The sequence below is a fragment of the Arthrobacter globiformis genome (assembly GCF_046536215.2).
Taxonomy (GTDB): domain Bacteria; phylum Actinomycetota; class Actinomycetes; order Actinomycetales; family Micrococcaceae; genus Arthrobacter; species Arthrobacter globiformis_E.
In genome coordinates this window covers 1,895,248-1,951,258 of record NZ_CM143421.1, presented here as the reverse complement: position 1 = coordinate 1,951,258, position 56,011 = coordinate 1,895,248, and the positions used below count along the sequence as shown (strand labels likewise).

55 protein-coding genes (1 of these 55 cut by a window edge) are annotated in these 56,011 nt (G+C 66.5%); 27 read left to right on the top strand and 28 right to left on the bottom strand.

Translation table 11 applies throughout. From position 1 onward, the window contains the following. Positions 1–68 precede the first annotated feature (68 nt). Positions 69–1,502: a mannitol dehydrogenase family protein gene (locus tag R5O87_RS08695; RefSeq protein WP_462836418.1), complete on the top strand. Its 1,434-nt coding sequence runs from the start codon at positions 69–71 to the stop codon at positions 1,500–1,502. After that, on the top strand, positions 1,495–2,121 hold the full coding sequence (gene eda / locus R5O87_RS08690; RefSeq protein ID WP_410554541.1) for a bifunctional 4-hydroxy-2-oxoglutarate aldolase/2-dehydro-3-deoxy-phosphogluconate aldolase: 627 nt from the start codon (positions 1,495–1,497) through the stop codon (positions 2,119–2,121). The genes R5O87_RS08695 and eda overlap by 8 nt, the downstream gene beginning before the upstream one ends. 500 nt (positions 2,122–2,621) lie before the next feature. Here the strand turns inward: eda and R5O87_RS08685 are convergent, their stop codons facing one another. The 3 genes from R5O87_RS08685 to R5O87_RS08675 all read right to left on the bottom strand — a co-directional run bounded on the left by R5O87_RS08685 (position 2,622) and on the right by R5O87_RS08675 (position 6,561). After that, positions 2,622–3,818 (bottom strand): TerC family protein, encoded by a 1,197-nt coding sequence (locus tag R5O87_RS08685; RefSeq protein WP_410554540.1) that lies wholly within the window; start codon positions 3,816–3,818, stop codon positions 2,622–2,624. Positions 3,819–3,914: 96 nt separating this feature from the next. Then, complete coding sequence (locus R5O87_RS08680; protein ID WP_410554539.1) at positions 3,915–4,670, bottom strand: ArsR/SmtB family transcription factor; 756 nt, start codon at positions 4,668–4,670, stop codon at positions 3,915–3,917. 142 nt (positions 4,671–4,812) lie between these two features. Next, the gene (locus R5O87_RS08675) at positions 4,813–6,561 is read right to left on the bottom strand and encodes a RecQ family ATP-dependent DNA helicase (RefSeq protein WP_410554538.1); all 1,749 of its coding nucleotides are present in this window, start codon (positions 6,559–6,561) and stop codon (positions 4,813–4,815) included. A 220-nt stretch (positions 6,562–6,781) separates the two neighbouring features. Between R5O87_RS08675 and R5O87_RS08670 the strand changes: the two genes are divergently transcribed. From R5O87_RS08670 to kce, 4 genes are all read left to right on the top strand, one after another. Next, entirely contained in the window at positions 6,782–7,840 is a 1,059-nt protein-coding gene (locus R5O87_RS08670) for a LacI family DNA-binding transcriptional regulator (RefSeq protein WP_410554537.1), read from the top strand. A 149-nt stretch (positions 7,841–7,989) separates the two neighbouring features. Next, entirely contained in the window at positions 7,990–9,309 is a 1,320-nt protein-coding gene (locus R5O87_RS08665) for an MFS transporter (protein WP_410554536.1), read from the top strand. 89 nt (positions 9,310–9,398) lie between these two features. Continuing rightward, positions 9,399–10,163: an SDR family oxidoreductase gene (locus R5O87_RS08660; protein ID WP_410554535.1), complete on the top strand. Its 765-nt coding sequence runs from the start codon at positions 9,399–9,401 to the stop codon at positions 10,161–10,163. Positions 10,164–10,197: 34 nt separating this feature from the next. Then, a complete protein-coding gene (kce, locus tag R5O87_RS08655) occupies positions 10,198–11,130 on the top strand; it encodes a 3,5-dioxohexanoate:acetyl-CoA acetone transferase (RefSeq protein ID WP_410554534.1) in 933 nt (310 codons plus the stop codon). Here kce and R5O87_RS08650 read toward each other — a convergent pair. Then, positions 11,127–11,441: a YegP family protein gene (locus R5O87_RS08650; protein WP_410554533.1), complete on the bottom strand. Its 315-nt coding sequence runs from the start codon at positions 11,439–11,441 to the stop codon at positions 11,127–11,129. The two genes, kce and R5O87_RS08650, sit on opposite strands and share 4 nt — an antisense overlap. Positions 11,442–11,613: 172 nt before the next feature. On the opposite strand from R5O87_RS08650, the gene R5O87_RS08645 reads away from it, so the two are divergent. From R5O87_RS08645 to R5O87_RS08620, 6 genes are all read left to right on the top strand, one after another. Beyond that, entirely contained in the window at positions 11,614–12,030 is a 417-nt protein-coding gene (locus R5O87_RS08645; RefSeq protein WP_410554532.1) for an ester cyclase, read from the top strand. Positions 12,031–12,359: 329 nt separating this feature from the next. Further along, positions 12,360–13,439 (top strand): TM2 domain-containing protein, encoded by a 1,080-nt coding sequence (locus R5O87_RS08640; RefSeq protein WP_410554531.1) that lies wholly within the window; start codon positions 12,360–12,362, stop codon positions 13,437–13,439. Positions 13,440–13,717: 278 nt separating this feature from the next. Then, entirely contained in the window at positions 13,718–14,494 is a 777-nt protein-coding gene (locus tag R5O87_RS08635) for an SDR family oxidoreductase (RefSeq protein WP_410554530.1), read from the top strand. Position 14,495: 1 nt separating this feature from the next. Beyond that, positions 14,496–15,647 (top strand): L-idonate 5-dehydrogenase, encoded by a 1,152-nt coding sequence (locus R5O87_RS08630; protein WP_410554529.1) that lies wholly within the window; start codon positions 14,496–14,498, stop codon positions 15,645–15,647. Then, the gene (locus R5O87_RS08625; RefSeq protein WP_410554528.1) at positions 15,647–15,862 is read left to right on the top strand and encodes a hypothetical protein; all 216 of its coding nucleotides are present in this window, start codon (positions 15,647–15,649) and stop codon (positions 15,860–15,862) included. The genes R5O87_RS08630 and R5O87_RS08625 overlap by 1 nt, the downstream gene beginning before the upstream one ends. Continuing rightward, entirely contained in the window at positions 15,846–16,475 is a 630-nt protein-coding gene (locus tag R5O87_RS08620) for a hypothetical protein (protein ID WP_462836417.1), read from the top strand. Before R5O87_RS08625 ends, R5O87_RS08620 begins: the two co-directional genes overlap by 17 nt. Here R5O87_RS08620 and R5O87_RS08615 read toward each other — a convergent pair. The 9 genes from R5O87_RS08615 to R5O87_RS08575 form a co-directional block, all read right to left on the bottom strand. Further along, entirely contained in the window at positions 16,472–17,164 is a 693-nt protein-coding gene (locus R5O87_RS08615) for a TetR/AcrR family transcriptional regulator (RefSeq protein WP_410554526.1), read from the bottom strand. The genes R5O87_RS08620 and R5O87_RS08615 overlap by 4 nt on opposite strands. A 28-nt stretch (positions 17,165–17,192) precedes the next feature. Next, positions 17,193–17,801, bottom strand: coding sequence for a TetR/AcrR family transcriptional regulator (locus R5O87_RS08610; RefSeq protein WP_410554525.1), 609 nt, complete (start codon positions 17,799–17,801; stop codon positions 17,193–17,195). A 5-nt stretch (positions 17,802–17,806) separates the two neighbouring features. Then, positions 17,807–19,144 (bottom strand): pyridoxal phosphate-dependent aminotransferase, encoded by a 1,338-nt coding sequence (locus R5O87_RS08605; protein ID WP_410554524.1) that lies wholly within the window; start codon positions 19,142–19,144, stop codon positions 17,807–17,809. Continuing rightward, on the bottom strand, positions 19,141–19,938 hold the full coding sequence (locus tag R5O87_RS08600) for an SDR family oxidoreductase (protein ID WP_410554523.1): 798 nt from the start codon (positions 19,936–19,938) through the stop codon (positions 19,141–19,143). The genes R5O87_RS08605 and R5O87_RS08600 overlap by 4 nt, the downstream gene beginning before the upstream one ends. Positions 19,939–20,030: 92 nt before the next feature. Beyond that, positions 20,031–21,059 (bottom strand): 5-oxoprolinase subunit C family protein, encoded by a 1,029-nt coding sequence (locus R5O87_RS08595; RefSeq protein WP_410554522.1) that lies wholly within the window; start codon positions 21,057–21,059, stop codon positions 20,031–20,033. Then, positions 21,046–21,867, bottom strand: coding sequence for a 5-oxoprolinase subunit B family protein (locus R5O87_RS08590; RefSeq protein ID WP_410554521.1), 822 nt, complete (start codon positions 21,865–21,867; stop codon positions 21,046–21,048). Before R5O87_RS08590 ends, R5O87_RS08595 begins: the two co-directional genes overlap by 14 nt. A gap of 57 nt (positions 21,868–21,924) precedes the next feature. Then, entirely contained in the window at positions 21,925–22,728 is an 804-nt protein-coding gene (locus R5O87_RS08585; protein ID WP_410554520.1) for a LamB/YcsF family protein, read from the bottom strand. Positions 22,729–22,824: 96 nt separating this feature from the next. Continuing rightward, the gene (locus tag R5O87_RS08580) at positions 22,825–24,174 is read right to left on the bottom strand and encodes an MFS transporter (protein ID WP_410554519.1); all 1,350 of its coding nucleotides are present in this window, start codon (positions 24,172–24,174) and stop codon (positions 22,825–22,827) included. Between the two features lie 48 nt (positions 24,175–24,222). After that, the gene (locus R5O87_RS08575) at positions 24,223–24,855 is read right to left on the bottom strand and encodes an RraA family protein (protein ID WP_410554518.1); all 633 of its coding nucleotides are present in this window, start codon (positions 24,853–24,855) and stop codon (positions 24,223–24,225) included. 273 nt (positions 24,856–25,128) lie between these two features. On the opposite strand from R5O87_RS08575, the gene R5O87_RS08570 reads away from it, so the two are divergent. The 3 genes from R5O87_RS08570 to R5O87_RS08560 all read left to right on the top strand — a co-directional run bounded on the left by R5O87_RS08570 (position 25,129) and on the right by R5O87_RS08560 (position 28,802). After that, positions 25,129–26,076, top strand: a complete 948-nt coding sequence (locus R5O87_RS08570; RefSeq protein WP_410554517.1) for a 2-hydroxyacid dehydrogenase — start codon at positions 25,129–25,131, stop codon at positions 26,074–26,076. Positions 26,077–26,180: 104 nt separating this feature from the next. Continuing rightward, the gene (locus R5O87_RS08565) at positions 26,181–27,365 is read left to right on the top strand and encodes a low temperature requirement protein A (RefSeq protein ID WP_410554516.1); all 1,185 of its coding nucleotides are present in this window, start codon (positions 26,181–26,183) and stop codon (positions 27,363–27,365) included. A 102-nt stretch (positions 27,366–27,467) separates the two neighbouring features. After that, positions 27,468–28,802, top strand: a complete 1,335-nt coding sequence (locus tag R5O87_RS08560; protein ID WP_410554515.1) for a hypothetical protein — start codon at positions 27,468–27,470, stop codon at positions 28,800–28,802. Between the two features lie 19 nt (positions 28,803–28,821). Here the strand turns inward: R5O87_RS08560 and R5O87_RS08555 are convergent, their stop codons facing one another. Then, entirely contained in the window at positions 28,822–29,505 is a 684-nt protein-coding gene (locus R5O87_RS08555) for a haloacid dehalogenase type II (RefSeq protein WP_410554514.1), read from the bottom strand. A 203-nt stretch (positions 29,506–29,708) separates the two neighbouring features. Further along, positions 29,709–29,972 carry a hypothetical protein gene (locus R5O87_RS08550; protein WP_410554513.1) on the bottom strand — a complete coding sequence of 88 codons (264 nt, stop codon included), beginning with the start codon at positions 29,970–29,972 and terminating at the stop codon, positions 29,709–29,711. A gap of 834 nt (positions 29,973–30,806) precedes the next feature. Here R5O87_RS08550 and R5O87_RS08545 point away from each other — a divergent pair. Together R5O87_RS08545 and R5O87_RS08540 are read left to right on the top strand one after the other, a co-directional pair. After that, a complete protein-coding gene (locus tag R5O87_RS08545) occupies positions 30,807–31,070 on the top strand; it encodes an NINE protein (RefSeq protein WP_410554512.1) in 264 nt (87 codons plus the stop codon). 46 nt (positions 31,071–31,116) lie between these two features. Next, positions 31,117–31,488: a PH domain-containing protein gene (locus R5O87_RS08540; RefSeq protein ID WP_410554511.1), complete on the top strand. Its 372-nt coding sequence runs from the start codon at positions 31,117–31,119 to the stop codon at positions 31,486–31,488. Between the two features lie 125 nt (positions 31,489–31,613). Here the strand turns inward: R5O87_RS08540 and R5O87_RS08535 are convergent, their stop codons facing one another. Further along, positions 31,614–32,687, bottom strand: a complete 1,074-nt coding sequence (locus R5O87_RS08535) for a glycerophosphodiester phosphodiesterase family protein (protein ID WP_410554510.1) — start codon at positions 32,685–32,687, stop codon at positions 31,614–31,616. A 175-nt stretch (positions 32,688–32,862) separates the two neighbouring features. Here R5O87_RS08535 and R5O87_RS08530 point away from each other — a divergent pair, with 175 nt between their 5' ends. Then, on the top strand, positions 32,863–33,390 hold the full coding sequence (locus tag R5O87_RS08530) for a flavodoxin domain-containing protein (protein ID WP_410554509.1): 528 nt from the start codon (positions 32,863–32,865) through the stop codon (positions 33,388–33,390). A gap of 26 nt (positions 33,391–33,416) precedes the next feature. Here R5O87_RS08530 and R5O87_RS08525 read toward each other — a convergent pair whose 3' ends face one another. Continuing rightward, positions 33,417–34,361: an SAM-dependent methyltransferase gene (locus tag R5O87_RS08525; RefSeq protein WP_410554508.1), complete on the bottom strand. Its 945-nt coding sequence runs from the start codon at positions 34,359–34,361 to the stop codon at positions 33,417–33,419. Between the two features lie 361 nt (positions 34,362–34,722). Beyond that, a complete protein-coding gene (locus R5O87_RS08520; protein WP_410554507.1) occupies positions 34,723–35,175 on the bottom strand; it encodes a hypothetical protein in 453 nt (150 codons plus the stop codon). A 413-nt stretch (positions 35,176–35,588) separates the two neighbouring features. Here R5O87_RS08520 and R5O87_RS08515 point away from each other — a divergent pair, with 413 nt between their 5' ends. Continuing rightward, positions 35,589–36,113, top strand: a complete 525-nt coding sequence (locus tag R5O87_RS08515; protein WP_410554506.1) for a hypothetical protein — start codon at positions 35,589–35,591, stop codon at positions 36,111–36,113. 83 nt (positions 36,114–36,196) lie between these two features. Here R5O87_RS08515 and R5O87_RS08510 read toward each other — a convergent pair whose 3' ends face one another. Further along, on the bottom strand, positions 36,197–37,090 hold the full coding sequence (locus R5O87_RS08510; protein WP_410554505.1) for a potassium channel family protein: 894 nt from the start codon (positions 37,088–37,090) through the stop codon (positions 36,197–36,199). A 66-nt stretch (positions 37,091–37,156) separates the two neighbouring features. Between R5O87_RS08510 and R5O87_RS08505 the strand changes: the two genes are divergently transcribed. Together R5O87_RS08505 and R5O87_RS08500 are read left to right on the top strand one after the other, a co-directional pair. Beyond that, complete coding sequence (locus R5O87_RS08505) at positions 37,157–37,774, top strand: DUF1326 domain-containing protein (RefSeq protein WP_410554504.1); 618 nt, start codon at positions 37,157–37,159, stop codon at positions 37,772–37,774. Continuing rightward, positions 37,752–38,552: a DUF2182 domain-containing protein gene (locus R5O87_RS08500; RefSeq protein ID WP_410554503.1), complete on the top strand. Its 801-nt coding sequence runs from the start codon at positions 37,752–37,754 to the stop codon at positions 38,550–38,552. The genes R5O87_RS08505 and R5O87_RS08500 overlap by 23 nt, the downstream gene beginning before the upstream one ends. Before the next feature lie 9 nt (positions 38,553–38,561). Here the strand turns inward: R5O87_RS08500 and R5O87_RS08495 are convergent, their stop codons facing one another. The 4 genes from R5O87_RS08495 to R5O87_RS08480 all read right to left on the bottom strand — a co-directional run bounded on the left by R5O87_RS08495 (position 38,562) and on the right by R5O87_RS08480 (position 43,856). Then, positions 38,562–39,659, bottom strand: coding sequence for a hypothetical protein (locus R5O87_RS08495; protein WP_410554502.1), 1,098 nt, complete (start codon positions 39,657–39,659; stop codon positions 38,562–38,564). Between the two features lie 53 nt (positions 39,660–39,712). Further along, positions 39,713–40,765, bottom strand: a complete 1,053-nt coding sequence (locus R5O87_RS08490) for a GmrSD restriction endonuclease domain-containing protein (RefSeq protein ID WP_410554501.1) — start codon at positions 40,763–40,765, stop codon at positions 39,713–39,715. A gap of 497 nt (positions 40,766–41,262) precedes the next feature. Then, positions 41,263–42,708 (bottom strand): SLC13 family permease, encoded by a 1,446-nt coding sequence (locus R5O87_RS08485; protein WP_410554499.1) that lies wholly within the window; start codon positions 42,706–42,708, stop codon positions 41,263–41,265. Positions 42,709–42,737: 29 nt separating this feature from the next. Next, a complete protein-coding gene (locus R5O87_RS08480) occupies positions 42,738–43,856 on the bottom strand; it encodes a PrpF domain-containing protein (protein WP_410554498.1) in 1,119 nt (372 codons plus the stop codon). Between the two features lie 242 nt (positions 43,857–44,098). On the opposite strand from R5O87_RS08480, the gene R5O87_RS08475 reads away from it, so the two are divergent. Then, positions 44,099–45,037 carry a LysR family transcriptional regulator gene (locus R5O87_RS08475; protein ID WP_410554497.1) on the top strand — a complete coding sequence of 313 codons (939 nt, stop codon included), beginning with the start codon at positions 44,099–44,101 and terminating at the stop codon, positions 45,035–45,037. A 69-nt stretch (positions 45,038–45,106) separates the two neighbouring features. Here R5O87_RS08475 and R5O87_RS08470 read toward each other — a convergent pair whose 3' ends face one another. Then, positions 45,107–45,835 carry a hypothetical protein gene (locus R5O87_RS08470; RefSeq protein WP_410554496.1) on the bottom strand — a complete coding sequence of 243 codons (729 nt, stop codon included), beginning with the start codon at positions 45,833–45,835 and terminating at the stop codon, positions 45,107–45,109. A 150-nt stretch (positions 45,836–45,985) separates the two neighbouring features. Between R5O87_RS08470 and R5O87_RS08465 the strand changes: the two genes are divergently transcribed. Then, complete coding sequence (locus R5O87_RS08465; protein WP_410554495.1) at positions 45,986–46,438, top strand: MarR family winged helix-turn-helix transcriptional regulator; 453 nt, start codon at positions 45,986–45,988, stop codon at positions 46,436–46,438. A gap of 155 nt (positions 46,439–46,593) precedes the next feature. Here the strand turns inward: R5O87_RS08465 and R5O87_RS08460 are convergent, their stop codons facing one another. Beyond that, the gene (locus tag R5O87_RS08460) at positions 46,594–47,067 is read right to left on the bottom strand and encodes a DUF4383 domain-containing protein (RefSeq protein WP_410554494.1); all 474 of its coding nucleotides are present in this window, start codon (positions 47,065–47,067) and stop codon (positions 46,594–46,596) included. A 339-nt stretch (positions 47,068–47,406) separates the two neighbouring features. Here R5O87_RS08460 and R5O87_RS08455 point away from each other — a divergent pair, with 339 nt between their 5' ends. Further along, positions 47,407–49,761, top strand: coding sequence for a coiled-coil domain-containing protein (locus R5O87_RS08455; protein WP_410554493.1), 2,355 nt, complete (start codon positions 47,407–47,409; stop codon positions 49,759–49,761). Here R5O87_RS08455 and R5O87_RS08450 read toward each other — a convergent pair. Continuing rightward, on the bottom strand, positions 49,736–51,646 hold the full coding sequence (locus R5O87_RS08450; RefSeq protein ID WP_410554492.1) for a hypothetical protein: 1,911 nt from the start codon (positions 51,644–51,646) through the stop codon (positions 49,736–49,738). The two genes, R5O87_RS08455 and R5O87_RS08450, sit on opposite strands and share 26 nt — an antisense overlap. Positions 51,647–51,715: 69 nt before the next feature. Continuing rightward, entirely contained in the window at positions 51,716–52,483 is a 768-nt protein-coding gene (locus tag R5O87_RS08445) for a FadR/GntR family transcriptional regulator (RefSeq protein WP_410554491.1), read from the bottom strand. Between the two features lie 96 nt (positions 52,484–52,579). Here R5O87_RS08445 and R5O87_RS08440 point away from each other — a divergent pair, with 96 nt between their 5' ends. Genes R5O87_RS08440 through R5O87_RS08430 form a run of 3 tightly spaced genes read left to right on the top strand, consistent with a single transcriptional unit; the run spans position 52,580 to position 55,623 of the window. Continuing rightward, positions 52,580–53,446 carry a carbon-nitrogen hydrolase family protein gene (locus R5O87_RS08440; RefSeq protein WP_410554490.1) on the top strand — a complete coding sequence of 289 codons (867 nt, stop codon included), beginning with the start codon at positions 52,580–52,582 and terminating at the stop codon, positions 53,444–53,446. 10 nt (positions 53,447–53,456) lie between these two features. Beyond that, entirely contained in the window at positions 53,457–54,806 is a 1,350-nt protein-coding gene (locus R5O87_RS08435) for an APC family permease (RefSeq protein ID WP_410554488.1), read from the top strand. Positions 54,807–54,840: 34 nt separating this feature from the next. Beyond that, the gene (locus R5O87_RS08430; protein ID WP_410554487.1) at positions 54,841–55,623 is read left to right on the top strand and encodes a carbon-nitrogen hydrolase family protein; all 783 of its coding nucleotides are present in this window, start codon (positions 54,841–54,843) and stop codon (positions 55,621–55,623) included. Between the two features lie 64 nt (positions 55,624–55,687). Here R5O87_RS08430 and R5O87_RS08425 read toward each other — a convergent pair whose 3' ends face one another. Continuing rightward, a protein-coding gene (locus R5O87_RS08425; RefSeq protein WP_410554486.1) for an SPFH domain-containing protein crosses the window boundary here: on the bottom strand, positions 55,688–56,011 show its 3' portion. The gene runs 492 nt beyond the window's last position; 324 of the gene's 816 nt are visible here — the last part of the coding sequence; its start codon lies beyond the right edge, outside the window — the gene reads right to left on this strand; it ends in the stop codon at positions 55,688–55,690.

Below are 56,011 nucleotides of genomic sequence, written 5' to 3'. Positions count from 1 at the left end.
GCAGTGCCAACCTGGGCGCCGCTAACCTGGGCAGTGCCAACCTGAGCAGCAGCTCGGGAGACGCAGCCGTGTTTCCGGGCGCCCAGCTGCGGGCCAACGGCCTGAAGCCCGGCATCGTGCATCTGGGCCTGGGCGCCTTCGCCCGCGCCCACACCGCCGTCTTCACCGAGAACGCCATGCTCGCCGCCGGGGAATCCAATTGGGGGATCACCGGCGTCACCCAGCGCTCGGATACCGTTGCCCGGCAGCTTGCCCCGCAGGACGGGCTGTTCACTGTGGCCGAACGGGGTGAGGGCGCGGCACCGCTCCGCGTGGTGTCGAGCATCGTGGACGCCATCTCCGGACGGGACAACCCGGCCGCCGTGGTGGACCTGATCGCAGCGCCGGAGACCCTGGTGGTCACGCTGACCATCACGGAGAAGGGCTACCGGATCGATCCGCAGAGCGGCTCGCTCAACCTCGCGGACGCCGACGTTCGGGCCGACCTCGAGGGGCGTGCGCCGCTCACGGCCATCGGCCAGATCGCCCGCGGGCTGCAGCAGCGTTCGCGCGCCGGGGCCGGCCCGCTCACCGTGGTCTCGTGCGACAACCTTCCCGGCAACGGTGAACTCACCGGCAAGCTGGTCCGTGCCTTCGCGGCAGCCCTGCCGGCCGTCGAAGCCGGACCGCTCACCGCCTGGCTGGATGCCAACGTCACGTTCCCCAGCACCATGGTGGACCGGATGGTGCCGGCCACGACGGCGGGTGACCTGGACGCCGTCGAACGTGAACTTGGGCTGCGGGACGAGGCCGCCGTGGTGGCCGAGCCGTTCATGCAGTGGGTTATCGAGGACAACTTTGCCGCGGGCCGCCCGCGCTGGGAGGCCGCCGGCGTGCTGTTCAGCAGCGACGTCGCGGCCTGGGAGGCGGCGAAACTGCGGTTGCTGAATGCGAGCCACTCGCTGCTGGCCTACCTCGGCCTCGCTGCCGGCAAGGAGACCATCAGCGACGCCGTGGCTGAGGAAGCGTTCCGCACCGCCGCCCGGCGCATGATGGCCGAGGACGTCCTGCCCACCATCACGCTTCCGGAGAGGCTCGACGCGGATGAATACTGCGCCCGGGTGCTGACCCGCTTCGCTAATCCCGCGCTCGGCCACACCACGGCCAAGGTGGGCAGCGACGGGTCACAGAAGATCGGCCTGCGCCTGCTAAGCACCGTGCGCGGAAACCTCGACGCCGGCTGCGAACCCCGGTGGGCGGCGCTCGCCGTGGCGGCCTGGATGCGGCACGTGGCCACCGCGCCCGCGGACGAACTGAACGACCCACTGGCCGCCGAACTGCACGCGGCACTGCCCGCGTCGCGGTCCGCCGACGACGTCGTTACAGCGCTGCTGGGCTGCCGCAGCGTCTTCGATTCCGGACTCGCGGAGCATGCCGGATTCGCCAGGCTCCTGACCCACTGGTACAGCATCATCGACACGCACAGGCTGGACGGCCTGAGAAAAGAGATCAACCATGGCTGAGGCCACCAGCGTTCTGAACATCTCCCCGGTCATTCCCGTGGTGACCATCGACGACCCGCAGCACGCGGTTCCCGTCGCCCGGGCCCTGGCCGACGGCGGCGTCCGGATCATCGAGCTCACGCTTCGGACGGACACGGCGCTGACCTCCCTGAAGGCCATCGCCAACGAGGTTCCGGACATCCTGGTGGGCGCGGGCACCATCCTCACGCCGGGCCAGGCGGATGCTGCGGTGGCCGCGGGCGCGCAGTTCCTGGTGAGCCCCGGCGTGACGGCGTCACTGCTGGACCACATGCTCTCCCTTGAGGTGCCGGTGCTCCCGGGCGTGGCCACGGTGGGCGAGGTGATGGCCGTGCTGGAGCGCGGGCTGGACACCATGAAGTTCTTCCCGGCCGGACCTGCCGGTGGCCCGTCGTACCTGGCGGCCATCGGTGCGCCGGTCCCGCAGGTGACGTTCTGCCCCACCGGCGGCATCAGCCTGGCCACCGCGCCCGACTACCTTAAGCTGCCCAACGTCAGCTGCGTCGGGGGCAGCTGGCTGACGCCGCGCGCCGCCGTCGAAAGCGGGAACTGGCAGCAGATCACAGAACTGGCACGGGAAGCGGCAGCGCTGCGCGCATAAACACCCGCTTTCCGCCGGCCGGGAAAACACCAACGCGGGGTCACTTACAGCCCAATAATGCCGCGGAATTGGGCTGTAAGTGACCCCGCGTTGCTTTGTGGGGACTGATACTCCGCGGTAGCCACGCCCTGAGGACGCGCGTAGAGTCGGGAAAGACCGGTCCTCAAGCCGGTCGCAGCCTGAACAGACGCACAACCAAAGGAGTTCATCATGAACTTGGGCAACATGATCAGGAACGCTGCAGGACGAATCTCCGGACGGACCACCCACGGAACCACGGGTGGATACTCGAGGGGATACACGCGGGGCACAAGGCCCTCCACCACGGGACGGACCTCTTCCATGGGTCGCGGCCGCACCGCGGAAGGACTCGGCGACAAGATCCGCCACTTCCTCCACAGGCACTAATCCATCAGGCACCCACAGCAACGCGGGGTCACTTAGCGCCCAATACAAAGGGTTTATTGGGCGCTAAGTGACCCCGTGTTGTGGTTGGCGGGCTACTTTTCGCCGGCGCGCTCGAGGGCCTGGTCGTGCTCGGTGTGGGCCTGCCGGATGAGGTCCATGAACTCGGTCTCGTTCCGGATGAGCCGCTTGTACTTCTCCGGAAGCTTCTTGAGCTCCTGCTCCTCGCGGACCAGCTTGTCGAAGATCCGCTCGCGCTCGGCGATGTCCGTCTCGTAGTTGAGGTCCACGTAGGTGGTGGCGTGCCGCCTGGCGCCGGAGACCATCGTCTTGGCCTTGCCCTTGGGGCTGAGGAGCGATCCGATGATGGTGACGGCCAGGACGCCGAGGATCACGCTGAGCGACAGGCCGGTGCTGATTTCGAGGACGTTGACGTGTTCGCCGTCGTTGATGAACGGCAGGTTGTTCTCGTGCAGGGCGTGCAGGATCAGCTTCACGCCGATGAAGCCGAGGATGGCGGCGAGGCCGTAGGAGAGGTAGATGAGCCGGTCGAGGAGTTCGTCGATCAGGAAGAACAGCTGCCGCAGGCCCATGAGCGAGAACGCCGTGGCTGTGAAGACGATGAACACGTTCTGGGTCAGCCCGAAGATGGCCGGGATGGAGTCCAGCGCGAAGAGGATGTCCGTGGCGCCGATGGCCACCATCACCAGCAGCATCGGAGTGAGGACCCTCTTGCCGTCCACCTCGGTGAAGAGCTTGTCGCCGTCGAAATGCTCGGAGGCGGGGAGGAACTTCTTGGCGAGCCGGACCACGAGGGTTTCGCTGTCGTCGTCGTGGTTGTCCGGCTTGAGCAGGTTGCCCGCTGTGATGAGAAGGATCAGCCCGAAGATGTAGAACACCCAGGCGAAGCTGTTGATCAGCGCGGCGCCGAGAAAGATGAAGCCGGTCCGGGCGAGCAGCGAGAAGACGATGCCGAACAGGAGCACTTTCTGCTGGTCGGCACGCGGCACCTTGAAGCTGGACATGATGATCAGGAAGACGAAGAGGTTGTCCACGGACAGCGCCTTCTCGGTCACGTAGCCGGCGAAGTACTCGGTGCCCATCTTGGAGCCGCCGAACAGCCAGACGCCGAGGCCGAACACCAGGGCCATGCCCACGTAGATGGCGGACCAGGTGGCGGATTCCTTCAGCGACGGGGTGTGGGCCTTGCGGACGTGGAAGAAGAAGTCGAAGGCCAGGAGCGCGACGATTCCGGCGATCGTGAGGGTCCAGACGATTGGGGGAACTTCCATGCTGCCTCTTTCCTGGGCGCTGCGGGCGGGCGTTGCGGGGCGGGGCTTTTAAACAACCCTACCCAGTACGCCCGTCGCCGCTCGTGGAACCGCCGCTCAGCCGTACATCAGCGAGCCCGGCGTGGTGAGCTTTTCGCCGGTCTCCAGCCAGGTCTTCAGGCCGGAGAGGATCATCGGCCAGCCGCCATAGAGCTGTTCGTTGGCGCCTTCGCGGAGCTGGTCGTGTGTGACGGTGAGGTGGCAGGAGTCATCGCCCACCGGCTCGATTTCCCAGGTGACGCGGGAGGTGCCCTCGGCCTTGACGTCCTCGCCCCAGAGCGCGCGCATGGTCTGCACCAGCCGGCGCGGAGGATCGACCTCCAGGTTCTCGCCCTCGCCCAGCAGTTCCCCGGCCTTGGGGTTGCCCATCTCGAAGCGTGAACCCGGCGTCCAGTCCGACTTCAGCGTGTTCCCGAACTGGTACTTGCTGCGGATGTCGCTGTCCGTGATGGCTTCCCAGAGCCGTTCCGGAGTGGTCTTGATGTAGATTTCGAAGATCTTTTCCATGGGACTTTCCAATCGGGTCTTGAGGTCGCTAAGCGCAGCGGCCCATGGTTCTGCATATTTGCTCACCCACCGGTCGTGGACGAGCCTGATGGGCACCGGATTGAGGAAGTGCAGCTTCTCGCGGCCGCGGCGCCGGGTCACCACGAGGCCGGCTTCTTCCAGGATCTTCAGGTGCTTCATGACACCGAAACGGGTGATCTCGAACCGGGCCTCCAGCGCGCTGAGGGTCTGGCCGTCCTCTAGGAAGAGTGCGTCCAGGAGGTCCCTGCGGATGGGGTCGGCGAGGGCCTTGAATACGGCGTCCACACGGCCAGAATAGGTGACTATTTGGTCACATGTCAACGGTCCGCGGTTCACCCCAACTGCCTCGCAGTTGTTGTCGTTTTGAGGCTCCAAAACGACAACAACTGCGAGCCAGTTGGGTGGGGACCGGACAGGTACGACGGCGTCACGTCGCCAGGGTGAGCAGCTTCCCGTCGGTCACGGCCTGGCGGGAGAGGGTCTTGTATCCCTCCTGCTCGAACAGCACGGTGATCACGTCCTCCTCGTGCCGCATGACAATGCCCGCACCCCATTCCTTGTGCACCACAGCGGCCTGGAGCGGGAACGGTTCCCCGCCCGCGGCAGCCGCGGCGCCGTCGTCGTAATCCTCCTCGTACGCGGAACCGTCGGTGCAGTTGTCGCAGTTGCCGCACGGTTCGGGAAGGTCCTCGCCGAAGTAGCCCAGCAGGAACTGGCGCCGGCAGGCGTCCGTCTCCGCGTAGCCGCGCGCCATCTCGATCCGGGAGCGGTCCACGCGCTGGCGTGCTTCGGCGAGTTCGACGGCGTGTTCCACCACCTTGGGCAGCTTGGCGCCGGGTTCCAGCCGGACGCCGCGCTTGAGGGCCTTCACGGAGCGGGTCTCGATCAGTTCGTTCAACAGCCCGGTGAGCCGGCGTCCGGGGATGCCGGTCTGCCGGGCGAGCGCCTTCTGGGTGACCGGGCCGTCGGCGGCGCGGAGGGCGGTGAGGACCGCGAGCAGCGCGTCCTCGTCCGGCTTGTGGGTGCCGAAGAACTTGCGGAGGCCAAGGTCCTCGGGCCGGTAGTGCAGCACGGCGGAGGCGGGCTGGCCGTCGCGGCCGGAGCGCCCGATCTCCTGGTAGTAGGCGTCGAGGGACTCGGGGATGTCGGCGTGGATGACGAAACGGACGTTGGGCTTGTCGATGCCCATCCCGAATGCGGTGGTCGCCACCACGACGTCGAGTTCGTCGTCGAGGAACTTCTCGTGGACCTCGTCGCGCTCGCTCTGCTTCCGGCCGGCGTGGTAGGCGGCGGCCCGCAGCCCGTGTTCGGCGAGTTCGGCGGCGTACGTTTCGGTGTCCTTGCGCGTGGCGGCGTAGAGGAGGCCCGGACCCTGAAGCCGTCCCTTGAGCTCGGCCACCTGATGCACAACGGCACGCTCCTTGTCCCGCTCCTCGAGGTGCCGGACGACGTCGAGCCGGATGTTCGGCCGGTCGAAGCCGTGGACCAGCACCAGCGGGTCCTTCATGCGGAGGCGCTGCTGGATCTCGTCGCGGACCGGGGGAGAGGCGGTGGCGGTCAGGGCAGCGACGGGCGGGTTGCCGAGCTGCCCGCGGACCTCGCCCAGCCGCAGGTAGTCGGGGCGGAAATCATGCCCCCAGGAGGAGACGCAGTGGGCCTCGTCCACCACGAACAGCGCCACGTCCATGGCCGCGAGCCGCTGCACCGTCCCGGCCTTGGCCAGCTGCTCGGGCGCGAGGAAGAGGAACGCGGCATCGCCCCGCTCGGCCGCCTCCCATGCGTCCTCCACCTCGGAATCCTTCCGGCCGGAGTTGATAGCGACGGCGGATTCCCCGCCCAGGTCCTCCAGCAGGCCGTCCAGCTGGTCTTCCTGCAGTGCAATCAACGGGGAAACGACGACGGCGGGACCGCGCCTTGCGTTGTCGGCTGCGGGCTCGTCGGGGTGCTCCGCGCCGCCGCTGGCCGTGCCGCCGTGGGCCAAGCCGCCGTGAATGAACAGCGCGGCAACCTGGTAGATGGCTGACTTGCCGTAACCGGTGGGCATCACCGCGAGGACGTCGCGGCCGGACGCGAGGGCGGTCATCCCGGCGAGCTGGCCGTCGCGGAGATGTTGCAGGCCGAGCCTGTCGGCGGCGATGCGGCGCAGGACGGCTTCGGCGGTGGCGGGTTCGGTCATGGCGGCAGCTCCGGGGTGCGATGCGTTCGATCCAGTGGCCGGATGTCTTCAGCCGTGGTTGTCAGCCTACTGTCAGTGCGGGGAATTCGTCAGATCGAATCTACGGTCGGCGCCGGGGTCGGTGCGGCCTGCGCCGGAACTTAACGTTGCTTAACGCTTTTGACCCCGATTACCGTAACTGAGGTCACATTCACTCAGCGTCGAAGAAAGGGGACTGACCATGGCCGAGCACATCAGAACTCAAGCTTCTGGCGCGCGTCCAGCCCCCGTTTCTGCGGCTGCGGTGGCCAGGGCTGCAGGTGTTTCCGCAGCCGCGGTGTCCTACGTCCTGAACGGCAAGGCGGGCGTTTCCACCGAGACCCGGCGGCACGTAATCGGCGTTGCGAACGAGCTGGGCTTCAGGCCCCGTAAGTCAGCTAATGCTGCCGACCCGCAACGGACCCGGGTCATCGGCCTGATCCTTCCGAACATCATCAACCCGATGTTCCCGCGGTGGGCACAGAGCATCATCACCGCCGCGGCAGAGTCAGGCTATGAAGTGTTTGTGGCCACCACGCAGGACGATCCTGCGGTGCTGGCCCAGGTCACGGCGACCCTGGCCAACCGGAACGTTGACGGGATAATCCTCGCCGCAGCGCTCCGGGAGGACTCAACTGCGCTGCGCACCCTGCGGTCGGCAAGAATCCCTTATGTCTGTCTGTCCCGCCGTGCAGATTTTCTGCAGAGTGATTTTGTGGGGATCGACGACGACGCTGCCGCGACGCTCCTGATGGAGCACATGCTGGGGCATGGTTACACGGACATCGCCACAGTGATCGGGCCGCGGTTTTCCACGGCATCGCTCGCGAGGGAACAGGCATTCGTGCGGACTGCAGCCGCGGCGGGCGTCACGGTCACCGGGGAGCGCCGGATCAGCACCAGGGTGAACAACGAGGGCGGCCAGCTTGCCGCGGAACGGCTCTTCTCATCCGACCGACCGCCCCGGGCCGTGGTCTGCGGCAGTGACGAACTCGCCATCGGGGTCATGGAGTACGCCCTGGCCCAGGGGCTGCGGATTCCGCAGGACGTGGCGGTTGCCGGGTGCGACGGGCTGCCGCACAGCAGGTCCGGGCTGATCAACCTGACTAGCGTGGTCCAGCCCCAGAAGGAGATGGCGCAGGAGGCGTTCGCCATGCTCCTGAAACGGATCGACGCGCCAAGCAATACATACAACTCCCTGATTTGCCCGCACAGGCTCCACCTGGGCAGGACGTGCGGCTGCAACGCGCCGGACCACTGAAAGTCCGCCAGAAACCAAGTATCACTCCATCAGGCAAGTTCCAGAGCAGACGTTCCGGAACCTCACAGAACAAGACACTGCCCCATCCCGTCATGCCCCTGGCCCTTTACCGGCAATGTCCGCGGGCCCTGATTCAAGGACGAATTGTCATGTCAGTTGTATCCGCCCCAACGACGATGCGCACTCCCAAGGAGATCAATGGCGTCATCCTCCGGAAGATCATGCCGCTGCTGGTCGCCGCCTACATCATGGCGTTCCTGGACCGCACCAATATCGGAATGGCCAAGGACCGGCTGGAGATCGACCTCGGTATCTCCGCCACGGCCTACGGCATCGGTGCCGGCCTGTTCTTCCTGACGTACGCGCTCTCGGAAATCCCTTCTAACCTGATCATGCACAAGGTGGGTGCCCGCTTCTGGATCATGCGCATCATGATCACCTGGGGCCTCATTTCCGCGGGCATGGCGTTCGTCCAAGGGGAATGGTCCTTCTACATCATGCGCATGCTGCTTGGTGTGGCGGAGGCCGGCCTGTTCCCGGGAGTCATGTACTTCCTGACGCAGTGGTTTGTGGTCAAGGACAGGGCGAAAGCCAATGGCCTCTTCCTGCTGGGAGTATCCATCGCCAACATCGTCGGTGCTCCGCTGGGCGGTCTGCTGCTGACCATGGACGGGCTCGCCGGCCTGCACGGCTGGCAGTGGATGTTCCTGATTGAAGGCCTGCCCGCCTGCCTGCTGGCCTGGGTGGTCTGGAAGAAGCTCCCGGACCGGCCCAGCAAGTCCACGTTCCTTAGCCCTGCCGAAGCTGCAGACCTGGAGGCCCGCATCGCCGCCGAGGAGCAGGCCGGCGCCGACGCCTCCGGCAACCACCGCCTGCGCGATGCGCTCAAGGACAAGCAGATCCTGCTGGTAGTCGGCGTCTACTTCACGCACCAGATCGCCGTTTACGCGCTGTCCTACTTCCTGCCGTCCATCATCGGCACCTACGGCAAGCTGAACCCGCTGCAGATCGGCCTGCTGACGGCCATCCCGTGGATCTTCTCCGCCGCCGGTGCCCTGCTCATTCCCCGGTACGCCACCGACGGCAAGCGCTCCCGGATCCTGGTCACCGGTGCCATGGTGGGCATCATCGCGGGCTTCGCCATCGGCGCCATTGGCGGGCCGGTACTCGGCATGATCGGCTTCTGCCTGGCAGCCTTCAACTTCTTCGCACTGCAGCCCATCCTCTTCACCTACCCGGCCACCCGCCTCAGCGGTTCCGCGCTCGCCGGAGGCATCGCTTTCGTCAACACCATCGGACTCTTTGGCGGCTTCCTCGGCCCCTACGTCATGGGCTTCATGCAGGACGCCACCGGCTCCAAGCTCTCCGGCCTCTGGTTCATCGTGGCCATGTGCACCCTGGGTGCCCTGCTGTCCCTGATGCTCAAGCGCGGCACTGAAAAGCCCGACGGCGTTCCCGCCGCACACTGACACCCCACCGCAGGCAGGTGGCTGGCCCTGACTGCCGATGGGCAGGGCCAGCCCACCCGCCTCCCCGTTTACTGACAAGGAAAGCCCGCATGGATTTCAGCTCGAAAAGGGTGCTGGTCACCGCCGGAGCCAACGGCATCGGCCTCGCCATCGCCAAGAAGTTCCAGGAGTTCGGCGCAGCCGTCTTCGTGACCGACATCGACCCCGACGCCGTCGAGAAGGCCCGCGTCAGCGGCCTGTCCGCAGCCGTGAGTGACGTCTCCGACGAGGACCAGGTCCGGGAGCTTATGGCGGCGGTCGCCGTCGAGCTCGGCGGCCTGGACGTGCTGGTCAACAATGCCGGCATCGCCGGCCCCACCGGCCCGATCGAGAGCCTCGATGCCGGGGCGTGGAAGGCCACCTTCGACGTCAACATCCACGGCCAGTTCTTCTGCATCAAGCACGCCCTGCCGCTGCTGCGGGAGGGCCGCGACGCCTCGATCGTGAACCTGTCATCCGCCGCGGGCCGGCTGGGCATGGCAGGACGGAGCGCCTATTCAGCGTCGAAGTGGGCGGTGGTGGGCCTGACGAAGACGCTCGCCATCGAGCTCGGACCGGACAGAATCCGGGTGAACGCGATCTGCCCCGGGGCCGTGAACGGTCCGCGAATCGAGGCCGTGATCGCCGCCAAAGCGAAGATGCTGAACCTTCCGGAAAACCAGGTCTCCAAGCTGTACCACGACCAGTCATCGCTTGGCCGGCTGATTGAGGCCGAGGACATCGCCAACATGGCCGCCTTCGCCGCCAGCGACCTCGCGCGCAACGTCAACGGCCAGGCCCTCGCCGTCGACGGCAACACAGAAAAGCTCTACTGAGCCACCCGAACGTTTCCAACCAAGGAGTTTCCTCATGGCTGCCGCCCGCAAAGTCATCATCACCAGCGCTGTCACCGGCGCCATCCATACGCCGTCGATGTCCAAGTACCTGCCGGTTTCACCTGACGAAATCGCGGACGCGGCTATCGGTGCCGCGGAAGCGGGCGCGGCGATCGTGCACATGCACGCCCGCGACCCCAAGGATGGCCGGCCGTCACAGGATCCGGAGCACTTCGCGCCCATCCTGGACAAGCTCAAGAGGAATACCGACGCCGTCATCAACATCACAACCGGCGGCTCACCGCACATGACCGTGCAGGAGCGCATGCAGCCAGCAGCGCTGTTCAAGCCGGAGTTGGCCTCACTCAACATGGGGTCCATGAACTTCGGCCTCTATCCGATGCTGGAACGCTTCGCGGAGTTCGGTCACGACTGGGAGCGCGAAGGGCTCGAGAAGAGCCGCGACCTGGTCTTCAAGAACACGTTCCAGGACATAGAGACAATCCTCGGCATCGGGAACGAGAACGGCACCCGCTTCGAGTTCGAGTGCTACGACATTTCGCACCTCAACAACCTGGCACACTTCCACTCCCGCGGACTGGCCAGGGGGCCGCTGTTCGTGCAGTCCGTCTTCGGCCTGCTCGGCGGAATCGGCGCCCACCCCGAGGACCTCATGCACATGCGCCGCACAGCTGACCGGCTCTTCGGCAGGGACTACGAGTGGTCAATCCTCGGTGCGGGCCGGAACCAAATGCCGCTCGCCACCATCGGTGCCGCCATGGGTTCCCATGTCCGCGTGGGGCTGGAGGACTCGCTGTGGATCGGTCCCGGCCAGCTTGCCACGTCCAACGCGGAACAGGTCGCCCGGGCGCGAGTCATCCTCGAGGCGCTCAACTTCGAGGTGGCTACCCCGGACGAAGCCCGCGAAATGCTCCAGCTGAAGGGGCGAGACAAGGTTAACTTCTAGCGGAGCCCCCGGAATGCCGGTCCGCGGACAGCTTCGGCGTGGTCCGCGGCCGGGAACCGCGTGTGGGAGTGGATCCTTACAGTTGCGTGGCCAAACCGCGACTTGGGGATGATGATCTCCCCGTGGCCGCCCCGGCTCATGTCGCGGATGAGGCCTGTCCCGGCGATCTCCCTCGTGTAGGAAATCCCGGCCACAGCCGCCTGCTTGGTGGGGTACTTGACCGAGGTCGCCACCAGGGTTCCTGTGCCATCCAGAAGCCGGACCCGGAAGCCGCCGTCGGAAGCATCGATGATTTCGAAGTGGCCAGCCATGATAATTCCCTCCGTTCGTGCTGCGTTTCCTGGTATGTCCCCTAGGTACATTTTGAACCCTTTCCTGCCCGGATGGCCGAGTTGTCCGGTAACCAATCGGCCATTGAAGCCGTACCGGGGCAGGAGGACAATGCAGCTGCCATATACGGCCACAACCTCAAAGGAGACGGAGATGGCTGGCGGAAGCGGACTGATCAGGCGTTTTTACGACGAGGTGCTGACGGGCGGAAACCTGGCGATCATCGACGAGATGGTGGCGGACGACGTCGTCGACCACGAGGAGGGATTCCCCGGCCAGCCGCCGGGCAAGGAGGGCGTGAAGTTCTACGTGAATGCGGTCCGGACAGCGTTTCCGGACCTCGCGGTGAAGACCAGCGAGCCGGCGCTCGCCGACGGCGACCTCGAGGCCGCACACGTGACACTGACCGGAACGCACCAGGGCGACTTCGCGGGGGTCCCGGCCACCGGCAAATCGGTGGAATTCTCGGGCATCGACATCATCCGCGTGCAGGACGGCAAGGTGGCCGAACACTGGGGATCGACGGACACGCTGAGCCTCATGCAGCAGATCGGAGCCGTGCCAAAGTAGGGCGGCTCAGCTGACCGTAAAGGAAACAAAAGGACGACGACGGCGGGCGGCGGCCGCCGTCGTCGTACGTCTTTGCGGCGCGTCGTCCGGGACGCGCCGTGGCGTCCCTGTGTGGCATCCGGAAGCCCTGTATCATCCCTTCTTGGGGGCGGTGACGCCAAAGCGTCAAACTGGGGGACAGCAGCATATGTGCAAGCCATAAAGCCTTAGGTAAACGGGCTTTTGAAGCCATGTGTCACACCCTTTCCGCACCACACCTTCCGCACTGCCCACCTCTCTCTTCTGCCACCTCGGCGACCCCTGCCGTCGCCTGCCCTGAAAGGACCGCAATGAGCCACCCCGGCCCAACCCCGCCGCCGCCCTCCGACTACACCACTTACGGCGCGCCGCAGTATGCGAACGGGCAGTTGCTGGACGGGCAGAACGCTGGGCAGGCGTATCCGGGGCAGTACGGGACCTTCCCGGGGCAGTATGGGGCGGAACCGCAGAAGTCCTTCCTGGTCACCTGGTTGTTCTCCCTGCTGCTGGGCGGCCTGGGCGTGGACCGCTTCTATCTCGGCAAGGTCGGAACGGGCATCGCCAAGCTGCTGACGCTGGGCGGCCTGGGCTGGTGGTCGCTGGTGGACCTGATCATTACGCTGGCCGGGAAGCAGACGGACAAGAACCGCCGGCCGCTGGCAGGGTATGCGCAGCACAAGAAGGTGGCCGTTGTGGTCACGGTGGTCTATGTGGTGGTCAGCCTGGTGATCGGCGTGTTCGTTGGCGTCGCCACCGCCGCTGTTGTCCGGCAGGCCGCCACGCCCCCGATCATCTCCGCGGCGCCAGTCACACAGGAGACCGCCGCCGGTTCGTCGGCGGCACCGGAAACCACCGAGGAAGCAGCCGCCGGGAAAGACAGGCCGCACCTCGAGGCCAAGACGCTGACGGGGACGGGCGACGCCGTCAAGACGGTGGACCTCAAGGGCCTTCCGGCCGTGGTCACGTTCACCTGCAAGGCCTGCAGCGGCAACACTGCCCTGGAGACCAACGGTGCCGAGATTCTGCTGGTCAACACCACGGGCGCCTACGCCGGGTCGCACCTCGTGGACACCAGCGCGGGCGCGCCCACCACCGAATTCAACATCAGTGCCGACTCCGCCTGGACCCTGAAGATCGAGGACATCGACAGCGTTCCCTCGTCCACGGGCAAGGTCAGCGGCCACGGCGACAGGGTCCTGTACTGGGACGTGGCCACGGACAAGGCAGCCATCACCAACAAGGGCGAAAGCAACTTCGTCGTGCTGGGCTTCGGCAGCGAGGTTCCCGAGCAGGCGGTCAACAAGATCGGCGACTACAGCGGCACCGTGAAGCTCACCCCCGGCTTCGTCCAGGTCAACTCCGACGGCGACTGGACCATCGCGCCGAAGTAGCGTCCTCCTCCTCCCGATACGAAGGCCCCGCGGGACCCGGCACCATGCCCGGTCCCGAGGGGCCTTTTGGGTTCGCCTGGACCCAACTGACTCGCAGTTGTGTCCGCCCTCCCGCTCTGCATCCGAGGCCCCGCGCGCTCATGGCAGATAAGAATCTCCGCTCAAATGAGAAATTATTCTTGTTTTAGCGCTGGCTGGCGCATACGCTGAAGGGGAACCAATTTCCGCCGCTGCAGAGAAGCGCAGCGCCTCACCAGGCAGGGATGAAGGAAGCGCAGATGGACACCCCCACACCCTTTGATCTAACGGGGCGTCGTGCCCTGGTCACCGGCTCCTCGCGGGGCATCGGACAGGCCCTGGCGGAAGGACTGGCCTCCGCCGGCGCAAGCGTGGTGCTGCACGGGTTCGACCCGCACCGCCTGGAGCTGACGCGCAAGGTGTTCGCCGAACGTTTCGGCGAGGACCGGGTGGATGCCGTGGCCTTCGACGTTACGGACGAGGAATCCGTCGCGCAGGGTATCGCGCACATCGAGGAGAGCCTCGGCGAGCTGGACATTCTGGTCAACAACGCCGGGATTCAGCACCGCGTCCCGCTGCTGGAGCTCGCCGTCGAAGACTGGAACCGGGTGATCTCCACCGACCTGACCAGTGCTTTCCTGGTGGGCCGGGAAGTGGCACGGAGGATGCTGCCGAGGGCCCGGGGCAAGATCGTCAACATCGGCTCCGTCCAGTCCGACCTCGCCCGCCCCACCATCGGCGCGTACACCGCAGCCAAGGGCGGCCTGCGGAACCTGACCCGGGCCATGACGGCCGAATGGGCTGCGGCCGGGCTCCAGATCAATGCGGTGGCACCCGGCTACATCCATACCGAGATGACCCAGGCCCTGGTGGACGACCCCGACTTCAACTCCTGGATCTGCAAGCGCACGCCGGCCGCCCGGTGGGGGACCGTGCAGGACCTGATGGGACCCGTTCAGTGGCTCGCCTCGGATGCTTCCGCGTACGTCAACGGCCAGACCATCTTCATCGATGGCGGAATGACGGCGGTGGTCTGACATGACTGAACTCCGCAGCCCGTTGCCCGCCGCAGCCCAAGAAGGCTGCCCAGCCCAGGAAGGCAGCGCACCCCAGCAACAGACCAGCGCAGCACTGGTCGTCCACGGCGTGGAGGACCTCCGCCTCGATCCGATCAAGCCCGCCGCACCGCGCAGTGACCAGGCCGTGGTCCGGATCGCCTACGGCGGCATTTGCGGCTCCGACCTTCACTACTGGCTCCACGGCGCCGCCGGCGAATCCATTCTTCGTGAACCGCTCGTCCTCGGACACGAGGTCGTGGGCACGGTAACGCAGGCGGCGGCGGACGGTTCGGGCCCGGCAGCGGGTACCCGGGTGGCGGTCCACCCGGCCACACCCGGCGGCAATGGTGCCCGCTACCCGCAGGACCGCCCCAACCTGTCGCCCGGATGCACCTATCTCGGCAGCGCGGCCCGGTATCCGCACACGCAAGGTGCCTTCAGCCAGTACGCCGCCCTGCCCGCCCGGATGCTCCGGCCCCTGCCGGCAGGGCTGACGCTGCGCGCGGCCGCCCTGGCCGAGCCGGCCAGCGTTGCCTGGCACGCCGTGGCCCGTGCCGGTGACGTCCGCGGCAAACGTGCGCTGGTGATCGGCAGCGGCCCGATCGGATGCCTGGCCGTCGCCGTCCTCAAGCGTGCGGGCGCGGCCGAAATTATCGCCGTCGACGTCCATGAAGAACCCCTGCAGCGCGCACGCCTGGTGGGTGCCACCGGCACCATCCTGGCGTCCGACGCCGATGCTATCGCCGCCGTGGAAGCCGACGTCACCATTGAATCGTCCGGGAACCACCGCGGACTGGATTCGGCGATCCGCGGCACGATGCGCGGCGGCAAAGTGGTGATGGTGGGCCTGCTACCCAGCGGAGCGCAGCCGGTGGCCATCTCACTCGCCATCACCCGCGAGCTGGACCTCCTCGGCTCCTTCCGCTTCAACGCCGAAATGGACGAGGTCCTTGCCGCGCTCGCTGACGGAAGCCTGTTCGTGGATCCCGTGATCACCCACGAGTACCCGTTCGGCGAGGCGCTGGAGGCGTTCAACACCGCCAAGGACGCACGCCGCTCCGGCAAGGTCCTCATCTCGTTCGCTGCAGACTCAACACCTGACTCATCCACACCCGCCACAGGAGCAATCTGATGCTGCGCACCATAGGCCAAGTAATCAGCACCCGCGTCCGCACCGTTACCGCCACCACGGGTACCCACTGTCCGGTCAGCGGCGGGTGGGCGCCCGTCGGTGCGCACGACACTGTTTGCCGTTTCCTCGAGGGAAGCATGATGCCGGCCTTCCGGAACCGGGCAGCGGAATGGGAACTGGTTGAGGGCCTGCAGCGCCGTGACGTACATTCCTGATGCCCGGCCGCGGCGTCGCGCCGCTCCGCCAGGCATCAACGCCGCACCGGCCCGGGCTGTCTCAGCCCGGGCCGCGTCCGGCCGTGCTGCGTCCGCCAGTCCCGCCGCCGGCGGGGCCGCTGCCGGTGTGGCCGCAGCAGGCCGGTCGGAATCGGCTGGCGGAGCCCCGGGCCCCGAGCGCAGGCTGACCCAGGAAAAGGCCGCCCGGGCACACCGCCAAAGCCGGATCCGCGCGCTGCTGAGCCGGCGCAACGAGGCCGTGGCGGCAGCAGTGGCCGGGGGAGTGCCAGCGGCAGCCGTCGCCGCCGCAACCGGCCTGAAGGTCACCGAGGTGAAGAAGACGGGCAGGGCCTTCTCCGAGTCTTACTTTCCCGGCCTCTCACGCGAGCAGCATGTTGCCGGGCTCGTCGCCCTGGCGGAGCAGCTGCAGACGGTGATCGAGGAGAAGGAAAGCGCCGAGCGGCAGCTGCGGGCCGACGTCGTGGATGTCCTGCGCAGCGGGGAAATGGACATCTTCCGGATCGCCGCACTGACGGCCGTTACGGCCGACCGGCTGCGTGAGCTTACCCGCGGAACAGGCCTGCGGGCAGAGGCGTTCCGGCTGGGATCCTAGCTGGCGGCTTTATCTGAATCGGCAGCAGGCGAGGCGTCCGCATCGGAGCTGGAAGCGTCGGAGCCGGCGGCCTTATCTGAATCGCCAGCCCTGGCCACAGAACCTTCCCCGCGTGACCGGTCCTCGTTCCACCCGGCCAGGGCACCCTTGAGTGCGGCGATGAGCCGGATGGTGGCCTGGTCTTTGCTCAGCCCCACGGTCTGGATCAGGTCGAGGATTTCGCGGGGGTCGAACAGGATGTTCCACAGGAACATGGCCTCGTCGCCGAGCGGTTCGAGGCCGAGCTCATTGCACGCCTCCCGCAGCGGACGCTCCAGCGCGTCGGCCTGGACGGTCAGGTAGTAGGCGCCCTTGCGCAGCCGGGCAAGATATCCCTCGCCGGAACGGGTGTAGAGCATCGCCCCGCCGTGCCGGGTCACGAGGTCCACCCACTTGCGGCTGACGGCTTCGAGAAGCTCAAGCCCGGTCGATTCCTGCTTCAGGCTGAAATCCCGGAGCCTTTCGCCGACGCCGAAGCGGTACTCGGCCAGGACGTCCTCCACGGAGGCAAAGTGCCGGTAAGCAGTTGCCGTGGAGATCTCGGCGTGCTTGGCGATGTCCGACATGTTGATCGGACCGCGCCGGGCTGCGAACAGCTGGCCGGCAGCCTTGACGAGCTGTCGGCGGTTGCGCTGTGTGTCACTACGCATGGATCGGCACCCTTTCGTTACTACCCACCTAGCTTAGGTCCTGGGCCGGCATCCATCCGCGCAGTGCTGCGGTGAAGGTGCGGACCAGGCGGTCCGAAGCCTGTTCGGGCGTGAGGCCCATGCTGCGGATGAGGTCGAAGATTTCGCGCGGGTCGAAGAAGACGTTCCACAGGAACAGGGCAGTCTCGTCCTGCTGAACGGTGCCCAGCTCCTTGGTGACCTCGTCGAGCGGACGCCGCAGCGCCTCCGTTTGCACCGTCAGGTAGTAGGCGCCCTGGCGCACGCGCGCCAGATAGCCCTCGGCCGAACGCGTGTGGATCATCGAGCCGCCGTGCTGGACCACCAGCTCGACCCATTTCCGGCAGACCGCATCCAGCAGCTCCTGGCCGCGCGTTTCCTGGGCCAGGCTGAACTCCAGCAGCTCGCGGCCCACCTCAAAGCGGTAGGCCGCGAGCACCTCGTCAACCGAAGCGAAATGCCGGTAGGCGGTGGCGGTCGAGATGCCCGCGCTGGCCGCAACCTCGGCCATCGACGCAGACGTTCCCGCGCCGAAGAGAGTTCCCGCGGCGCTGATCAGGAGGGCCCTGCTGCGCTGGGTGTCCGTGCGCAGGCCGGATGCCGGGTCTGTCAGCTGCATGGAAATTACCGGAGGGCTGCGAGGCCGGCGGCCAGGCGTTCGACGCCGGCGGTGATGGCGTCGGCACTGGCGGCGTAGGAGAGCCGGAGGTGGAATTCGCCGTTCCGGCCGAATTCGCTGCCCGGCCGGACCGCAACTCCGAAGTCGCGCAGGTGCGCCACCATCTGTGCCGCCGGCAGGTCGACGTCGTACTTGGGGAAGAGGTAGAAGGCGCCTTCCGGAGAGCTGACGGTGAGTCCGGGGATGCTGCCCAGCCCGGTGGCCATGAGTTCCCGGCGCAGGGCGTAGGAGGCGTGCATGCGCTCGATGTCAGGCCCGCAGGTCTTCAGTGCGGTCAGGGCGGCCAGCTGGACGGCGGTGTTCATGGAGCCGTTGAAGGTGTTGTGGACCCGGGCCGCGGAGGCGATGACCGACGGCGGACCCCACAGGTAGCCGACGCGCCAGCCGGTCATGGCGTAGCTTTTGGAGAAGGTCTGGCAGTAGATGGTCCGGCCGCGGAGGCCGTCGATCTCCAGTGCGGAGACGAAGGGCTCGGGCGTGTAGACGAGGTCGCTGTAGGCCTCGTCGGACAGCACCAGGGTGTCGGTTCCGGCCACCATGTCCGCCAGGGCCTCGAGCTCCCGGCGGGTGTGGACGATGCCCGTGGGGTTGGACGGGTTGCAGAAGACGAACAGCTTGGCGCCTTCCAGCGCCGTGGCCAGCGCCTCGAGGTCCCAGTGCAGGTCATCCGCCAGCGGTACCGGCGTCACGACGCCGCCGGCCATGCTTACGAGGTCCGCGTACAGCGAGTAGGTGGGGTCCGGGATGACCACTTTGTCTCCCGGGTTGACGATGCCGAGGATCGCTGCGGACAGGCCGGCGGTGCCGCCCTGCGTGATCAGCACGTCGCCCGGGCTGGCCACCTCGCCGAGGAGCCGGCCGATACGGGCAGCCAGCTCCTCGCGAAGCACCAGCTCGCCGAGCAACGGCGAGTAGTGGGTGTGCCCCTCCTCCAGGGCCTTGGCCGCCGCGGCGCGGACCTGCACGGGGGTGTCGAAGTCGGGCTCGCCCATGGCCAGGGACACGAGGTCGCCCTTGGACTGGGGCTGCTGGACCCGGAGCGAGGTGCGCTGCACGCGCAGCACGGCCTCCGAGGGCTGAAAGCCGTTGACGAGGGCGGTGGCTGGTTCAAGGGTCATGGTGGTCCTGTTTCGGATCGTGGGATGGCTGGCTGGGGCGGGGCCGACGGCGGCCCTTGCGGCCGTCTGTACGGCACCGACGGCGGCGGGTGCGGATGCGACGGCGGTCGGTGCGGCGGCGCCGGGTGCGACGGCGGTGGTTACGTACGTGCGGCGGCGTTTCATGGCTGGGGGACTTCCTCTGCGGGGGCGCCCGTCCAGCGGCTGATTTCGATGTCGCCGGAGGTGTCGCGCTGCACGGTCGGGGCGATCACGAGCTCCTGGACGACGGTCCGCTGCGGCAGGGTGGCCACCAGGTGGATGGCCCGGGCCACGTCGTCGGGCTGGACCATGGCTTCGCGTTCCTCCTGCCGCGGCGGCCGCGCCCTGTTGTCCAGAATGGGCGTTGCGGTTTCGCCGGGCAGGATGGTGACTGCGCGCAGGCCCTCGTTGCGGAAGGTGTTGTGGAGGTAGGTCATGAAGTTCCGGACCGCGGCTTTCGCAGCACCGTAGGCGGCGCCGCCGAGGAGGTTGGGGTTGACGGCGGCCAGGGAGGAGACCGTGATGATGGTGCCGGTCTTGCGGGCCAGCATGTCCGGCAGTACGGCCTGGGTGAGGAGGTAGACCGCGTTCAGGTTCACGTCCAGGACGTCGTTCCATTCCTCTTGGCTGATCCAGCGGACATTGAGCACCTTGCTGGCGCTGCCGGCGTTGTTCACTAGGATGTCCACCGGTCCCAGAGTCTTACCGACCCACTGGACCAGGGCGTCGACGTCGTTCTTGGAACAGATGTCCGCGGCCCGGGTGACTGCCCGGCCGCCGTCGGCGGTGATGGCCGAGGCCACTTCATCCAGCACCTCGCCGCGGCGCCCCACCAGCACGACGCTGGCGCCTTCGGCGGCGAGCTGGGCAGCGGTGGAACGCCCCATGCCGGTGCCTGCACCGGTGATGATGGCAACTTTGCCTTCGAGAAGTCCCAATGTACCGCTCCTAATCGCAGTGAGATTTGCATTTCATATGAGAAAAGTTTCTCATCTTTGTTCCGGCCGGGTCAAGCACCGCTCGGGAAAGTTCAGGCTGCCGCCGGGCTGGGGGCCAATGCGGATGCATGCGGCAGGCGGACCGCGGCGAACAAGCTGGCGACGCGCTCCTCGAGCACGCCGAGCAGCCGCTGCTCCTCGCGGAAACGTTCCACCGCCTGGCTGCTGCTGACCCAGTTGAAGGTCATCTGCTGGCCGGGGCGGGCCTGGCCGAGCAGGGGCAGCGACGCCTTGGTGGCGAACGCGACGATGGGGTAGCCGGCGGTGAGGGTCCGGTAGCGGCCCAGGATGATGAGCTCGTCCCCGTGCGGGATCTCGAACGCGCCGATCGGAACACCGTGGGACACGATTTCGCCGAGGCCCTCGGGGTGAACCACCGGACCGTCCAGTCGCAGGCCCACATGGTTGGACTTCGCGGTCACGGTGTAGGCGCGCGAGGACAGCAGTTCCCGGATGCCGGGTGCGGCGTCGGTCTCCGGGCCCTCCACGATGTCGATCCGCCAGGTGCCCGGGCTGAAGGCCGGGACGGGTACCGGCAGCCGGAAGAGGGGCTGGGAGAGATAGGGGTGTTCGAATCCGGCATAACTGGTTCGCAGCTGCAGGTCCTGCCCGGCGCCGATCTGCTGCGGGAATCCCATGCGCGCCTCGGGCGCGGCGCTGCCCATGAACAGGCCGGTCTCGAGGGAGCCGCTGAACGCGAGGTAGTTGCGCATGCCGCCGCGCGCGTTGGCGATGACTACGCGTGCGCCGGCGGGGACGCAGACCGGCTCCCACATGGCGGCGGCCTCGCCGTTGACGGTCACGTCCGCGGGGGCGCCTGTGACGGCGACCAGCACCGGGGAATCGGGAATGAAGCTGAAGCGGCCGCCCATGATCTCGATGCACGTGGCGGTGCGGAGGTTGCCCACCAGGATGTTGGCCACGGAGGCGGAATGCTGGTCGGCTGCACCGCCGCACGGGACGCCCATGTACTCGGAATGTTCCCGGCCCAAGTCCTGGAAGGTGGAAAGCCAGCCGGCTTCGCGGATCTTCAGTCCGACAGCCAGTTCAGCGGTCCGCATCGGTGCTCCCTCCGGAAAGTGCTGCCGCCGGCGAGCCGGCTGGTGGTGCAGACGCTGAGGCCGGCCGAAGGAACTGCCCCTCCAGCGACTCCCATTCACTCTCCGGGATGACCCGGAAACGCACCCGGTCGCCCGGGGTGTAGGACGTGGCCGGGTCCTCGCGGATGTCGCACACGGTCAGCGGAGTGCGGCCAATGACCTTCCAGCCGCTGGGGCCGGGAAAGGGCTGGATGATGGCGCTGGTGCCGGCCACCATGACGGACCCGGGATCCACATTGGTGCGGGGTTCCCGGCATCGGCTGACCTGGCCGGGGAACGGGAGGGTGCCCATCATGGGTGCCATCGCGGAGGCGAGCAGGTTGACGGAGACTTCCGAGTTTTCCAGGATGTCCAGAACTGCCTCGGGGCTGATGCCGAGCTCGGAAGCGACCTCGGGCAGGTCGGGGGAGAAGGCCTCGCTGACCACCAGCGGAATCACGAACAGCTCGGCCGCCCGCCCGCCGTCGGCGGCAGGACCGTAAACCGGCCCGGAACCCGCGGCGGCGAGCCGGATGGTCTGCGCGAGCTGGGCGTGGCTGACGGCGAGGCAGTCGAACTCCACCAGCACCGAGTCCACGCCCGCCACCACATCCAGGAGCCCGTGCGGCTGCAGGCCGAACACCAGTTCACGCAGCCTGCGGCTTCCGGCCTGGCGCTCCTCTGGGGTGGCGGCCAGTGCCTTCAGCATCAGGGCCGAGTCGCCGAAGGGCGTCGCCTCGATCTCCAAAGGTGGTGGCGAGGACGGCGCTGGCGCTGGCTGGATGCTCATGGTTCCTATGTTCTGGAGGCGTGATGGTCAGGCAAGAGGGGGTCGGGCAGCAAAGGATCAGGCAGCAGCCCGGCGGGCCTTCTCGGCCAGGACATCCTGCAGGCCGGTGGCCTTGATGCCGGCCTTGTCCAGGGCAGCACGGAGGGCAGTGCCGTTCTCCAGGACCTGCGGGTGGTCGCCGTGCAGGAGGACCACGTCGGCGTCGTGTCCGAGCGGCACCACGTTGCCGGTGACGGCGCGGACGGTGCCCTCGGTGACCACCTGAACCACGCGGCGGCCGATCTCCTCGGGGTCGTGCAGGAGCGCGCCCTCGGTGTTGCGGGAGACGGGCATGCCGTCCTCGCCGTAGCCGCGGTCGGCCAGGAACACGTAGCCCACCTCGAGGCCGCGCTTGCGGGATTCATCGGCCAGCAGGCCGTTCTGGCAGATCACGATGTAGGAGGGGTCGTAGGCCTTGATGGCGTCGGTGATGGCGCGGGCGTGCTTGGCGTCGGTCTGGGCGATGCTGCCCATCCGGCCGTGCGGGGCCACGTGGCTGATCTTGCCGCCGTGGATGCGGGCGAAGGCGTCCAGCGCGCCGATCTGGTAGAGCACGTCGGTGCGGATTTCCTCTTCGCTGGCCTCGATCAGGCGGCGGCCGAAGCCCACCAGGTCCGGGTAGCCGGGGTGTGCGCCCAGTTCGATGCCCCGTTCAACGCAGGACTTCACGGTGGCGTCCATGACCCGCGGGTCGCCGGCGTGGAAGCCGCAGGCGATGTTCGAGGCGGTGACCAGGCCCAGCAGGGCGTCGTCGTCGCCGATGGTGTAGTTGCCGTAGCTTTCGCCGAGGTCTGCAACGACGGCGACTGAATTGATGCTCAAGGTGACTCTCCCAGTGGTTCTGTTGTGGTGCCTAATGGTCCAACGACGGCGGGTGGCCGGCAATGGCGGCCGCCGCCCGCCGTCGTCGGGGTTTGGTTAGTGGGTCTGCAGCGGCTGGCCCTTGGTTTCCTTCAGGAAGTACACGGACACCAGGGTGATGATGGCCGTGCCGATGGAGGCGTAGGCGGGGACCATGCTGTTGCCGGTGGCCTTGATGACCTCGGTCATGACCAGCGGCGCGCTGCCGCCGAAGATGATGGTGCTGATGCTGAACCCGATGCTGTATGCGCTGTAACGGACCGTGGTGGGGAACATCTCGGTCAGGACGGTGTGGACCACGGCGGCGTGGCCGGAGAAGGCGATGGCCATGACCACGGTGGCGACGCAGGCCAGGACCATGTTGCCGGTGGTGATCATCGCAAACATCGGGTAGGACACCACGGCCATGAGGACCGCGGAGACGGCGAGCACGGGCTTGCGGCCGATGCGGTCGGAGAGACGGGCCATGAGCGGGATGGAGATGATGATGGCCACCAGGCTGAACGCGGTGACGGTCAGGGCCTGGACCATGGAGAAGTTGTTGCCGGTGCCGAGCTGGGTCTTCAGGTAGGTGGGCATGTAGGCGAAGAGCAGGTAGTAGCCGGGGCCGTTGACTGCCGGGAGGAAGATGGTCAGCGCGATCGCCTTCAGGTGGCGCTTGGACGTCAGGGCCGCCCGCAGCGGGTTCCGTTCCACTTCATTGCGCTTGCGGAGGGCGTCGAAGTGCGGGGTGTCCTCCATCTTGGAGCGGATGTAGTAGCCGATGTAGCCCAGCGGAAGGGCGAACAGGAACGGGATGCGCCAGGCCCAGGCTTCCATGGTGGCGTCGCCGAGGGTGGTGATGAGCGTGGCGGACAGGGCGCTGCCGAAGAGGAGGGCACAGAAGGATCCGACGGCGATGAAGCTCATGTTGTAGTTGCGGTGCCGGTTGTGGGCGTATTCGCCCACGAAGGCCATGGCGCCGGCCACTTCGCCGCCGGCCGAGAAGCCCTGCAGGATGCGGAACAGGATCAGCAGTGCCGGCGCGGCCCAGCCGATGACGGCCGACGACGGGATGAGGCCGATGCAGGCCGTGGCGCCGGAAATGAGCAGCAGGAGGACGGCGAGCAGGTTCTTGCGTCCCAGCTTGTCGCCGAGGTAGCCGCAGATGACGCTGCCGAACGGGCGGGCCAGGAAGCTCACCAGGAAGCCGACGTTGGTCAGCAGCAGGGAGCCGAGGTCCTTCGAGCCCATGATGTTGATGGCCAGGTAGGTGGTGAGGAGGCCGTAGATGCCGTAGTCGTACCACTCCACGAAGGAGCCCATGGTGCCGGCGAAGGTTGCCTTCCGCACCATCTTGCCGTCGGCTGTGACGACCTGTACTTGCGCCGTATTAAGGTCCACTGATTCCGTCGATGAATTAGTCATTGGAGTTCTCTCAGTCTAGGAGGGTCCCTGTTGCGGGAGAAGCTTGGATTAGCTGTATTCGCGCGTGACTTCGGCCGTCATTTCGGCCTCGTGCGCGGCGACTTCGATAACGCGTTCCAGGATTTCCGCGGCGCGGGCCTGGGGGATGATGACGACGCCGTCGTCGTCGGCGGCGACGATGTCGCCGGGGGAGCAGACGATTCCGCCGATGGCGACCGGTTCGCCGATCACACCGGGGCCGTTCTTGAACGGGCCTGCGGGGGTGGTGCCGCGGGCGAACACCGGGAACTTGATCTCCGTGATGGTGGCGCGGTCGCGGATGTAGCCGTCGATGACGGCGCCGGTGGCTCCGGCGGCCTCGAAGCGCTGGGATAGCTGTTCGCCCACCAGCGCGCGGTGTTCATGCCCAAAGCCGTTGATGACGACGACGTCACCTGGCTCGATGTAGTTCAGTGCCTCGATGACGGCCGCGTTGTCACCGGCTGCCCCGAGGACCGTGAGTGCGGTGCCGACGCAGTGTGCGCCGGCCCAGACGGGGTTGATGTTGCCGTCCACCAGGCCCAGCCGCTCCATTGCGTCGCCGATGTTGGCCACCGGGAACTTCTCGAATGCCTTGACCAGGTCCCGGGACGGGCGGGTCCACTGTGCGGTGCGGACAGTGAGTTCGAGCGTTGTTGCCATGGTGTTTCACCTTCAGTTGGGAGGGTTGGATGCGGCGGCCGATCCTGAGACCGCAATCACATATGAGAAAAGTTTCGCGTTTCTTTTTCGATCCGTCAAGCCTTTTTCGTTTCCGGGATGTAAAAGCTTCGGATCGGGCTGTGGAGGCTTGTTGCCGCACTTGTCATGCTTCGATGCTGATGCGATGATGCTCTCATATGAGAAGATTTTCGCAATTCCTTCCCACTAGTTGAGCTTGCCGAAACCCGAGCCTGCCCCACGAAAAGGAACCCCATGCCGTCAATCCGCACCGTCAGCTTCCCCGACCGGGATCTCCTCGCGCGCCTGGAGCCGCTTCCCGGCGACCTCCGGGGCGCCGTCTGGGATTTGCGCTCCGATCCTGAGGGTGCTGCCCTGGAGGAGATCGACGCGGTGGTCCTGCCGTATATCGACGCGTCTGCTGTCCTGGGCTCACTCGCCAAGGCGGCCAACCTTCAGCTGGTCCAGACTCAGTCGACGGGGTACGACGGCGTGCCGGAGGCGGCAGGAGCGTCTGCCGCCGTCGCCACCGCGGCGGGTGTGCACGCCGCCGCGACGGCGGAGCTCGCCGTCGGGCTCATCCTCGCCAAGCTCCGCGGCATCGACGCCGCGGTCAGGGACCAGCAGACGGGCAGCTGGCGACCCCAGCGCCGTTCATCCCTGGCGGACCGGCGGGTGCTGCTCATCGGCGTCGGCGGCATCGGGCACGAGATCACCAAGCGCCTGGCGCCGTTCGAGGTGGAGCTGACACGGGTGGGCAGCAGTGCCCGCACGGACGAGCACGGCCAGGTCCACGCCGCGGCGGACCTCGTGTCCCTGGCCGCGTCGCATGACGTGCTGGTGGCGGTGACCCCGCTGAACGAGGCCACGCACAAGCTGGTCAACGCCGAAGTGCTGGCCGCGTTGCCGGACGGGGCCCTGGTGGTGAACGTCGGGCGCGGCCCGGTGGTGGACACCGAGGCGCTGACGGCGGAGGTGCTCTCGGGCCGGCTGCACTGCGCGCTCGACGTCGTGGATCCGGAGCCGCTGCCCAGTGACCACCCGCTGTGGGCCTCGGAAAACGCGCTCATCACGCCGCACATCGGCGGCAACGCGTCGGCGTTCGAACCGCGGATCGTGAAGCTCCTGGCCCAGCAGCTCGAAGCGCTGGCCAACGGAACCCGCCCGGCGAACCTCGTGCAGGACGGTCCTTTCGCCAGCTGAGCCGTGACCCCGCTGGGTTGAGCCACGCCGGCTGAGTCTGTCGAAACCCAAGCTGGCCGCCCGCCGTCGTTGACTTCCCACAACCGCCCTGCCAGCCTGTCCACATGATCCGCGCGAAGGCATTGCTGCGGCGTGAGGGATCGAATGACAGCGTCACGCATCTGGAGCTGTTTTTCGACCTCGTCTTCGTGTTCGCCGTGTCGCAGTTGTCGCACCATCTGCTGGAGCACCCCACCTGGACCGGCGCCGCCGAAACCCTGGTGCTGCTCGTCGCCGTATACCTGGTCTGGACCTATACGACATGGGTGGCCACCCTGCTGGACACCGCCAAGCTCGAACTGCACTGGTTGCTGCTGCTCATCATGCTGGTGTCGCTGTTCATGAACGCTTCGATCGGGGCGGCTTTCGGGGATTTCGGCTGGCTTTTCGTCGAAGGGTATCTGCTGATCCAGGTCGGCAGGGGCGCATGGATGCTCACCACCGGCCTGGACGGGACCCTGCAGAGCCACTTTGTCCGGACGCTTGGCTGGCAGTGTGTCAGCGCGCCGCTGTGGATTGCGGGGGTGTTTTTCGATCCGGAGCTCAAGCTGGTTTTCTGGGGTGCCGGGGCGCTGCTGGATCTCACCGGGCATCTGCTGGCGCACCGCGTGCCGGGCGTGAGGACCGAAGGGACGCATGTGCCGCTGGCAGGGGAGCGGATCTTCGAACGGTTCGGCCTGTTCTATCTGATCGCGCTGGGCGAGGGGATCCTGACCACCGGCACGGCCATTGCCGCCAACCTTGAGGGTCCGCTGATCCTGCTGACCGGCACGGTCGCGCTGGCCGGCAGCGTGGCCATCTGGTGGTGTTACTTCTACCGGCTGGAAAGGGAGACCCTGGACCGGCTGGCATCCGCGGCCGACCATTTCCGGCCGGGCGTCGTGGCCGGCAACACGCTCATGGTGCTGCTGGCCGCATTGATCCTGGTGGCGGTGGGGGACGAGCTGGCCATCAGCCGCCCGCTCGAGCATCCGGACGTGGCCACCGTCCTGATCCTGTACGGCGGTCCGGCGCTCTTCCTCGCCGGGCAGGCCGTGTTCATCCAGCGTGTGCTGGGCCGGGTGCCCGGGTCCCGGCTGGTGGGGGTCGGCGTCCTGGTGGTCCTGGCTGCGGTGAGCTTTTTGCTTCCTGCGTTTGTTGCTGCCATCGGTGCGGCCCTGCCGCTGGTGGGAGTTGCCATTACAGACGCGCTGGTCCACCGGCAGTCCCGCCCACCGAACGCGCGGCAGGACGGTCCAGCGGCGGTGTGACATGCAGGCCCAGGCATCCCCGTGATAGGCGTGATAGTTCGGCCGGAGCCCGTTTAGCGGAGACGGCGAGGACCAAACGGACACGCTGGGGGTCTGATTGAGATGCATCTGAAACGAACAACAGCCGCGGCGCTTTGCGCGCCGCTTTTGCTTTTGACGACGGCGGGAGTTGCGGGAGCGCAGGAAACAAAACCTCCGGAGCCCACCACCACCATCAAGTGCGAGCAGGCGGCGACCGGCGGCACGGCGCCTATGTACGACGGCAAGTCCGCCTCGTACATGTACGACTCGCGCTTCAAACCGGGGCCGGAGCTGACCGGCAAGGAACTCAGCGACCACACGCCGCAGGGTGTCGCATGGTGGAAGAACTGGGACGGCAACCGCAACGATCTGCTGCTCGTCACAACCTACGGCAAGGGCAAGGCGCACATCGTCGGCCTCGATCCGAAGGCCGGGGACAGGACTGTGGGCACTGTCGACATCGAGCCGCGGGGCAAGGACACTCACCAGACCCACGCCGGTGCCATCGCACTGAACGGCAAGTGGGCCTTCGTGGACGGACCCAAGAAGGATGGCTGGCACACGATCCGCAAGTACAGCCTGTCCGATCTCCGCTCCGCGATGACCGTCAATGGCGGATCCGTCAGCCCTGGCGGCGCGGATCGCAAGGTTTATGGCGCGTCATTCATGACCATCGACGGCGGCCATCTGTACGCCGGCAAGTTCAGCAGCGAGCACCGCGACTGGATGTACAGCTACACGATCGCTGCCGACGGATCCCTGGCCCTGGACAGGAAGGCAGACGGAAACGGCCTGCGCTGGGAGGTGCCCCAGTGGACGCAGGGCGTGGCGGGTGCGGACGGGCGGTTCCTCTTCAGCACGTCCAGCGGGCGCAAGTACCGCAGCAACCTCTACGTCACCAACAAGGGTGAAACGAACCTCGACAGGGCGTCCGTGCGCTGCTTCCGCGCGCCCAGCATGGCGGAAGGAATCACCGCCACCCCGAACGGCGACGCGTACCTGCTGTTCGAATCGGGTTCGTACAAGTACAACGGTGCCATGGGTAGTCCGGCGATCAACGTGATCAACGGCGTGCACCGGGCCAAACTGAGCACGCTGACCTCCATTCCGGGCGGCAGGATCCGTCTCGGAACCCTGCACTGCGTGGAGCAGGAGGACTTCGTGGGCGACGACGAGATCCGGATCAGGGTCGAGGACCAGAACCTGGGGAAGTCCGTGCAGATCAGCGAGGGAGACAAGAAGAAAATCGACAAGACGGTCCAGTTCACCGGCAACGTTTCGGTGAAGCTCTATGAGAACGACGTCGAGGGCGACGACTACCTCGGCCAGCGGGTCCTCGAACCGGGCAGCAAGGACGGGATCATGGAGTTCACGAAGGACGGCGCGAAGTACCGGTTGAGCTACAAACTGTCCTGAATCACCTGAGGCGTCGCGCTCAACCGGCGGTGTTGGCCAGCGCGCCAGCCAGGTCGGGCAGTGATGCCACCGAGTAGTCCGGTTCGGTGAAGTACGCCGGGTAGGGTGCGCCGGAGCGGTTGATCCACGCGGTCCCGAGCCCGGCCCGGGCGGCGCCGTGGATGTCCCAGGGGTGGACCGCCACCAGGAGCATCTTCTCCGGATCGGTGCCGCACGCCGTGGCGGCGTAGTCATAGGCTCCACGGGCAGGCTTCCACGCGGAGGCGTCCTCGACGGACAGCAGACGGTCGAAGCTGTCCCGGATTCCGGCTGCGGTGAAGAGTTTCTCCGCGACGCTGGCGGAACCGTTGGTCAGCGTCACCAGCCGGTACCCCGCAGCTTTCAGGGCCGTCACGCCGTCCGGCACGTCCGGATGGAGTCCCAGGCCGGCCATGCCCTGCATGATGTGCTCGACGGCGGCGTCCGTCGCAGTGGTCAGGTCCGAGCCGGCGAGCAGCCCACGCAGCGCTTCGGCCCCGATCTCGGCGAAGGCCACATTGTCGCCCGCCGCGGTGAGGGCGAAGCCGTCGCGCAGCAGGGCGGCGAACCACAGCTTAGAGAGCGACGCCGGCGCACCGGTTTCGGCGAACCGCTCGGCCAGCGGGGACATGTCGGAGAGCGTTTCGTTGACGTCGAAGACGACGACGGAGGGTTTGGTGGGCACGGAGCGGCTCCTTTTGCGGCGGCTGGGTCACGCCCAGTCTTGCGCGTGGGGAGCCTGGGCGGAAGGGCTCATGGATGGGGAAGTACGACGACGGCACTCGCCTCCGTGCCGACCTCCAGCCCCTCGACTGCTCCGTAACTGCCCTTATGGGTACGCAAACCGGCAGTTACGGAGCAACCGTTGGAAGAAAACTACCCAGCCAATTACTTGGTCACGTGGACTACAACAGCCTTGTTGGTCGCCTGCGTGACGCCGGGGTTATCGATCGAGGTGACGGTCCAGTTGCTGAGCAACAGGACTGTCTTCCCGGTGTCTGAGTTGTAGATGACGTTCTCGAAGCCCAGGGCCGCCAGGTCCTCATCCAAGGCTTGCGCGTTCATGCCGACGACGTCGGCTGGAATGATTGCATTGACTGGTGCTGCCTTAGTTGGAACTGCTGCTGCGGCGGCTGCCTCTGGTGTAGCCATAACCGTTTCCGTTGCTGTGACGGTTGCAGTGGCGGTGACTGTCTCCGTGACGGTCTGGGTCACAGTCGGAGCCGCGGCAGGAGCGCCTGCACAGCCGGTCAGCGACAGACACAAAAGGGCGCCGAAGGCCGCATATTTTTTCATTACTTCCCCATTCAAATTGAGCTCACTAGGCCGCTGACAAACTGTCATGCACATCCGATTACGGTGATGTGGGCGCTCAAATATAACTTAAGCTTCAACTAAAGATGATCGGGAGGGTCGAGGCTTGCAGGTTGGTCGGTGCGGCAGTGTGAGATCGTTGGAGGCTTCTGAATCGGATCGCCCTCGTCGGCGTTGAACCGCAGTGCACGAATGCGCGAAAATGCGCGGAATATCTGCTGTGGTCCGTCAGAATGATGACGGCACATGGATTTTCTTGGGGGATGCCGTCTTTCGACGCTGAGCTGCTGCCCTGAAGCCTTGGGCTGCATCATCACATTATCGAAAGGCCGCATCACCATGACCCAGTCCCAGAACGAACAGCCGTGGGCGCCCTCCGAGGCCAATGCTCCGGAGACCGAGCAGGCGCCCACCCCCGGCGCTGGCCAGCAGGCTTGGAACTTCCCGGCGGGGGCGCCGGTGCCTACAACGCCGCCGGTCCCTTCGTTTGATCCGCCTCAGGCCCCGTTGCCTGCTCAGCACCAGGGTGTTCCTGTCCCGGGACAGAGCCAGCCGCAGCTCCCAGTGGCTCCGCAGTATCAGAACTACCCGCCAGCGCCGCCGCAGTACCAGGCGCCAGCGGCACCGCACCAGCTGCATAACCAGTACCAGCAAATGTCACAGCAACCGCCAATGCCGAATCCTGCCTACGCATATCCTCAGCCCAAGTCCAAGCTGGCAGCAGGGCTCTTGGGTATCTTCCTCGGTGGGTTGGGCATCCACCGCTTTTATCTGGGCTACACCACAATTGGCGTCATCCAGCTTGTCCTCACGGTATTCCTGGGTGCCTTCACGTTCGGACTCGTGGGCCTGTGGGGCCTCATCGAGGGGATCATGATTCTCGCTGGTGCCAACTACTTCCGGCAGGACGCAAAGGGTATGCCGCTCCGGGACTGACCGGCGCCGGCCAAAGCCAAAGACATTCGAATACTAGGGGAACATCTTGTCTCAAATCATCCATGACCGGGCAGACCAACTCCAGCAGATCAACGCCGGGCTGCTTCAGGGCGAAACCGTCTACGCGGTCTACGACTGCATTGGAGTCGGCACCGGTTTCGTCGGCATCACCAACATGCGGATCATCCTGCAGGACAAGAGCTTCGTCGGCAACAAGCTGGCCATCGTCTCTATCCCGTACAAGAACATCCGCTCCGTATCGATGCTGTCCAACAAATCGATGCTTGGGCGCTTTGCTTCTTCGTCAAGCATCGGCATCGACACCGGTGGCAGTGTCAAGGAAGCCGACTTCCGAGGTGACGACAAAGCCAAGCACGCGCACGACCTCATTCTCTGGAACATGTTGCAGTCAAGGTAGCCAGTTCAACCAGAAGGCGGCCGGTCTCCACCGGCCGCCTTCAGCGTTTCGCCAACCCCTCGGCTGCTCCGTAACTGCCCTTATGAGTACGCAAAACGGCAGTTACGGAGCAGCCGGTGGAAGAGCTACCCGGCCACCGCGTAGGACTTCGGCAGCTTCAGGCCGCGTTCGTCCATGAGGGTGCGCAGGCGGGTGGGGTAGTCGGTGATGATGCCGTCCACGCCGAGGTCCATCAGGCGCGCCATGTCGGCGGTGGTGTTCACGGTCCACGGGATGACCGGCAGGCCGAACTCGTGCGCCTCGGCGATCATCTTCGGGGTGACGGACGCGAAGGCGGGGGAGATGACGTCGTAGCCAAGTGCCTTGGCGGCCTTGGCGAGGGAGCCGTCGTAGTCGTCGATGTCGATGCCGCCCAGCTCGGGTGCGGCGCCGGGCTTGCCCACCTGCAGCCAGGCGTCGCCGCTGGAGAGAGCCACGAGCGGCAGCTGCGGGGCGATCTTCTTCGTGTAGTTCAGCGTGGACCAGTCGAATGACTGCACGGTGGTGCGGCCGGACATGCCCGCCATGTAGATCTCGGTCACCACGGCCTTGGTGAGCGCCACGGAGCCTTCGCCGCCGGCCTGGCCGTCCTCCACCTTGGTCTCCACGTTGAAGCGGACCTTCTTGGCGCCGTACTCGTTGGCCAAGGCGAACACGTCCTTGAGCTCGGCGATGCGGTTGCCTTCGATCACCTGCTGCTGCGGGTAGCCGGCCAGCTGCTTGTAGCCGCAGTTGAGGGTCTTGATCTGGGCGAGGGAAAGGTCCGCCACCCGGTCGCCCGCGTAGGGGAATTCAGGGTCGTTCGGCGTGGCCGGCGCGGTGTCCACGCACTTGTTGGCCTGCATCGTGTCGTCGTGCCAGACGATGACCTTGCCGTCCTCGGTCAGGTGCGTGTCCAACTCGAGCGTGCTCACGCCCAGCTTCAGCGAGTTCGCGAACGCGGCCAGGGATTCCTCGGTCCACTCGCCGCGGCCGCCGCGGTGCGACTGCAGGTCGAAGGAGCCGTTGCGCTCGTTCGTCTTGAGGGCTGAAGTGGCGGTGGAGTTCGACGGCGGCTCGCCGGCGTCCGCTGCCGGTGCGGCAACGGCGGGTCCCGCCGTCGCTGTAATGGCGGCAGTGAAAAGTGCGACGGCGGCCGCTGCGGTCAGGGCTTTGCGCATGGTTTTGGTTCCTCCCGGATGACGGTGGCCGGCGCTGAGCCGCCGACCCGTCCACCCTAGGGAGGCCAGGTGGCCTGCTGTCTGCGCAGAGGTGGCGGCGAGGTTAACGGCGTTTTGGCCGGTTGCGGCCGGGATGAGTTCCTTCAGAATGGAGGGAAAGGCAGGAGGCCCAACCATGACTGTTCTTGTTGCCTATGCGAGCGCGCTGGGTTCCACCCGCGAGATAGCCCAGCATGTGGCCTCACGCATGGCCGAGACGCTGGACGCAGTCGAGTGCCGGTCCGTGGAGGAGGCCGGTTCCGTCTCCGGCTACGAGGCTGTCGTGGTGGGCAGTGCCATCCACAACCAGGCGTGGCTTCCCCCGGCTTTGGAGTTCCTGGCACAGCACGGTCCCGAGCTGGCCAAAAGGCCCGTTTGGGCGTTCAGCATCGGGATGTCTGCCGGCCTGCCCAAGTTGTTCCGCTCGCGCGGTGCGGAACTGCAGAAGCAGCGGCTGGAACAAACGCAGTTCCAGGACGTTCCGCTTCGCGGCCACGCTGTCTTTTCCGGCGTCTACGAGGCAAGCCAGTTGTCGGCTCCGCTGGGAGCACTGTTCCGCCTCACCGGCGGCAGGTTCGGAGACCTGCGCGACTGGGCGGCCATCGACGCCTGGGCCGATCAGATCACAGCTGAACTCGCAGAGCCTGTTCCGCCCCCGTCTTGAGGGCGTGCCCTGTATTCGACGCCGGCCTATGGCAGCCAGGCTGTGACGAAACCGCCCCGGGACTGGTCCTGGTTTTGCTGTTCCGGTGCTGTTTCGGCTGTTCCGGCCGCGCTTTCTGCAGGCTCATCAGGGGCAGCCAGCGACAGCACCCTGCCATACGTCGAACACAGTTCCTCAACTGTGTGACTGCTGCAGCGCCAGCCCGCCGACTCGAGCAGCTCCACCGGGTTGGGCGGATCGGCCCGCGCCAGCAGTTCGCTCATGGGCAGGCCCGTCTGCTCGCTGAACTCACGCAGCTTGGCCTCGATGTCGTCCGTCTTGGGCAGGGCAACTGCCCGCTCGATCACCGCACGGGACCCGGGCGCCGACAACGCCGCGACCTCGCCCAGCACCGCATGCTGGGAGGCAGCGTCGAGGTACGGCAGCAGGCCCTCGAGGACCCACGAGGTGGGCTGCGCAGGGTCGAAACCTGCGGCGAGGAGCGGTTCCCGCCAGGGCAGGGAGAGGTCCGCGGGCAGGGAAACCAGCTCGCACCCGGGCTCCGCCGCGAGCCGGCTCAGCACGTGGGCCTTGAACTCCAGGACATTCGCGGAATCGATCTCAATCACCCGGGCACCGTCCGGCCAGGGCAGCCGGAACGCCCGGGTGTCGAGTCCCGCGCCGAGGACCACCGTCTGCTTTGTCGGAGGCTCGGACTGCAGGAAGTCGTCGATGAACCGCGTCCGCATGCCGATGTAGATGGAGGCGAGCAGGAGCGGCTGCTGCAGGGGAGGAGCCTCGGCAGGCTCGGAGGGCCACACCGTCGGCAGATCCAGGTGGGAGCGGGCCGCCACCACCAGGGCCGAGGCGAAGGGATCCGCAACGAGCGGGTCTGCCCGTGACGTCTCGACGGCGCGGCCGGCGGCCACGGCAAGGGCCGTCAGCGGCAGCCCCTGGTCCTCAAGTTCGGTGCTGCCTGTCGGTTCGGTCATGCCTCGCCCTCCCGCCGTCGTGGACCACTCTCGGCGAGCCTACTCCGGCCAGCCGACGATCCACAGACCTGTCACGCCTGCGCGGCGCTGTCCCACCAGCCTTCCCAGGGTGCGGACGTCAGGTGGCCCTGGGGAAAATCGCTGCTCGGCCCCGTCTCCCCAAATGCGGAGTGCCCATCATTGCGCACGGAGCTGAAAAACAGGTTCAAGGTATTCCAAAGCATGGCTAATTCCTTTCAATTGAACTGTGGATTTCAGGTAGGAATTAGCGTAGCCACGCCATGTTTCAGGGCATCGACCATGCGTTTCGTTCTTGTATCCATCTGCTCACACGGCCTGGCCGGGGATCATTACGAAACGGTCAGGCGAGCAGCATCCGGCCGGTGTTGCGCACCGTGGAGGCGACCAATACGTCGTCGAGCTCGGCCACCTTGTCGCAGAAGATCTCCGGGCAGTAGCAGCCGTCATAGCCTGTTGCCTTGCGGGCGTCGATCCACTCCTGGAGCGGGATGTTGCCGGCCCCGGGCCAGACATTCCGTGAGATCGACTGGTCCGGCACCTCACCCGGCGGCACGTGCAGGCCGTCGCAGACGTGGACGGCCACCATCCGGTCCGCGGGCAGGGCAGCGATGTCGGCGGCCAGCGCCACCCGCCGTGCGGTGTCGGCTAGCGCCTCCTTGTCGCTCATGCCCAGCGGGCCGCGGAACCGCAGGTCGTCGGGGCTGAGTGTGCCGGCGCGGAACTCCTTGACCACGCGCACGTCGACGAGGCCGGTGCACATCTGCACGTACGGCGCGCCCACAATGCTGGTCAATGCCCGCGGCGCTCGGGACGACCCTTCCCCCAAAGCAGGGGCTTAATCCCCTCAGACAAGAGGTTTAACAAATGGGCTTTCCCCCCAAATGAGGGGATACATGACCGGGCCCTCCCCCAAGAAGGGGGTTTAATCCGTTGAAAAGTCAGGTGCTTACAGGATTTTGGCAAGGTTCCGCCAATAAAAATAGGCGTCGGCAGCCTTAACGCAACAAGCGGCCCTCGCCGACCCACTGCCCGGTCCACTGGGGGAACCAGTCCGTCGTCCCGATCATAAGGCGACGCCCGCATCGAAAAGCTGGCAAGGCCAGCCGGCGTCCGAAGCACACACGGACCGGCGAAAGCCGGTCCGCGAATCTCTGTCATTACTGCCTTCGGCAATGAGGCCCAAGGCATCTGCAGAAAGCCGGAAAAATGAAGCTATCACTCCGCCGCGCCCTGATTCTGTTCGCGGCAATGCTGTTCGCTCTCGCAACTGGTATGACCGCCGCGCAGGCGGTTACAAACTTTAACAATGCCCCCAACGGAGCCCACTACGCGAAGGGCTCTGCCGAGCCCGTTTGTACTGTCACCGACGCCACCGTGTCATGTACTGGCACTGCGATTGAAGGCGTCGGCAACACGAATGCGACCGTGACATTGGCAGTCACCAACACGATCAGCGGCGTCTGCCACAATCCGGGCACGAACAGCAAGATCGTCGAGCCTTTCTCGCGGTCGGTAACAGCGAACACATCCACCAATCTCACCTCCACCAAGAACGGCAGGCTCCTGGTGCCGGCGCAGACCACACAGGGGAAGAGCACGGCAGATTTCCTAGCAACCTTCAAGTGCCCGAACCCCAACTGGACACCTGAAGTCACCAGCAACGTCCTCAGCTTCACGTACACGCTGGTCTTCGCGGGGTTCACCCAGCCGGCTATCCGGATCACAGGTTAGTCGACGCTCTCCTGAGGTAGGGCAGAACGTGTAGCCCTCGCCCAAGTGGCGGGGGCTACATGGTTTGAAGGCCGCCAGACCCGCTAATCAGTGTCCGCCCTACCAGGTCGGCGGTGCCTGTGGTGCGTGGAATAGTGCTCGAACACTTCCGACGACGTCGTCCCGGCATGCCCGAATCTGCCGCGGAGGACCCGGGCGAGGTCGTCCAACGCGGCCTCAAGCATTCGTCCCGCGAACTGAAGCTCGCTGTTGTCGCTGGCCCTGGCCCCGGACGCGAGTTCCTGGGCGTAGGCGACCGTGGCCGGCAGGGAGCCTCTCTGGTCGACTTCCTGGAAATAGTACGTTTCGTGGAAGGTGAGCAAATCTATGCTGACGGAAGCGATATTGGTGGCCAGCGACTCAAGCAGCCCGGCGGCATGGCCGGCATCGATTGCAAACGGGTCGCCAGGAGTTGCCGCTTCCCTGAACAGGTTCAGCTGATGGGCAAGGGCACGCCGGCGGTTCAGGGCAGGGTACATCTGGAGGATCCAGGAGACGGTTGCGGTCAGCAAACCGAAACCAGTGACAGCCTGGGCGGCCGAGACCAGCCGTAGCAGGGGATGGCCTGCCACGACCTCACCGAAACCGAGCGTGGAAAGCGTGACCATGGAGATGTAGACCGCTTCGAGGAAATCTGCCTCCCGGGGGACACCGGCACCGTAGATGAAACCCTCCGGCAGGTGCGGAAGATACAGCAGGGCCCAGCCCAGGACAGCCATGGCTGCCCAGGCGACGATGACAGCAGCCATGGCCATGGGCGCTGCAATCGAAGAGGTACCTTTCCTGGACAGTCTGGAGAGGCGCCAGGATCCGTGCATGATCGTCCTGCACACGGGACCGGAACCGTGCGGATAAAGCAGGGTATGGAAGACGTCGACGAGCATCAGCAGAATCAGCCCGGCTCCCGATACTGTCCACACGACGTCCCAGATATCCATGCCCCATCTTAGGGTCCGCCGCTCGGCCCGGGGTGTTGGCAATGGCGCCAGCAAGGAGAGTCCTCAATGTCGTGGGAAATGTCCCGCAAGTACGTTGCGAACTGCAACTGTCAGCTAATTTGTCCGTGCCCTGTGGATAGTCCGCCCACGGGCCCGAATGGGGAATGCCGCGGTTCGGCGGTGTTCCATATCGCGAGTGGACGGCTCGACGACACCGATCTTTCCGGCGTCGACTTCGCCTTCTGCAACCTCTTCCCGTCCAACCTGACCTCGGGCAACTGGAAGGTGGGAGTCGTCCTCGACGAGGGCGTCTCTGGCGACCAGGCGCGTGCCGTGGAGCGCATCCTCCGCGGCGACGAGGGCGGCCCGTTCGCGGACTTCGCCGCACTCTATGGCGAGTGGCTCGGCGTCGAACGCGGAAGCATCAGCTTCTCCGACGGGGACGCGCCGTCGGCCTCCGTGGCCGGGCACATCAATGTGGGGTTCGAGGCCCTTCCCGGACCGGGCGGGGGAGTCACCACGGTGAAGAACGCGGTGTTCGGATTCGCACCCGAGTTCCTGATTGGGAAGGGCACGGGCGGCTCGGACCTGTTCGGCCTCGACTACCAGGCAGTGTACGGCGAGACGGCGGACTTCACCTTCGCCAGCGAAATGGCTGAAGGTGGACCCAAAGGCCGCGCCTGAGCCCCGGCAGAAAACCCTGCGCGGCATCGACGCGCGTGAGGCCGGGCTGATTGCCGTCCTACTGATCCTGGCCGCGGTGAGCTGGGTGCTCACCGCGGCCAGGATGAACGGGATGGACATGGGAGGCTGGACGGATCCGGGTCCGCTGGACTTCTTCCTCACCACCTGGGTGGTGATGCTGGCCGCCATGATGTTTCCGTCGGTGGCACCCATGGTGACGGCGTACGCCAAGATCAGCCGCCGTCGTCGGGAAACCGGTCGGTACGCACCACGCGGTTCCACGGCCCTGTTCGTAACTGGGTATCTGGTGTCTTGGACGGCATTCGGGCTCGTGGCGTACGGACTCTATGAGGCGGTCGCGGGGCTGGTCCCAGGCGTTTTGGCGGCGGAGCCGGGCGGACGCTACGCCGCCGCCGGTGTGATCCTGGCGGCTGCGGTGTATCAGCTGACGCCGGCCAAGAATGTGTGCCTCACCAAGTGCCGGACGCCGCTGGACTTCATCTTGCACCGCATGCGGACCGGCTACGGCGGTGCGCTGCGGATGGGAATGGAGCACGGCGCCTGGTGCGTCGGCTGCTGTTGGGCGCTGATGGTGGCGCTTTTTGTGCTGGGAGTGATGAGTGTCGGGTGGATGGCGCTGGTGGGCGCGTTCATTGCAGTGGAGAAGATGCTGCCGTGGAAACGGCTGGCCAACCGGTCCGTCTCGGCGGCGCTGGTGCTGATCGCGGTGGGGATCGTGCTGGTTCCCGGTGCGGCGGCGCCCGGGATGACGATGTAGCGTTCTCCGTCAGAAGTGTTCGACGCCGGCGCCGTCACTGGAAGCGTCCGCCATCGTCCGACCCGGTGCCCACGAGCTGAGCAGGGCCAGGCCCGCGGCCACCGCGGCGCTCAGCACCACCGCACCCAGCCACAGCGAGACCGGCCAGCGGATCGCGTCGGTCACCGCGAAGGCCACGAGCTGCCCGGTCCACAGCAGCGCGGCGATTCCGGCCGTCACAGCCGGCAGCCGCCGGCCGAGCCAGGCGTCCGGCACCCGCGTCAGCAGGACATCCACGACGACGGCGGCAACCGTCGCGCCCGCCGCGCCGCTGATCGAGTAGGGGTGCAGGCCCACCATCACCACGGGCAGCCAGGCCGCCGCAACCACGAGCAGGGTGACGATGCCGCGGACTGGGCGCCGGTCGGTGGAGAGCGTGAAGAGGAACGGCGCGATGATCAGCGCCGTGGTCAGGAAGTAGCTCGCCAGCGTGATGACCACCGGCAGCTCCGACTGGATACGGCCGGGCGTTCCCACCGGCGCCGGCACGAACACGGCCGTCGGCCCCGGCCGGACGAAGGCGGAGCAGTAGACGAGGAAGAACGCGCCCAGCCCGGTCATGAGCACGACGGCGAACAGCGCCGCCGGGGTCAGGCCGGGATTCCCGGGGTGCTTCAGTTCGCCTGGCTTGCCTGCCGCGCGGGCGCTCCGGACCCCGGTGCCGAGGATGAGGAAGAGGCTGAGCCCGAGCAGCAGGTGGGTGGGGCTGACCAGCGCATCCAGCGAAACCTCGATGCCCAGGATCTCGTGCCACAGCAGGTCCAGCCCGCCGGCCAGGGCGAACAGGACCACGCCCGCCGCGGTCCCGCGGTAGCCCGGGGGAGCCGCCTGCAGCAGCGGCTGCCCGGGCGTGCGGTTCCGCCAGATCACGACGGCGGTCCATGCCGCCGTCGCCAGCATGCCGGAGTAGAGGGCCGCGTGCCACGGGGTGAAGAAGGTCTCCAGGCTGGGCAGGTTGATGTGCGCCCAGCCGTCGAGGAACACGGCCAGTACCAGCCACAGGCCCAGGAGTTCGGTGACCAGGTCGCGGCGTGCGTCAGTGCTGGTGTTGCGCGCAGTTTCGAGCATCGTTGCCCACCTCCACGGAATCTATCCTGTCACCGCGCAGAAGCTGGCGGTACCTACCCTGCCGGAGCTGCCGAACCAACCGCACCGGGCGCGGCCACCATCGCCACCGTGATCCCGCTGGTGATCGTTCCCGCTTTCAGCGTGAGCACCTCCGGCGGGCCGCCCGGCACATCGCTGTACCACTGGTCCGACGTCCCGCTGCTGCCGCCGAGGAACTTCACCGTGTACTTTCCCGGCGGCAGCCCGGTCAGCTCGTAACTGCCCTCCACCCGGACCCGGGTTTCGCGGACGAGCTTGTGGTTTGCGTCGTACGCCTGCACCCCGATCAGGTTGTACGGCGTGCCGGAAGGCGTGAAGATGCCTCCGATGATGGCTGCCGGACCCCGGCCGGGGTTCAGGCCGAGCGGCGGGACGTAGACGGGCTTGTCGCGGCAAAGGTTGTACTCGGTTTCGTCGAGCTGGGTCATGAGCGCTTCGTACTCGGCAGGATCAACGCTGAGGTTCCACCGGGCCTTCACCCAGACCCATTCCGCGGCGTAATTGCAGTGTGCACCGTCGTAGGGCGGCCACCAGTGGGCTGGGTCCGAGGACCCCCGCTCCGCGTTCGTGCTCGCGGTCAGGACCCGTAGCGAGAAGCTGTTGGACAGATCGTTGGCGAAATCGCGGCGCTGCTTGGCTGTCCAGGCCCACGCCCCGGAGTACCAGGCCTCCTCCAGCGGAACCATGTGCGCCACGTCCACCTCGTCCGGGTCCACCAGGACGTTCACATCCCATACAGAAACCCACTGCGGATAGAGCACGGTGCAGGGCGAACCGAGCGTGTGTTCGCTGGCGCCGTCGATGATCACCCTTTCACGGGTGGTGCACCCGTCGGGCCCCACTATCGGGTATTCGAAGGCGGACTCGTCGAAGTCGGGACCTCCCGGTGCCTGCCGGACCAGGGTGTTCAGCAGCGCCTTGCCTATGGTCTGGCCATCGAAGGGGTACCGGTTCGGCGAGACCGCGCTGTGACTGCCGGCAGCCGGGAACTGCCCGGCCGGATTGGAAGCCCCGCTGCCGCAGAGCGCCAGAAGACTGGCCGCTACCAATGTTGTGCAGTGCTTCACAGCTCGCTTCATCGCAGTGCCCTGCCCTTTGCACGTCATGGTTGTGCCCGGATCCTACTCCGCCACAGCCAGCTGCAATAGCCCTTAATTATGGATGCATGACACGGGTTCCATGGGGGTGCCCGGGCCGCAAGTCCCAGCCACCGCGGACTTTCTAAAGGACCGTGGAATGCCCGACGGCGGGACCCGGCGGCGCGGGCGCCTCCCGGGCCGCTCCCGGGGCACAGCCTGACGCCGGAGTCCGCCGGCAGCGCCGGGCTGTCCGGCCAGATTCAGGGAAAGCCAAAGGTTTCATGGCAAGCCAAAGGCAGGGCGGCTTTGAAAGCCGCCCTGCCTTTGATGCGTACGGGGCCGTTCCTGCGCCCGGCTTTCGGGCTACCTGTTGCGATGGAGTGCAGGGTCTGTGGTCCCGTTCGCTTGCCGGATGCGGATCCGGCACCCTGCCAATCGGCGGTCACCGACGGGCAGCAACCTATGCGTGCTCTGCCTGGCGTGGATCACATGATGCCGGTGGGTACCAGCAGGGCCCAGGCCAGGGCGGGAGCCGCGAGGACCACGCCGCCGGCGTACATCATGAGCTGCTTGTACACGCGCTGGCGGTCGTTGTCGCGGGCGTTGGCGACGACGAGGGCGCCGTCGGTGGAGAAGGGCGAGACGTCCACCACGGTGGCCGCGATGGCGAGTGCTGCGACGGTGCCGGAAGCGCTCAGGGAACTGGTGGCCAGCAGCGGACCGGCCATCGGGATGAATGCGGTCAGCAGTGCCGTGGAGGAGGCGAAGGCGGACCCGACGCCGATGACGTAGCAGAGGACGAGGGCGATCAGGAGCGGGGCGCCCAGTGCGAGGGCCTGCTCGGCAAGGGTGTCGATGACGCCGACGTGCTGGAGCAGGGAGACGTAGGTGATCATGCCCGCCACCAGCAGGACGGTGGACCAGGAAACGCCGCCGACGAACGTCTTGTGTTCCTTGATGTTGACGAATGCCAGCAGCAGGCCGGCGGAGAGCGCGACGAACCCGATGGGCATGTGGAAGCCCAGGGTGCACACGAGAATCACACCGATGAGCGCCAGCGTGAAGATCTGCTGGCCCTGCGGGCGTCCGGTGCGGGCCACCTCGAGGCCGGCGTACTCGTTGGCGTGCTTGTCGCGCAGCTTGCCGAGAAGGGCGAACAGCACGATGGTCAGGGCCGAGAGGATGAAGTTGAGGGCGAAGCTGGCCGTGAACAGCGCGCCCTGCGAGATGGGGAATCCGTTCTTCAGTGCGATGTCGTGCACCAGCACGCCGGCGACGGACAGCGGGGAGAAGCCGCCGGCGTGGGCGCCGTTGATGACGAAGGCGCCCATGAGGACCGGGTGGATGCGTGACTCGTAGGCGAGTCCCAGGGCTGCCGGGGCGAGGAGCGCGACGGCGGCGGGGGAGAAGGTGCCCAGTGCTGTCAGTGCGGCGGCCATGAGGAAGAACACCCAGGGGAGAAGCATCGTTTTGCCCCTGACCAGGCGCACGCAGGTCTGGACGATGATGTCGATGGACCCGTTCCTCTGGGCCATGCTGAAGAAGTAGGTGACGCCGATGATGGTCAGGACGATGCTGGCCGGGAACTCCTCGAGGATCTGCTTGTCGCTCATTCCGAGCATGAAGTAGCCGACGCCGAAGGAGGCCACCAGCCCCATCACGCCAATGTTCAGCGGCCATTTGGTGGCGACGACGAACATCACCACGAGGATGACGAGCGGGATGATCTGGGTGGCGGTCATGGTCGGCTCCGATTCCGAGGCGGCCGCCGGGTTGAACAAGACACCCCCGAACAGGAGGGCGGCCAGACCCAGAATAGCGGTGGCGACTACCGTCATCAGCAGGATACGGCGGCGGCGGTTGGGACGCCGCGAGCTGTCGTCGAGGGTGTCGCTCTCCGGGAGTGCTGTTTGTTCTTCGGTTTTAGTCATGATGCTGTCTCCTCGTTGAGTGGCGCTGGTCAGTTGGTGGCGCTGGCGTAGGAGGCGTCGACGGCGCTGCCGAGTGCCTCGGGGAGGTGGATGGTGGTGGTTGCGATGGTGCGGGCGGTCCGGTCGACGCCGACGAGCAGCGTTCCGGCTTGTTCTTCGCTCCAGGTTTCGATGACCCCGGCCGGTGTCCGCAGCCGCAGGGTGGGGCGAACGGTGCTGCCGGTGATGCTGTTGAGCACGGTGCCCGGGGTGCGGGCGGCGAGGGTCAGTGCGATGCTGCCGGTGATGGCGAGCGCCGGGTGGGGCTTGCCCATCGAGAGCATCATGACGCTGACGTCGCTTTCCGCATCTGCCTGGGCCGGTGAGGCTGCGATTGCCACCTTGGGGACGGCGCGGGCTGCCCCGGCGGTGGTGGCTGCGAGCCCCATCCGCACTGCCGCCTGGCGACGGATGTGCTCCAGCGTCTCCAGCTGCAGCTCCACTCCGGCGGACCAGCCGTCGTAGCGCTCCGGGTCAAGGCCCAGGTCCTCAGCCCGGAGAATGACTACCGGTGCTCCGGCGTCCACCATGGAGACGGTCCAGCGGGTTCCGCCGGCCGTGATGGTGTCTGAGGCTGAGCCTGTGGGAAGCAGCTGGCCGGTGGTTTTGCCGGCAGGGTCCTGGAAGCCGAGGCCCACCCGGTATCCGGGAAACGGGACGCCGGGCATCTGGGCCTGCGGCACGATCGGCAGCGCACCGGACGGCGTGGACACCCGCTGGATGATGATCTGGCCGGTGTTGGTGTTGCGGGTAACGATCCGTGTGACGTCGCCGGTGGGCGTCACCCAGCCCTTTTCGATGGCGTAGAGGCCCACCACTGCCGAGCAGTTGCCGCAGTTGCTTCCCCAGTCCACAGCGGCCTCTTCGATGCCCACCTGGGCGAAGGTGAACTCGACATCGACGTCATCGTCTGCGGGGCGGTGAAGGATCATCGCTTTGCTGGTGGTGGAGGTCGCCCCGCCCACGCCGTCGATCTGCCGGTGGTCCGGGCTGCCGAACAACCGGGGAAGCAGCACATCCGGGCTGGTTCCCGTCTCGCCCAGCTGTCCGGTTTCGAAGACCCAGCACTTGCTGGTGCCTCCGCGCATCCACTCCGCTTCGATCTTCATGATCCCGTTCCTTGCTTCTCTGCCGCCCCGAATTGTTCGGAGCCTTGATTCGAGATTGAGCCAGATCACAAATGAAGACAATGTTGGATTTCTGTTGACCTATGTAGTATTTCTTCATTCATTGAGTTTCAAAGGCTGAAGACCCAATGAAAGCGCCCGTGGGTGGCCGGTCTGAGCCGCCAGTTCCGGCGAATCGCGTGCCGGTTGCATAGAATGAACCATTGGAGGAGAAGGGTGAAGAAGTGGTTAACGATGAAGCCCAGGAATTATTCGATATCCGGCGGCTGGCCCTGCTGGTGGAGGTCGTCGAGCAGGGATCGATCACTGCGGCGGCCGAACTGATGCTGTATACGCCCTCGGCGGTCTCCCAGCAGCTGCGGAAGCTCGAGCAGGAAGTGGGGCAGCCTCTCCTCAACCGCCGTTCCCGCGGGGTGGTCCCCACGGAGGCTGGCCAGGTGCTCGCCGGCCACGCGCGCAAGATCGTCGGGCAGATGCGGGCAGCCCAGTCCGACCTGGACCAAATCGCCGGACTGAAACGCGGTTCCCTGACCGTGGGGACGTTTCCGACTCTCGCGGGTTCGTTCATGCCGATTGTCATCCGTGCCTTCAAGAAGAGGTATCCGGCCATTGGCCTCTCCCTGCGCAGCGCGCGGTTCGAGGAGCTTGTTGACGACCTGCAGTCGGGGGTCACCGGGCTGTGCCTGCTCTGGGACTACCCCTGGAACCGCTTTCATGATGATTCGATCCGGATCACGGAGGTCTTCCAGGAAAGCACCGTCCTCCTGGTGTCCCGCGGGCACCCGCTGGCTGACCGCGAGGAGATCCGCATGGAGGAGCTCCGGAAGGAATCGTGGATCGTGCGGGCCGAGGCCCATCCCGTGGTGGAGGTGCTGCAGCGCTCAGCCCATGCGGCCGGGTTCGAACCGACCATTGGTTTCCTGGCCAACGACTACCAGGAAGCCCAGGCGATGGTGAGCGTCGGGATGGGCGTGGCCATGGTGCCCAAAACCGCTGTGGCGCTGCAGCACCCGGACGTCAGGGTCATCAGTCTCGGCTCGGCCGCGCCCTTGCGGCGGGTACTGCTGGCCCAGCGCCAGGACAAGGTCTATGCCCCGGCAGAGGTTGCTTTCCACTCCACCCTGCTGGAAATCGCGCGCGAACATGCCGGCGACTACCTGTAGCATCAGCGCGGGCTTGAACTCCTGCCGGGATCCATCAGGAAGTCGCTGGCAGCGCTGAGGCGGCCGTCGTCATCGCCTTGCCGTTCCCTGCGTTCGCGGCTCCTGGTTCGCTGCAGCCCGATTGCGCGGCAGCAGGAAGCCGGCGGCGATCAGCCAGAGGAGCCCGCCGAAGCGGCCGATTGGCAGGAGGAACTGGAGCGGTTCGATCGCCATCGAGAGGAAGCTCAGTTCGGACAGGGCGGCGATGGCGAGGCCGGTCCAGGCCAGCCACCGCGGCATGAACCGCAGGATCAGTGACGGGACCGCGATCCCAGCCACGAGCAAGCCCAGTCCGATGACGAAGCCGGCGCCTCCTGTGATGAATGCGAGGAGGGAGAGTGCGTGCGTGAGTGTGGCGTCCGTGGTGATCTCGGGCCGGCTCAGCACCCAGGTTACGGAACCCGAGAACATGAGGAAGATGGCGGCGCTGATGCCGCCGAAGAAGCCGATCGCCGGTCCGGGAACGCGCACACCAAGCCGGAGCAGTCGAGCATAGACGGTGGCCGCGTAGATTCCCAACGGCACGGCAGAGCCGAATAGGAGCATGCCGCCCACCCTCGCCGCGGCAATGTTCTGCCGAAAGAACGTGGCCACCTGATCGGCCGGGGCGAACGGGGAAACGAACGTTTGGCCGTTCGTGAGGATGGCGGAGGTGATGAGGCCGGCAAGGAAAATGCCCAGGCTGACAACGGCGAGAACCCCCGGATGGGGGCCGCCCGAACGGGTTTGGTGTTCATTTGGGATTGGACGGTTACTCATGGCTGAACCCTTCCGCTGCGGCCGGGCTCCTCACGAACCCGAATTGCATCACTACTAAAATGGTTCATCTACAGAATCATTCTGTCAAGGATGTATTCTGGACCCATGAACCCAGCCACGCCCGGGCGGCCGAAACGGACAGCATTTCTCTTGTCGCAGCTTGGCGCCCTGGCGGCGTCCCGTTTTGCCGAGCGCACCCGTGAGATCGGCCTTACGCCGAGCGACGCCGGTGTCATCCGCCTGCTTGGCCGTGCACCTGGATTGAGCCAGCGCTCGCTTGCTGAAAGGCTGGGTGCCGTCCCCAGCCGGGTCGTATCCCTCATCGACTCCCTGCAGGAGCGCGGGCTGGTGGAAAGGGTTCGCAGCAGCACCGACCGGCGGAACTACGAACTCCACCTCACCGACGCGGGCCAGCGGGTGCTGCATGACTTGCGTGGGATCGCCGAAAAGCATGAAAAGGAGCTGCTGGCGCCGCTTTCGGGTGAACAGGCCGCCCAGTTTGAGCTTCTGCTCGCGCAGCTCGCCGACGGCCACGGACTGGACCCTGACCTCCACCGCGATTCAGTGCACGACGGCGGACGCAGCGCCAGGCGTAAGGCCTGACCGAACGTTTGGGGGCCGCCGCCGTCGTCATCGAAGACGGGACTGGGTGCTTTGGTCATGCAATGAGTTGTACCAGCACCCGCAGACAAACACGGCGGCCGCCCCCAATAGGGGACGGCCGCCGTCGTTGGTTAATTCAGGACCGTGGGTCCGCGCTATGGTGTGGCGGTTCCCCGCGTCCTTTCCATGGCATCCCTGCCGAGCCAGAGGCCCAGGCCGACCATCGCGAGGCCGAGGATCAGGTGCAGCCAGTTGTCGGCAGTGTTGAACGGGACAAAGTTGGCGTTCCCGTCCATGTCAATGAGCAGGCCGTAGATCCACAGCACGATGTAGACGGCGCCGCCGCCAAGCAGGAACCAGCGGGCCGCCGAGGCGGTCCGGGCCATTGCAATGCCGGCCGCGCCGAACAGCATATGGACGATGTTGTGCAGCACGGACACCTGGAACACTCCCAGCAGCATGGCCCCGGAGTCATGTCCGGCGAAGCTCATGGCGCCATAGTTGGTGGTGATTCCCGGGATGAACCCGAGGATGCCGACCAGCAGGAAAACCACACCAAGACCCAAAGCGGTGTTGTGAAGGGACAACCCCAATGCGTGGTGGTGGGCGGGATGTGAAGCGGTAGTCATTTGTCTCCCTTTCACGCTGGTTACCGGCTCTTCAGGTGGAGAGCCGGCCTCGCGGCAGGAGTCGCAGTAATCCTGCCGACGACCACAGCCTACTCCTGAAAACCGCGCGTGTGCAGGGGAAATGCGCTTGCCAGGGCACTGCGGGGCAGCGCAGGTTTTCAGCATGTCTCTCCAACCGCTACTCGAGTAGCGGCCATCCTTTCGCCGGGAAATTAAGTAGCTGCGCGGCAAAAGTCGGGTACGTCCACCCAGTGCCTTCCCAGTAGGGCGGCCGATACATTGGCCTTCCGCGGCGGTTGGCGGCGACCGCATCCATACATTTCGTCACAGGGGGTCCTCATGCGCAGCCCACGTTCTTCCGTTGCCAGCACACGTTCGCTTTCCCGCACGGGGCGGCTCGCGGCCGCTGTGGTCCTGCCGGGAATCGTCACGGGAATGCTGGTCTTCACTCCGCCCGCCACCGCAGCTGCCGCTCCGGCACCGGCAGCGATCTGCAACGGGGTGGTGAACCAGACCGCCCACCGGGGCACGGTGCAGGAGAACCTGCTCAGGGCCGCTGCCCGCAAGAATGCCGAGCTGATCGCCTCGCTCAAGACTGACCGGGCAGCACTGCAGGGGACCGCGGCGGACCTCCAGCAGCAAATCAATGCGGATAGCGCCGCCATCGCGGGCATGGAAGCGCAAGAGGCGAAGCTCGACGGCGACCTCAAGACTGCCAACGATGCCCTTGCCGCCCTTCAGGCCGAGCAAACGTCCGCCGCCGCTGCGGCAGCCGACGCGTCCGCGAAGTTGGCGGACCTCGAGGAGCAGCGGAACGACGTCGAGAACCAGCTGACGCCTCTCTTGGACCAGCTTGCCGCTGCGCAAGCCGACGCCAAGCAGTTGACGGGCCAGGCCCAAGCCCTTCAGTCAGACATCTCGGCCAAGGAAGACCAGATCAAGACCGCCCAGGGGGAGCAGGCGGCGCTGGAGGCCGCCGCGAAGTCAGCCACCGATGCCCTCGGGGCAAAGAAGGCCGAGATCGCCACGGCGGAAGCCGACCTTGCAAAGCTCACTGATGCCGCCACGGCGGCGGCGTCGGCGGTCACCTCGGCGGCACAGTCCGTCAGCGACGCCGAGGCCGAGCTCGCGCGGCTGGAGGCTGCCGGTTCGGCAGCGCAGGCCGAGCTCGACGCCCAAAAGGAGAAGGTGGCCGCAGCAAAGTCCGTGCTTGCCAGCCTCCAGACTGAGGCGGAGCAGGCGGCCGCGGCGGTGGCCGCGAAGAATGCCGAGGTCACCCAGGCACAGAGCGAGCTTGCGGCACTGCAGTCAGCTGCCAGCCAGGCAGCTGACGCGCTCGCGGCCAAGAACGCGCAGATCAGCCAGGCGCAGGCCGAACTGGCAACACTGCAGGCGAATGCCAAGGCGGCCGCGGATGCCGTCGCAGCGAACGCCGCCGCGATTGACCAGGCCGCGGCAGACATCGCCGGGCTGGAATCCCAGATCAATACCCTCAATACTCAGATCGCGGCCAAACAGGCAGCCCTCTCCACGGCCCAGAGCGACTTGGCTGCCCTGCAGTCGCAGCAGGCCACGCTGGTAAGCCAGATCGCCGCCCTGAATACCCAGATCGCCGGCATCAACGGCAATTCGAAATTGAAGCGCGACCTCATCGCCGAGCGTGACGTGAAGCAGGGACAACTTAATGCGGTAAACGCCCAGATCACGGACAAGAACACGGTGATTGCAGGGCTGTCCGGCGACCTGGCCACGCTCCAGACCCAGGTCAATGCCTTGAACACCCAGCTCCAGACCAAGCAGCAGGAAAGCAGCGCCCTGCAGCAGCAGGCGGCCCCGCTCCAGGCATCCCTGACCGCCGCGAACAATGCCGTAGCGGCCAAGCAAGCCGAAATCACCACCCTGCAGGGCCAACTTCCCGGTCTCCAGGACGCGGTGACTGCTGCGAACTCCGCAGTCACGGCCAAGCAAGGGGAACTGGCAACCCTGAAGGGCCAGCTTCCGGCCCTGCAGGCCGCCGTCGCCACCGCCGATCAGGCGGTCACTGCGCAGGAAAAGGTTGTCACCGACCTGGAGGCGGCGCTGCCCGGCCTCACGGAAGGCGTAGCCGCGGCCCAACAGGCCATAGCCGATCAGAAGACGGTGCTCGACGGACTTAAGACTGAGCTGGCACGGACCCAAGCCGCGCTGGCACTGGCCAATCAGGCCGTGGACGCGAAGGGGGCCGAAATCGCAGCGCTGAACGCCCAGCTGCCCGGGTTGCAGGACGCCGTGACGTCGGCCAATGCAGCGGTCGACGCGAAAAAGGCCGATATCGCCGCCCTGAATTCGCAGCTGGATGGCTTGGTCGCCACCCTCGCCGGACTCAACTCCCAGATTTCCGCCAAGGAGGCCGAAGTCCTCGACCTGCAGAACCGGGTTGCCCCGCTCCTGGCCCAGTTGGACAGCCTGAACAATCAAATCAGCGCGACCGAAGCCCAACTGAAGACGCTGCAGGCGCAACTGACCACGCTCGACCAGCAGCTCACCGACGCCCAAACCGTGCTGCGCGGGCTTGAGGCGCAGAAGAAGCAGAACAAGGCGGCCATCACGGCCCAGCGGACAGTTGTCCTCGGCCTTGAAGACCAGCTCGGCGCTGTCCAGAACAAGATCAAGGGCATTGACGGCCAGATCATTCTGGGCGGCTGCGTCGCCTGACCGGCGGTTGACAGGCAGACTGGGAGAGGGGGCTGTCTGAGTACCGGGCCGCCAGGGGCCTGATTCCGGTGCCGGTGAAACAAAACGCCCAAAGCGCCGAGGACAATGCATACACGGCGAGCCAGAACGGACTGGGCCGGAGAACGGCAACGGGAACCGCGACGGCAAGGACGAAGGCAGTGACCAGGTAGGCGGCAACCTTCACCCAGGGACTGCCGGCGGGACGGCCGACCCGCTGGTCCGTGTTCGCGGTGGCCTGCCGCCCCCGCATCTGTTCCAGCAGCCCCCGAAGATGGGCCACCCTGTCGTCGATCCGCCGGCGCGGCGGCCGGCGGCGCCGCTCCAGCAGGCCGTGAAGGATCCCCCAGACGGGACCGTTGAGAAAGCTGATAAGCGCTCCGGCAAGCAACAGTGACACGAGGCCAAGGATCCACCAGTCCGGCGACGGCGGGGGGGACCAGTCATAGCGGCTCCCGGAGCACAGCCACGAGGACCACCACGGGTCCTGGCCGGCGCCCGGAGGCCCGCACTGCACGAGGGTCCTTGCCCAGGGCCGCGACCCCAGCCAGGACAGCACGGCAGGAGCTGCCAAAAGACCGCTGATGGCTCCGAGGAGCCTGGTGACGCCGAGGCTCTTGACCATGACCCGGTGCGGCCGGAGGCGCCTGTCGCCGGGATCGGGCCCGAACTGAACCTGCCCTTGGGGCCTGGCGGGAAGCAGGACCAGCGAGGCGAGCGGGTCGATCACTTCGATGCGGTTCTTCGAATACGTGATGTGGTCCTTGATCAGGGCGGACCGGTTGTACACGGGATGTTCCTCGGGGCCGGGACCGCCGGTGCCGGCGCTCTTCCGGTCATAGATTTTCCTGAAGACCGGGTCGTCCCCCAAGGCCTTTGTGCCGATGGGGCCGGCAGGAACGAAGTCGAACTTTCCCCACACGTTGATCCACCGGGTCTTGGGTGCGTTGGCGAGCCAGTCGGCCACGGGGTCCTCGCTACGGCCGCCCCATTCGGCGTAGCCCAGCAGGCTCAGGCCGCTGCCGACGCTGACGAAGTTGGTTGCCCGGGCCCTGCCCGCGTTCTGGAAGAGCAGCTGGCCGGAGATGGCCGCACCCTGGCTGTGCGCCACGACGGTGACATCGACGCCGGATGCGTGGTCCCAGCGCAGCAAAGTGTCGCTCACCCGCTGCCGCATGGCGGCAGCCTGCAGGGGCTTGCGCTTCCAGACCTCGGGGTCGCCGAGGAAATCCGCGAACAGCGTCACGAGTTTGCCCAGCCACCGCCGGGCGCCGGGCACCTGGGCCAGGATGACGAGGACCAGCAGCACCAGCAGCGCGGCGACCAGGAGGAAGATGCCAAGGACAGCAACGGCCGCGTACAGGCCCACCTGGATGACGCGCTTCACCAGCCACTTCAGGCTGCGGGGATTGCGCTCGCCGGGGTAGAGGTTCCAAAAGACCAGTTCCAGGAACCGGTCGTAGACCAGCCAGGCTGTGGCAAACGCCCACCAGTAGGTGGACGTGGCATTGGCGGGCGTGAAGTCGGATCCCCAGGAAGCCTCGGTCATGAGGATGCGCACGTAGTCCGGCTGGCGGTCGCTGGTGTAGTCGCGCAGAACGCTGACCACCACTTCAGGCGCTTCGCCCACGGCGTGGGCCTGGTCAATGGTGAGCGGCGGGTCCTCGTTGTCTCCGGCGACGTCGACGGACAGGTCGTACAGGCTCTGCATGAGCGGCTGCGCCCATTCCTGCAGCGTGCCGCCCTTCAGCGCCTTCCCCATGCCGTGCACGAAGACAACCACGTGGTCCGGCGGCCGCTCCGCGTCTGGGTGCCCAGGTGTCTCCCCGTTGCCGCCGGCGTCGAACGGCGCTGTCCCCGTAGCCATAGCTAATGATCCGCCGGGGGGTCCGGCCGGGAAAGAGGCCAGCCGCCGCAGTGAGCCAGCTCGGCCACGTCAGCCGGCGGCAGCACCGCCGTCGGCCAGCCCCATGAACATGGTCCGGTGCAGGATGTCCACGTGCTTCCGTGAGATTTCGACGGCGGTGTCCCCGTCTCCGGCGCGCAGCGCCGCCACCAGCTCCACATGGTCGCAGTTCGATTTGTGCAGCAGCTCGATGGGGTAGGGGATGAAGTAGGCATAGAGCTCGGCCAGCGTCTCGTGATAAACCCCGACGGCGGTCCCCAGGCATGAGGCTGTCCCCACCAGCTGGTGGAACTGCTCGTCCGCCTGATGATAGGCGGACCAGTCCGTGGACTCGGCCATCTCCCGGGTCAGCCGCTCCAGCTCGTCCAGTTGCTCTGCCGTGGCGTTGGCGGCGGCGTAGTGGGTCACCGCGCATTCGAACAGCAGCCGCCGGTCCACCAGCCGGTTCACCGCCTGGGACTCGGCCGGCGACGCGGTCAGTTCGGCCAGCACGGCCCGCGGCGGCTCGTCTGCTACGAACGTTCCTCCGGCTCGGCCGCGGCGGCGCACCACCACACCCTGGTCCGCGAGGCTCGCCAGCGCGCGGCGGGCGGTGATCGGACTGACCGACAGGCCCAACGCCACGTCCTCCTGGTCGGGAAGGCGCTCGCCGGGCTTCAGCAATCCCAGCGAAATGGCCATGCCGATGCGCAGCCGCACGGCGTCGATGGCGCTGCGGCGGTCGATGCCGGCCAGTGCGCCGGAACCGATTCGCGAAGTACCGATGGGGGAGGCGGTGTCCTCCAACTGACGGGTCATATCCGCTACTTTACGGCCCATCCGTCGCCCCTTCCCATAATTGGATCATTCTGATCTAATATAGTGCAGATCACACCCCAACGCGGAGACAAACCTATGCCACGCATCCTTCCCCTTATCGCTGCCCAGGCCCGGCCACGGCTCATCGGCGAACCCGTTTCGGCCTTCGCGGACGAGGTCACGGCTGCCCTCAGGACCAAACCGGACAGCAAGCTCGTGGTCTTCCCGGAGCTCCACCTGTTCGGCGACGGGCAGCGCACCGAAGCGCTGCAGGACTCGGCGGAGCCGCTCGACGGGCCGCGGATCAAGGAGCTGAAGGAGCTCGCCGCGGACCTGGGCATCTGGCTGGTCCCGGGCAGCGTCTGCGAGCGCGGCCCGGAAGGCCAGCTGTTCAACACGCAGCTGGTCCTGTCGCCGGAGGGGGAGCTGGCCGGCTACTACCGGAAGATCTTCCCTTGGCGCCCCTTCGAGCCCTACGACCCCGGCGACCGGTTCACCACCGTGGACCTGGCCGGCATCGGGCGCGTGGGCCTGAACATCTGCTACGACGCCTGGTACCCGGAGGTCTCCCGCCAGCTCGCGTGGATGGGCGCCGAGGTGATCCTCAACGTCGTCAAGACCACCACCCCGGACCGCCGGCAGGAGCTGGTGCTGGCCAGGGCGAACGCCATCGTGAACCAGGTGTTCGTGGTCAGCGTCAACTGCGCCGGCCCCACCGGCCAGGGCAGGAGCATCATCGTCGACCCCGAGGGCAACACCATCGCCGAAGCCGGGGACGACGCCGAGGTGCTGCTGGCAGCGGACCTGGACCTGGCCGCCGTCGGGCACGTCCGCACCCACGGGACGGAGAACCTCAACCGTCCCTGGTCCCAGTTCCGGGACGGCGAGGCCGCCGTCGAACTTCCCGTCTACCAGGGCCGGATCAATCCGCTGACCTGGACGCCCCCCACTTTCAACGCCTAAGGAACCACCCTTGACTACAACTCTGACCCGCACGCTGAAGCTGCCGTCGCTGGTGCTGTTCGGCCTGGCATACCTGACCCCGCTGATTGTCCTGGCCATCTTCGGCCTGATCGCCGAGACCACGGGCGGGGCGGCGCCGTCGGCCTACCTCGTGGCGATGGTGGCCATGCTGTTCACCGCCCACAGCTACGGACGGATGGCCGTCGCCTACCCGGTGGCCGGCTCCGCGTACACGTACGTGCGCCGCTCCATCGATCCCCGGGTGGGGTTCCTGGTGGGCTGGGCGATCCTGCTGGACTACCTGTTCTTGCCCATGGTGATCTGGCTGATCGGCAGCTCCTACCTGAGCGCGCAGTTCCCGGGCGTGCCCATGTGGCTGTGGATTGTCGGCTTCATCCTCATCACCACGGTGCTGAACATCCTGGGCATCAAGGTGGCGGACAAGGCCAACTATGTGCTGATGGCGTTCCAGCTGCTGGTGATCGTGTTCTTCGTGGTGCTGGCCATCGGCAACGTGGTGTCCGCCTCCGGCGCGGGCGGCCTGGCCAGCACGGAGCCGTTCTTCAACGGCACCTCCAGCTTCGCCACCATCTCCGCGGGTGCGGCCATCGCGGCGTACTCGTTCCTGGGGTTCGACGCCGTCACCACCCTCACCGAGGAAACCGTGGACCCGCGCCGGAACGTGCCACGGGCCATCATGCTCATCGCGCTGATCGGCGGCGGCATCTTCGTGGCCGTTTCCTACGTCACCCAGCTGGTGCACCCGGGCGGCGTGTTCGACGACTCGGCGTCCGCGGCCAGTGCCATCGCGCTGCAGATCGGCGGGCAGGTGTTTGGCGCGGTGTTCCTCGCCGGCCTGGTGGTGGCGCAGTTCGCCTCCGGCCTCGCCGCGCAGGCCAGCGCCTCCCGCCTGATCTACGCCATGGGCCGCGACTCGGTCCTGCCCAAAGCCATCTTCGGCCGGCTCAGCGCGAACTACCACACGCCCGTGGTGAACCTGGTGGTCACCGGCATCGTGGGCCTGATCGCGATCTTCCTGGACGTGGCCACGTCGACGTCGTTCATCAACTTCGGTGCCTTCACCGCCTTCACGCTGGTGAACGTTTCCGTGGTGTTCCACTACGTGCGCCGGCGCCGGGCGGGGGAGCAGTTGAACTTTGTTTCATACGTGGCGGTGCCGGCGGTGGGCGCCGTCGTCTGCGCCTACCTGCTCTCCCAGCTGGACAGCAACGCCATTACGCTGGGACTGAGCTGGCTGGCCCTTGGCATCGTGGTGCTGGCGCTGATCACGCGCGGCTTCCGCGCCGCGCCGCCGGAAATGACGACGACGGAGAAGGCCACCGCGGAGGCCGCCGCCTAGGTTTTGTGTTGGATTACGGGACGGGAGAACTGAGGTGAGGATAGCCCTCGGGCAGCTGGAGTCCGGCACGGACGTCGCGGCGAACCTGGCCGCGATCGACCGGTTCGCGGCTTTGGCGGCCGGTGACGGTGCCACGCTGGTGGCCTTCCCGGAGTACGCCACGTACGAGAAGAAGATCGTGGACGCCTCGTTCCCGGCGGTGGCCGAGCCGCTGGACGGCCCGGTCTGCCGGGAGCTCGCGGCCACCGCCGCCCGCCACGGGATCGCGCTGGTGGCGGGCGTGGTGGAAACGTCCGAGGAGGAGGGCCGGGCGTACAACACGCTGGTGGCGTTTGATTCCTCGGGCGCCCGGCTGGCCGTGTACCGGAAGATCCACCTGTTCGACGCGCAGGGCTTCGGGGAGTCGCTTTTTATCAAGCCAGGGCCGTCCACCGAGCCCGTGGTGTTCGAGGCCGGGGGAGCGCGGTTCGGGCTGATGACCTGCTACGACCTGCGGTTCCCGGAGCTGGCCCGGTCCCTGGCCGACGCCGGCGCGCAGGTGCTGCTGGTCTGCTCGTCCTGGGTGCCGGGCACACACAAGACGGAGCAGTGGCTGGCTTTGAATGCGGCGCGGGCGATCGAGAACAGCGTGTATGTGGCCGGCGTGTGCCAGGCTCCGACGGTGTCCGTCGGGCGGAGCCTGCTGGTGGACCCGATGGGGTACGTTGAGGCCGACCTTGGGCTGGAGCCGGGCGTGCGGGCGGTGGACGTTTCTTTGTCCACCGTGGCACGGGTGCGGGAGCAGTTTCCGATGTTCCGGCAGCGGCGGCTGGGATAGGGCAGAGCATGATGGCGGCTTTTCGCGCCGCCGGCTGACGGGTGGGGGTCTATCTGCTGGGAGGTTATGCCGCTTTGATGGGCGTTTTGTCGCTGGAGGCTGCCGCGGCCAGGTTTTCGCGGGCAAGGAACGCCGAGAGTTCACCGATGGTGCTCATCAGCGGGGCGGGGAAGACGACTGTGGTGTTCTTGTCGACGCCCATTTCGACCAAGGACTGCAGGTTCCTTAGCTGCAGGGCCAGCGGGTGGGCCATCATGGTGTCGGAGGCGTCTCCGAGGGCCGCTGCGGCGATGGCTTCGCCTTCGGCGGCGATGATCTTCGCCCTCTTTTCGCGTTCGGCTTCAGCCTGGCGGGCCATGGCGCGCTTCATGCTTTCGGGCAGCTGGAT

Bases quoted from the DNA above. Each gene is read 5' to 3' on its own strand.
- eda (WP_410554541.1), top strand. From the start codon at position 1,495: ATGGCTGAGGCCACCAGCGTTCTGAACATCTCCCCGGTCATTCCCGTG.
- R5O87_RS08685 (WP_410554540.1), bottom strand. From the start codon at position 3,818: ATGGAAGTTCCCCCAATCGTCTGGACCCTCACGATCGCCGGAATCGTC.
- R5O87_RS08675 (WP_410554538.1), bottom strand. From the start codon at position 6,561: ATGACCGAACCCGCCACCGCCGAAGCCGTCCTGCGCCGCATCGCCGCC.
- R5O87_RS08670 (WP_410554537.1), top strand. From the start codon at position 6,782: ATGGCCGAGCACATCAGAACTCAAGCTTCTGGCGCGCGTCCAGCCCCC.
- R5O87_RS08665 (WP_410554536.1), top strand. From the start codon at position 7,990: ATGTCAGTTGTATCCGCCCCAACGACGATGCGCACTCCCAAGGAGATC.
- R5O87_RS08660 (WP_410554535.1), top strand. From the start codon at position 9,399: ATGGATTTCAGCTCGAAAAGGGTGCTGGTCACCGCCGGAGCCAACGGC.
- kce (WP_410554534.1), top strand. From the start codon at position 10,198: ATGGCTGCCGCCCGCAAAGTCATCATCACCAGCGCTGTCACCGGCGCC.
- R5O87_RS08650 (WP_410554533.1), bottom strand. From the start codon at position 11,441: ATGGCTGGCCACTTCGAAATCATCGATGCTTCCGACGGCGGCTTCCGG.
- R5O87_RS08645 (WP_410554532.1), top strand. From the start codon at position 11,614: ATGGCTGGCGGAAGCGGACTGATCAGGCGTTTTTACGACGAGGTGCTG.
- R5O87_RS08640 (WP_410554531.1), top strand. From the start codon at position 12,360: ATGAGCCACCCCGGCCCAACCCCGCCGCCGCCCTCCGACTACACCACT.
- R5O87_RS08635 (WP_410554530.1), top strand. From the start codon at position 13,718: ATGGACACCCCCACACCCTTTGATCTAACGGGGCGTCGTGCCCTGGTC.
- R5O87_RS08630 (WP_410554529.1), top strand. From the start codon at position 14,496: ATGACTGAACTCCGCAGCCCGTTGCCCGCCGCAGCCCAAGAAGGCTGC.
- R5O87_RS08625 (WP_410554528.1), top strand. From the start codon at position 15,647: ATGCTGCGCACCATAGGCCAAGTAATCAGCACCCGCGTCCGCACCGTT.
- R5O87_RS08615 (WP_410554526.1), bottom strand. From the start codon at position 17,164: ATGCGTAGTGACACACAGCGCAACCGCCGACAGCTCGTCAAGGCTGCC.
- R5O87_RS08610 (WP_410554525.1), bottom strand. From the start codon at position 17,801: ATGCAGCTGACAGACCCGGCATCCGGCCTGCGCACGGACACCCAGCGC.
- R5O87_RS08605 (WP_410554524.1), bottom strand. From the start codon at position 19,144: ATGAAACGCCGCCGCACGTACGTAACCACCGCCGTCGCACCCGGCGCC.
- R5O87_RS08595 (WP_410554522.1), bottom strand. From the start codon at position 21,059: ATGCGGACCGCTGAACTGGCTGTCGGACTGAAGATCCGCGAAGCCGGC.
- R5O87_RS08590 (WP_410554521.1), bottom strand. From the start codon at position 21,867: ATGAGCATCCAGCCAGCGCCAGCGCCGTCCTCGCCACCACCTTTGGAG.
- R5O87_RS08580 (WP_410554519.1), bottom strand. From the start codon at position 24,174: ATGACTAATTCATCGACGGAATCAGTGGACCTTAATACGGCGCAAGTA.
- R5O87_RS08575 (WP_410554518.1), bottom strand. From the start codon at position 24,855: ATGGCAACAACGCTCGAACTCACTGTCCGCACCGCACAGTGGACCCGC.
- R5O87_RS08570 (WP_410554517.1), top strand. From the start codon at position 25,129: ATGCCGTCAATCCGCACCGTCAGCTTCCCCGACCGGGATCTCCTCGCG.
- R5O87_RS08565 (WP_410554516.1), top strand. From the start codon at position 26,181: ATGATCCGCGCGAAGGCATTGCTGCGGCGTGAGGGATCGAATGACAGC.
- R5O87_RS08560 (WP_410554515.1), top strand. From the start codon at position 27,468: ATGCATCTGAAACGAACAACAGCCGCGGCGCTTTGCGCGCCGCTTTTG.
- R5O87_RS08550 (WP_410554513.1), bottom strand. From the start codon at position 29,972: ATGGCTACACCAGAGGCAGCCGCCGCAGCAGCAGTTCCAACTAAGGCA.
- R5O87_RS08545 (WP_410554512.1), top strand. From the start codon at position 30,807: ATGCCGAATCCTGCCTACGCATATCCTCAGCCCAAGTCCAAGCTGGCA.
- R5O87_RS08535 (WP_410554510.1), bottom strand. From the start codon at position 32,687: ATGCGCAAAGCCCTGACCGCAGCGGCCGCCGTCGCACTTTTCACTGCC.
- R5O87_RS08530 (WP_410554509.1), top strand. From the start codon at position 32,863: ATGACTGTTCTTGTTGCCTATGCGAGCGCGCTGGGTTCCACCCGCGAG.
- R5O87_RS08525 (WP_410554508.1), bottom strand. From the start codon at position 34,361: ATGACCGAACCGACAGGCAGCACCGAACTTGAGGACCAGGGGCTGCCG.
- R5O87_RS08515 (WP_410554506.1), top strand. From the start codon at position 35,589: ATGAAGCTATCACTCCGCCGCGCCCTGATTCTGTTCGCGGCAATGCTG.
- R5O87_RS08510 (WP_410554505.1), bottom strand. From the start codon at position 37,090: ATGGATATCTGGGACGTCGTGTGGACAGTATCGGGAGCCGGGCTGATT.
- R5O87_RS08505 (WP_410554504.1), top strand. From the start codon at position 37,157: ATGTCGTGGGAAATGTCCCGCAAGTACGTTGCGAACTGCAACTGTCAG.
- R5O87_RS08495 (WP_410554502.1), bottom strand. From the start codon at position 39,659: ATGCTCGAAACTGCGCGCAACACCAGCACTGACGCACGCCGCGACCTG.
- R5O87_RS08485 (WP_410554499.1), bottom strand. From the start codon at position 42,708: ATGACTAAAACCGAAGAACAAACAGCACTCCCGGAGAGCGACACCCTC.
- R5O87_RS08480 (WP_410554498.1), bottom strand. From the start codon at position 43,856: ATGAAGATCGAAGCGGAGTGGATGCGCGGAGGCACCAGCAAGTGCTGG.
- R5O87_RS08470 (WP_410554496.1), bottom strand. From the start codon at position 45,835: ATGAGTAACCGTCCAATCCCAAATGAACACCAAACCCGTTCGGGCGGC.
- R5O87_RS08460 (WP_410554494.1), bottom strand. From the start codon at position 47,067: ATGACTACCGCTTCACATCCCGCCCACCACCACGCATTGGGGTTGTCC.
- R5O87_RS08455 (WP_410554493.1), top strand. From the start codon at position 47,407: ATGCGCAGCCCACGTTCTTCCGTTGCCAGCACACGTTCGCTTTCCCGC.
- R5O87_RS08450 (WP_410554492.1), bottom strand. From the start codon at position 51,646: ATGGCTACGGGGACAGCGCCGTTCGACGCCGGCGGCAACGGGGAGACA.
- R5O87_RS08445 (WP_410554491.1), bottom strand. From the start codon at position 52,483: ATGACCCGTCAGTTGGAGGACACCGCCTCCCCCATCGGTACTTCGCGA.
- R5O87_RS08440 (WP_410554490.1), top strand. From the start codon at position 52,580: ATGCCACGCATCCTTCCCCTTATCGCTGCCCAGGCCCGGCCACGGCTC.